This is a genomic window from Micromonospora sp. CPCC 206171 (assembly GCF_036906755.1).
Classification (GTDB): Bacteria; Actinomycetota; Actinomycetes; order Mycobacteriales; family Micromonosporaceae; genus Micromonospora; species Micromonospora purpureochromogenes.
This window is the reverse complement of sequence record NZ_JBAKHT010000011.1, coordinates 54587-110764: the sequence shown is the minus strand read 5'-3', so window position 1 is coordinate 110764 and position 56178 is coordinate 54587. Positions and strand designations below refer to the sequence as shown.

The following is a 56178-nucleotide window of genomic DNA, read 5'->3' as shown; positions in this document are numbered from 1 at the left end:
CGCCCACGACCTGGCCTTCATGCCGCACGGGGAGAACGTGATCCTGGTGCTGCACGACGGGGCGGTGGAGCGGGTGATCTTCAAGGACATCGCCGAGGAGATCGCGGTGATGGACCCCGAGGCCGACCTGCCACCGGCGGTGCGGCGCATCCGGGTCGCCGTCCCCGACGAGGAGAAGATCCTGTCGATCTTCACCGACGTGTTCGACTGCTTCCTGCGCCACCTCAGCGCCATCCTGGTCACCGAGGGCGTCGTGGCCGAGGACGAGTTCTGGCGCACGGTGGCCGAGTGCGCCGCCGACTACCAGCGCAGCGTCCCGCACCTGGCCGACCGGCTGCGCCGGCACGACCTCTTCGCCGCCGAGTTCCCGCTGTCCTGCCTGAACCGGCTGCAACTGCGCAACAACCGGCAGATGGTCGACCTCGCGGACCCGTCGGCCGCGTTGCAGTTCGTCGGCACCCTGGCCAACCCGCTCGCCCGCTTCGCCCCGCCGCGATGAGCGCCCCCGGCGCGGTACGCGACGGCACCCCGGCGGCGGGGGCCCGGCCGGCCGGCCCGGTCCGACACCGCTGGCTGATCCTGGCCGTGCTGTGCCTGGCCCAGGTCACCGTGGTCCTCGACAACACCGTGCTGACCGTGGCGATCCCGGTGCTCACCGGCGAACTGGACGCCACCACCGCCGACGTCCAATGGATGATCAACGCGTACGCGCTGGTGCAGTGCGGCCTGCTGCTCACCGCCGGCAGCGCCGCCGACCGGTACGGGCGGCGGCGGATGCTGCTGGCCGGTCTGGTCCTGTTCGGCGCCGGCTCGCTGGCCGCCGGGCTCGCCGGGACCAGCGGTCAGCTCATCGCCGCCCGGGCCGGCATGGGGATCGGCGGCGCCCTCCTGGTCACCGCCACCCTCGCGGTCGCCATGCAGATCTTCGACACCACCGAGCGGACCCGGGCGATCGGTCTCTGGGCGGCCACCAGCGCGCTGGGCTTCGCGGCCGGGCCGCCGATCGGTGGCGCCATCCTCGCCCACCTGCCGTGGAACGCGATCTTCCTGGTCAACGTCCCGATCGTGCTGGTCTGCCTGCTGGCCGCCGGGGCGCTGGTGCCGGAGTCGCGCGATCCGGTGGACGGCCGCCTCGACCTGCTCGGCGTGCTGCTCTCCACGGCCGGCCTGACCGGGGTGGTCTGGGCGATCATCTCCGGCCCGGAGCGTGGGTGGGCGGCGCCGGCGGTGCTCGGCGCGGCCGGTGCCGGCGTGCTCCTGCTGGTGCTCTTCGTGGTGTGGGAGCGGCGGATCCCCGCCCCGATGCTGGACATGAGCCTGTTCGCCGAACGCCGGTTCGTCGGCGCGATCTCCGGGGTCGTCCTGATCACCTTCGGCGCCACCGGCGCCCTGTTCCTGCTGACCCAGCACCTCCAGTTCGTGCGCGGCTATTCGGCGTGGGAGGCCGGGCTGCGGATGGTGCCCTTCGCGCTCTCCATCGTCGTGCTCAACCTCGCCGGCGTCGCCGCCCGGGTCATCCGCCGACTCGGGTCGCCGGCGGCGATCGCCGTCGGGATGGCGCTGCTGGCCGGCGGACTCACGGTCGTCACGCACGCACCGGGGGACGGCTATCCCGTGCTGCTCGGCGGGCTGCTGCTGATGGGCGCCGGCTGCGCGCTGGCCAACCCGGCCATCGTCGAGGCGGTGATGAGCGCCGTGCCGGCGCGCAAGGCCGGCGTCGGCGCGGGGGTGGACGGCACCATGACCGAGGTCGGCGGCAGCCTGGGCATCGCCGTGCTGGGGGCCGTGCTGAACGCCCGGTTCGCCGCGCTGCTGCCGCCCGCCCTGGCCGGCGCGGGATCGCTCCCCGCCGCCGTGGCCGCCGCCCGGTCGGAGAGCGAACGGCAGGTCGTCTCCGACGCGTTCCGCGCGGCGCTGGAGACCGGTCAGACGGTGGGCGCCGTCGCGGTTCTCGTCGGCGGCCTGGTCACCGCGGGACTGCTGCACCGGGCCGACCGCTCCGGCTGACCCACCGTCGCGCCCCGCTCCCGCCCGGACCGTGACCGGCCCGGGCGGGAAATCGGGTCAGGCGGCGGTGGACCAGATGGCGCGGAAGGCGGCGGCCTCGCCGGCCAGCCACTGCTCGACCTGTTCGGGCTTGATCGTGTCGGGCATCCGGTGGGCCTCGCCCCGCCGCACGTCGACCAGGACCGGCTCGGCGTGCGGGAGCACCGCGTCCATGTGCCGGGCCATCAGGTGCAGCGTGGCCAGTGTCGCCTCCTCGCTCGGCGGGGCCTCGTCGAAGTGCAGCCGGACCGCCTCGGCGTGGCCGTCGGCGTACCGGACGCCGAAGTGCGGGTTGATCTTGACGGGCAGGTCGCCCAGCATGGCGAGCGCGTCGCGGGTCTGGGCCAGGTCGATGCCGGCCGGCTCGCCGAGGGACTCCAGCCAGGCCGTCGCCCCCGGGACGAGCGCCTGGTAGAGCGGGCGCCACCGGGGCTTGACCACGTCGGCCACGCCGGCGAGGTGAGTGCCGCCGGTGTGGAAGGCGATGTCGGCCTTGAGGGCCTTGACGAACTGGCCGTGCGGGTTGAACCCGTGCCGACTGGCCCGCTGCTTGCGCAGCCCACCGACGAAGGTGGCCTTGGTCGGCCCGGTGCGGTCGACGTACCGGGTGAAGCCGAGGAGCGTGGCGTAGGGGGTGAGCGGGGCGGCGGAGGTGGGCGCGGTCACGGCGTCCTCCCAGGTCAGGAACTCGATTAGTACATACATTCTAATCGACGGGGGTGACATCGCCCAGGGAACGAAAGGGGCCGCCCGGACACTCCGGACGGCCCCGCGAAACTCTTTTCTACAGCTGCCCGACCTCGGTGATCCGGACGACCGCGGCGCCCGCCTCGTCGGACGCGGCGAGGTCCACCTCGGCACTGATGCCCCAGTCGTGGTCGCCCTCGGGGTCGTCGAGGATCTGCCGCACCGTCCAGCGTTCCCGGCCCTGCTCGATCATCAGCAGCGCCGGCCCGCGCGCGTCGGGGCCGACCCCGATCGAGTCGTACGACTCGAAGTACGGCTCCAGCGCCTCGGCCCACGCGTCGGCGTTCCAGCCCGCCGCGGAGTCCAGCTCGCCCAGGTCGTACCAGCGGCGCAGCGCGGCCAGCTCGACCCGGCGGAACAGCGCGTTGCGCACCAGCACCCGGAAGGCGCGGGCGTTGCGGGTGACCGCCGGCGGCTTGTCCGCCAGGGAGGAGGCCAGCTCCGCCACGTCGGACGGGTTGCGCAGCCGCTCCCACTCGTCGATCAGGCTGGAGTCGACCTGGCGTACCAGTTCGCCCAACCACTCGATGAGGTCGACCAGTTCCTCGGTCTTGGCGTCCTCGGGCACGGTCTGCCGCAGCGTCTTGTACGCGTCGGCGAGGTACCGCAGCACCAGGCCCTCGGAGCGGGACAGCCCGTAGAACTGCACGTACTCGGTGAAGGTCATCGCCCGCTCGTACATGTCCCGGACCACGGACTTGGGGGCGAGCTGGTGGTCGGCGACCCAGGGGTGCCCCTGCCGGTACATCTCGTACGCGGCCTCCAGCAGCTCGGCGAGCGGCTTGGGCCAGGTCACCTCGTCGAGCAGTTCGAGGCGGGCCTCGTACTCGATGCCCTCGGCCTTCATCGCGGCCACCGCCTCGCCGCGGGCCTTGAACTGCTGCGCGGAGAGCACCTGCCGGGGGTCGTCGAGGATCGACTCGACGACCGAGAGCACGTCGAGGGCGTACGAGGGGGACTCGACGTCGAGCAGCTCGATCGCGGCCAGCGCCAGCGGCGACAGCGGCTGGTTGAGCGCGAAGTCGAGCTGGAGGTCGACGGTGAGGCGGACCCGCCGGCCGGCCTCGTCCGGCTCGTCGAGCTGTTCGACCACCCCGCCGGCGCGCAGCGCCCGGTAGATCGCGATGGCCCGGCGGATGTGCCGGCGCTGGGCGGCCCGGTCCTCGTGGTTGTCGGTGAGCAGGTGCCGCATCGAGGCGAACGCGTCGCCGGGGCGGCCGATGACGTTGAGCAGCATCGAGTGGCTGACCTGGAAGCTGGAGGTCAGCGGCTCCGGCTCCGCCTCGACCAGCCGCTCGAAGGTGGGCTGCCCCCAGCCGACCGAGCCCTCCGGCGGCTTCTTCTTGACCACCTTGCGCCGCTTCTTCGGGTCGTCGCCGGCCTTGGCCAGCGCCTTCTCGTTCTCGATGACGTGCTCGGGGGCCTGCACCACGACCCGGCCGAGGGTGTCGAAGCCGGCCCGTCCGGCCCGCCCGGCGATCTGGTGGAACTCGCGGGCCTTGAGCAGCCGGGTGCGCACCCCGTCGTACTTGGACAGGCCGGTGAAGAGCACCGTGCGGATGGGCACGTTGATGCCGACACCCAGGGTGTCGGTCCCGCAGATGACCTTGAGCAGGCCGGCCTGGGCGAGGGTCTCCACCAGGCGGCGGTACTTGGGCAGCATGCCGGCGTGGTGTACGCCGATGCCGTGCCGGACCAGCCGGGACAGGGTCTTGCCGAAGCCGGAGGTGAACCGGAAGTTGCCGATCGCCTGGGCGATCATGTCCTTCTCGGCCCGGGTGCAGACGTTGACGCTCATCAGCGCCTGGGCGCGTTCCAGCGCGGCGGCCTGGGTGAAGTGCACGACGTAGACCGGGGCCTGCTTGGTCTCCAGCAGCTCCTCCAGGGTCTCGTGCAGCGGGGTCATCGCGTACGAGAAGAGCAGCGGGACCGGCCGCTCGGCGGAGCGGACGACGGCGGTGGACCGCCCGGTGCGCCGGGACAGGTCGTCGACGAACCGGGTGGTGTCGCCGAGCGTGGCCGACATCAGCACGAACTGCGCCTGCGGCAGCTCGATCAGCGGCACCTGCCACGCCCAGCCCCGGTCGGGCTCGGCGTAGAAGTGGAACTCGTCCATGACCACCTGGCCGACGTCCGCCCGGGACCCCTCGCGCAGCGCCAGGTTGGCCAGGATCTCGGCGGTGCAGCAGATGATCGGGGCGTCGGCGTTGACGCTGGCGTCGCCGGTGAGCATGCCGACGTTCTCCGCGCCGAAGACCTCGCAGAGGGCGAAGAACTTCTCCGACACCAGCGCCTTGATCGGCGCGGTGTAGAAGGTGGTGCGGTCGTCGGCCAGGGCGGCGAAGTGCGCCGCGATCGCGACCAGGCTCTTGCCGGAGCCGGTCGGCGTGTTCATGATCACGTTCGCGCCGGAGACGATCTCGATGACCGCCTCCTCCTGGTGGGGGTAGAGGTCGAGGCCGCGCTCCTTCGCCCAGCCGGCGAACGCGTCGTAGAGGGTGTCGGGGTCGGCGCTTCGAGGCAGCGCGGCAGTGAGCGTCATAGCCGCTCCATCGTGCCCGCCCCCCACCCCCGCCCGCCAACCGGGTACACGCCCCCCGCCCGCCCCCGCCCTTCACGCACCGCAGATTCAGAGAAAGCGTGGCTATTCCCGCCCCGACAGGCACTCTTTCTCTGAAAGAGGCGCCCGGCGGCGGTGGGGTGGGGGCGGCGGCGGTTGGGTGGGTCAGGGGTGGCGGGGGTGGATGAGGTCGAAGATGGGGCGGCCGGCGGTCAGGGCGCGGCGCTCGAACTTGGTGACCGGGCGGTGCGGGGGTCGGGGGGCGAAGCCGTGGTGCGGGTCCGCCAGGCCGGGGTCGGCGGTCAGAGTCTCCCGCATCGACTCGGCGTACTCGGCCCAGTCGGTGGCGCAGTGCAGGGTCCCACCCGGCCGCAGGCGGGAGCGGAGCAACGCCACGTGCTCCGGCTGGATGATCCGCCGCTTGTGGTGCCGGGCCTTGGGCCAGGGGTCGGGAAAGAAGACGTGCACCGCGTCCAGGGCGTCGGTCGGCATGGCCCGGACCAGGTCCAGCGCGTCGCCCTTGGCCACCCGGACGTTGGTCAGCCCGTGCCGTTCCACCAGTTCCAGCAGGTTGCCGAGGCCGGGCGTGTGCACCTCGACCGCCAGGTAGTCCCGGCCCGGGTCGGCGACGGCCATCGCCGCGGTGGCGTCGCCCATGCCGGAGCCGATCTCCAGCACCACGGGAGCGCCCCGGCCGAAGAGCGCGCCCGGGTCGAAGGGGCCGTCGAGCTCGGCGATGTCGACGCCGTACTCCGGCCAGAGCCGTTCCAGCGCGTCCGTCTGGCGGCCGCTCATCCGGCCGCGGCGGGGGTGGAAGGTGCGGATCCGGGCGGCCGGCGGGGCCGCCGGAACGGCGGGGTTCTGGTCGATGGAGGTCACAGCGACCCGAGCGTACGCGACGGATCCGGCGTATCGGATGTGATGTACGCCCGGGGGTGAGACGATTCATCCCGTACGGCAGGCCGGGCGCTCGCTGTCCCGGCGCTGCCCGAGGCGGCCGGAAGGGGGCAGGATGTCGATCACGCTCCAGCGCACCGCGTTGGCCCTCACGATCGGTGCCCTCGGCCCGGCGCTGCTCGGGGCGGGCGCGGCGCTCGCCGCCCCGCCACCCGCGGTGGCCCCCGCTCCGGGCGGGCCGGCTGAGGGCTGGCCGCGGCAGGCCGCCGAGCCGCAGCCGACCCCCAACGTGGTCTTCGTCGAGGTGCGCCCGAGCATGGTGCAGCCCGGCTATCTGGTCGGCATCCGGGCCAGCTGCCGGGACAACTCGATCCCGGCGACGGTCGTCTCCGACGCCTTCGGCCGGGTGCAGGTGCACTCCCAGCGTGGTGAGCTGACCGCCTCGGCCGAGGTCCGGGAGCGCACCCGGCCGGGCAACTACCGGGTCAAGCTGGAGTGCCGGGACGGCGCGACCGCCTCGACGATGCTCCAGGTGGTCAAGTCGATGAAGCCCAGCCCCGGCCCGCACACCGGCTTCGGTGGCGCCGCCGGTGCCAACCTCACCGGCCTGCTCGTACCCGGTGGCCTGGCCCTGACCATCGCCGGGGCGACCGTCGGCATCATCGCGGCCCGCCGCCCCCGTGGCGCCGCCCGAGGCTGAGCGGCACGATGGCCTCGCCACCCGCCTCGCCACCGGCCGCCCGCGGCGACCGTGCCTCGGCACGCAGCCCCTGGTCGGTCCCGCTGGCGGCGGCCCTGGTGCTGCTCGGCGTCTTCGCCACCGGCGCCGGTCTCGGGCGTACCGTCGGGCCGCTGGACTGGGCGGCCGGCCAGCAGCGCCCGGCGGACGCGCAGGAGCGTCCCGCCGCCGGGCGGGGTGGTGGACTGCCGGCCAGCCGGCCGGTGAGCCTCGCGGTGCCGGCCATCCAGGTGACCGCCCCGGTGGCCCCGGTGGGCAAGGCGAAGGACGGGTCGATCGACGTGCCGCCCCTGAACCGGCACCACGAGACCGGCTGGTACGACCGCGGCCCGACCCCGGGGGAGCCGGGCCGGGCCATCATCGTCGGGCACGTCGACTCCACGAGCGGCCCGGCCGTCTTCTACGACCTGCGCAAGCTCAAGCCCGGCGACCGGATCGAGGTGACCCGCGAGGACCGCAAGGTCGTGGTGTTCACCGTCGACTCGGTCGAGTACTTCGACAAGACCCACCTGCCGGCCGACCGGGTCTACGGCGACGACGGGCGGCCGGCGCTGCGGCTGATCACCTGCGGCGGCGCCTGGGTCGGCGGCCGGACCGGCTACGAGGACAACGTCATCGCCTTCGCCTCGCTGGCCGAGACCCGGCAGCCCTGACCGGCCGGGCGCTCAGCCTTTGCCGGTGACCTGCTGGACGACCTCGAACTCCAGCAGCGTGGCGCCGGAGGCCACCGGTCGCCGCTGCTCGCCGCCCTCGCCGCCGGCGTGCGCGGCCCGGGCCGGGCCGGCCGCCCACGCCTGGTACGCCTCCTCGCTCTCCCACCGCGTGTAGACGAAGTAGCGGCTCTCCCCGGCGACCGGGCGCAGCAGCTCGAAGCCGAGGAACCCGGGGGAGTTCTCCACCGCGCCGGCCCGGGCGGCGAACCGCTTCTCCAGCTCCTCGCCGGCGCCGGACGGGACGTCGATCGCGTTGATCTTCACGACTGCCATGGCTCCACCCTAACCAGCGGCCGATCAGCCGGCCGGACGTCCCGCCCGCGCCCCGAAAACGGCCGGGCCCGCGGACGCGGCCCGCGCGGAGGCGCGACTCAGAACGACTCGACGGCCGGCACCAGCTCGGCGTCGACCACGATCGGGGCGTGGTCGGAGGGGCCCTTGCCCTTACGGGCCTCCCGGTCGACGTACGCGGAGCGGACCGCCCGGGCGAACGGCGCGGAGGCGTAGACGAGGTCGATCCGCATGCCCTTGTTCTGGTGGAACATCCCGGCCCGGTAGTCCCAGTAGGTGTAGGGGTGCGGACCCTTCATCGGGGTCGGCACCACGTCGACCAGCCCGAGGTCGCGCAGCGCCGCCAGGGCGGCCCGCTCGGCCGGCGTGACGTGGGTGGAGGTGACGAAGAGCGCCGGGTCCCAGACGTCGGCGTCGGTGGGGGCGACGTTGAAGTCTCCGCAGACCGCCACCGGCGCCCCGCCGGCCAGCTCCGGCTCCAGCGCGTCCCGCAGGGCGGCGAACCAGGCCAGCTTGTACGCGTAGTGCGGGTCGTCGGGGGAGCGGCCGTTCGGCACGTACACCGACCAGACCCGGACCCCGTCGCAGGTGGCCGAGATCGCCCGGGCCTCCGGCTCGGGGAAACCGGGCTCGCCGGGGAACCCGACCGCCACGTCGGCCAGGCCGACCCGGGACAGGATCGCCACCCCGTTCCACCGGCCGTCGCTGTGGCTGGCCACCTCGTAGCCCAGCTCGCCCACCTCGCTGGGGAAGGCGCCGTCGGGGCACTTGGTCTCCTGCAGGCAGACCACGTCCGGGCCGGTGGTGGCCAGCCAGTCGAGCAGTCGGGGCAGGCGGGCCTTCACCGAGTTCACGTTCCAGGTCGCCAGACGCATGCCTTCAGCCTGCCGTATCCGGCCCCGGCATGCCGGTCCAGCCGGGCCGGCGCGCCGCATGATCGGCCCGGAGCCGGCGGTGGGCGGGCCGGCATCGCGAGGACGGCGGTCGGCCGTATCCGGTCAGTGCCCGGCTGGGCCGGCCACGGCGGTCGGCGCCCGTGGTGACGGCGCCGACCGCCGGTCGTCCGGCGGTCGGGCCGGTCAGCCGTTCGGGGTGTCGCCGGGGCGGGTCTGCTCGGCCAGGAACCGCTCCAGCTCCGCGCCGAGCTCGTCGGCGGTGGGCAGCGGCCCGGCCTCGGCGGCCAGCAGGTTCTTCTCGCCGCGCCCACGGGCGAACGCGTCGTACTGCTCCTCCAGGGCCTGGACCAGCGCGGCGGCCTCGTCGGTCTGGGCGACCTGCCGGTCGATCTCGACCCGCACCACCTCGGCGGCCGTGCGCAGGCTGTCGCTGGGCAGCAGCAGCCCGGTGCTGCGGGAGACCGAGGAGAGCAGCACCTCGGCGGCGGCCGGGTACTCGGTCTGGGCGACGTAGTGGGGCACGTGCGCGGCGAAGCCGATCGCGTCCCGGCCCGCCTCGCCGAGCCGGTACTCCAGCAGGTGGCCGACGCTGCCGGGGACCTGGACCCGCTGGAGCCAGGGCTCGTAGCCGGAGATCAGCTCGCGCCGGGTGGCGTGCGCGGTCACCCCGGTGGGGCGGGTGTGCGGCACGGCCATCGGGATGGAGTTCAGCCCGGCGGTGAGTCGGACGTCGAGTCGGGTGGCCAGGGCGGCGACGGCGGCCACGAACCGTTCCCACTGCAGGTCCGGCTCCGGTCCGGTGAGCAGCAGGAAGGGGGTCTCGTCGTCGTCGTGCAGCACGTGCAGCGCCAGCTCCGGCGCGTCGTAGTGCTCCCAGTGGTCCTCGACGAAGGTCATCACCGGGCGGCGGGAGCGGTAGTCGAAGAGCTGGTCGACGTCGAAGGTGGCGATCTGACGCGACTCCAGCGAGGTGAGCAGCTGCTCACGGGCCAGGCGGCTCGCGCTGCCGGCGTCGACGAAGCCGGTCAGGGCCTGGATCAGCACCGGCTGCCCGAGGTCGGGCAGGTCGTCGGTGAGCTGGTAGAGCTCGTGTGGGTCGAGCACCGGTCGGACCTCCTGAGGAAACGCGCGTACGGGCCGCCGTGCGCGCACGGCTCCCGGTTCGCCGAACGTACCCGCCCGCGGTATCCATTCCAGCAACGGGCGGTTCGCGGCGATCCTGGCGAGCAAAGACGGACGAAGCGCGCATTTCGCCGATCATGCGAGGCGGGGTTGTCCGTTGGTCTACCGATCGCTCATACCAATGGGGGATATGGTCGATCATGTTGGCCGGGGCGGCGGTGTCGACCCGGTCGTTCCGGGACTCCCGCCGCCGGGGGGTCTTCCCGAGATGCCGGTTCTGCGGGGTTGCGCCCTGCGGCCACAAGGCACCGCCGACGCGTCCCGGTTCGACTCGTCGGATTGTGGCGAGGGCCACTCGCTCACGGTGGGTGGCCCGTGAAATGCCTGCCTAACGTCGTCGGATGCGTGACGACGACACCATCGACGACCAGTACGCCCACGAGGGCCCGACTGGCCGTTCGGACGATACCCCCTCGTCCGTTCAGGTCGGCGTTCTCCGTGGCACCGAGGCCGCTCCCTCGCTCCGTACCCGCCTCGGCTCCCTCATTAACCCCCTGACCCGCCGCCCGTCCCGGGTGGCGCTCGCCTCCGGCGTGGTCTGCTGCCTCGGCGTGGCGGCCTTCGCCGGCGTGCAGGCCCTGCCGGCGGATCGGCTCGACCCGGTCGCCGCCCAGCCGGCGCTCGCCGAGCGGGCGCAGGAGGGCGCCGCCTCCCGAGGCCAGGCGCGTCCCCCGGTCACCGCGACCCCGACCCCCGCCGCGACCCCGACCGCCGCGCCGTCGCCGACCGCGACGAAGAAGGCCAAGCCGAAGCCCAAGCCGAAGCCGAAGCGGATCGCCCCCGTCGCCGGCCTGGACCAGGCCCAGATGGACAACGCGAAGGCCATCGTCAAGGCGGGTCGGAAGATGGGCGTGCCCCGCCAGGCCCTGATCATCGCCGTGGCCACCGCGATGCAGGAGAGCAACCTCTACAACTACGCCAGCGGCGTGCTGCCCGAGTCCCAGAACTACCCCCACCAGGCCATCGGCTGGGACCACGACTCGGTCGGGCTGTTCCAGCAGCGGCCCAGCAGCGGCTGGGGCGAGGTTCGCGACCTGATGGACCCCGAGTACGCCACCCAGGCGTTCCTCTCCGCGCTGCTGGAGATCCCCGGCTGGCAGAACCTGGCGCTGACCGACGCGGCCCAGGCCGTGCAGGTCTCGGCGTTCCCGTGGGCCTACGCCCAGCACGAGTGGCGGGCGACCGAGGTGGTCGAGGCCATCCTGGCCTGATCTGCCCGGGTTGTCGGTTGCCGGTTGTCCGTTCGGGGTACACATGATGCACGACCACCGAACGGAGGACGACATGTCACTGGTGCAACGGATCAGGATGTTCCTGCGGTCGCCGCGCGGGCAGCAGTTGGTCGACCGCGGCCGGCGCGAGTTGGCCAAGCCGGAGAACCAGGCCAAGCTCAGGCAGGTGGCCAACCGGTTCTCCAGCCGCCGCCGCTGATCGTCCCCCGCTCGCCCTCGACACCGGGAGCCCCCGTGACCGACTCCGCCCCCGTCGACGACGAACCCACCGCCCCCACCCCGCCGCCGGCCAGCCCGGCGGCGGCGGTCACCCCGCCGGCCGCCCGCACGGGCGAGCCGGACGCCCCCGAGGCGCCGCCCGCCCGGCTCTGGGACCGGATGCGAGAGGACCCGCAGTACGCGCCGGAGCACCTCGCCCTGGAGGCGGTGCGCCGGCTGGGGCCGGAGGCGGCCGAGTGGGCGGCTCGGGCCCGTGCCGTGCGCCCCGACGTCTCCGCCGACGACCTCGCCGAGCAGGCGGTCCGCAAGTTCGTCAACCAGGCCCGCCTCTCCGGGGCGGTCTCCGGCGTCGCCGGGCTCCCCGGCGCCGTCATCGACGTCGGCGTGCTGGCCTGGACCCAGGCCCGGCTGGTGCTGCACATCGCCGCCGCGTACGGGGTGGACCCGGTGCACCCGGACCGGGCCACCGACCTGCTGGTGCTGCAGAAGGTGCACAAGGTCGCCGAGAGCGCCCGGCTCGCCCTGGGTGTGGCGGCGGGGCGGGAACGCGCCGGGGCCCTGTTCGGCCACGGCGCGCAGAACCCACTCGGCAAGGTGATGCTCCGCCTCGGCGTACGGCTGGCCCAGATGGCCGGGGTCCGCGCGGCGAAGCGGATGTTCGCCAAGGTCGTGCCGGGCGCCGCCATCGTCCTCGGCACCTGGGCCAACTCGTCGGCCACCAAGGACCTCGCCGAGCGCGCCCGCGCGCACTACCGGACCGGTCAGGGCGGCGTGCCACAGCCTCGCCGTTCCTGACCTGCGCGGCAGCACGGCGGTGTCCCGGTCTCCGGGGCACCGCCGCTTCGCGTGCCCGGTGGGCAACAGCGGTCCACGCCGCCTGCGGTCGGCGGCCGATCGTTCCACCTCGGCCTCTGCCGAGCGTCCCGGTGGCCCGCTCGGAATGCTCGTCAGAGTCGCCAGCCGGCGGTGGAGAAGCTGACGTCGGCGAGCCGGTTCTGCCCGGCCACGTTGGGGTGGAACCAGTCGAGCCCGTTCACCTCGTCCAGGGTGAAGCGCACCCGGTGCACCGCCCCGCCGTCGTGCCGGCAGCGCGTCCCGTACGCCCGGCAGGCCGCCTTCAACTGGGCGTTGTAGTCGTCGATGCGGTCGCGGAACCGGGCCCGGCGGGCCCGGTCGGCCGGGGCGGTGGAGGTCGGGTCGGCCAGCAGCGAGGGGCAGATGCCGGCCCGCCAGATCCGGGTGGCCCGCGCGTCGGTGTGCCCGACCTCCCAGAGCCGGTACAGGTCGGGGATGCTCACCACCAGCACGCGGGCCTTCGGTCGCCCCTTGCGCAGCACCCGCAGGCCACGGTCGACCTGGGTGCGGAACGTCGCCACCGGCGTCATCGTGTCGATGTCGTCTCGGCAGGCGTCATTGGCGCCGATCAGCACGGTCACGTAGTCGGCCTTGTCGCGTACGGCCGCCTGCGCCTGCCCGGCGAGCGCCTCGGCGCGCGCCCCCGGCACGGCATGGTTGTGGGCCCGGCCGCGGATGCCCGGGTTGGCGTCGAGCAGCCGGCGGTAGTGGCTCTCCACCCGGATGCCGTCCCCTGTGGACCAGGAGTTGCGCTGGCAGGAGGTGAGCACGAGGCAGGAGCCGAAGCCGGTGGTGATCGAGTCGCCGAGCGCGGCCATGGTGGTGGGCAGGCCGGACTGGCCGGACTCCCGCGTCGGCCGGGGCGAGGCGCTGCCGCCCTCCTCGCACGCGAGGGCGACCAGCGCCAGCAGGCAGGCGACGGCGGCGACCCAGCGTCGAGGCATTGTCTTCCCCCGGTCCGGCGGCGCAGAGCGACAGCGCGGTAACTCTACGGGGGCGGCCGGCCGGGTCGGGCCGTTCGTGTCGACTTTCGGGCAGAGTAAATATTTAGAAACATGAATTTGGTAGGACGGGTCAGCGGGATGCCCGCCACGGCGGCCGCTGCCCGTGCAGCCACCAGTGCAGCGCCCGGGTGATCCGGGGCAGCACCAGGTACGTCATCAGCGGCGTCAGGCAGAGCGTCATGAGCAGCGTCCGCGCGGCCAGCGGCACCCCGCCGATGAACCGGGCGGTGAGCAGGGTGGCGGCCAGGCTCAGCGGAAAGAACGCCAGCCAGATCGTCACCGCCTGCTTCCAGCGCGGCGGGGACACCGGCGCGGCCGGCTCGCCGACGGCCGGCGCCAGGGTCTCGACCACGTGGTCGACCGGCGGGTCGAACCAGCCTTCGATCCCGGTGCGCCGCTCGACCCGGGTGTGCTCGACGATGCCCTGCGCCGAGGTGAGCCACCAGTTCCGCTGCGGGGACTCCTCCCAGCGGCGCAGCGTCTCGTGGTCGGCGAACCGGTAGAGCATGTGCCACTCCGGCGAGCCGGGGCCGCTCTGGACCCAGCCCACGCCGAGGAATCCCGGGAAGCTCTCGGCCAGCGCGCTGCCGGCCCGCATCCAGGCGACCATCTCGTGGGCGCGCGCGGGGTCGACACGCCGGGCGATGGCGACGGTCACCGGCACCGCGTGGGTCATGGTCATGCCCTCATCCTTCCCGCCCGCGCCGGTGTCGGCCCGGTCGTGGCGCACCGGTGTAACGCAACCCACCGCCCGCCGCATCCGCCGCATACCCGCTCGGTGGCCGGCATCACCGCCCCGCCCTTCCGAGCCACCCCGGACCCCGGACCCCGGAGCCCGTCGGCCCCGGCCCGGTTGCCGGGGTGTCGTGGTGCGGGATCGCGCGACCCGCCGCGAACCGGGCCTGAGGTCCGGTTCGCGGGTGGGACGGCGGCGGTCGGTGCGGCGGCTGGGGCGGGGCGGTTAGGCCCCGTCCTGCGGGGGTAGGCCGGAGGAATGACGAGATCGCAGCCCCGGCGTGCCCGTGGCACGGTCGGCCACGCGTACAGCGCGTTGAACCTCCGGCTCGCGCTGGCCCTGTTCGGCCTGGTCACCATGACCGTCTTCGCGGTGCTGGCGTTCTGGGCCGACGTGCTCTGGCTGGGTGTGGTGTGCGCGGTCTTCGCCGTGGTCGCCGTGGTCGACCTGGTCGTCATCCAGCGCCGCCGCGCCGCGCGCCGCCGTGAGGAGCCGGGCGTACGGCACTCACTCTTCGAGTGACAGGAGTACGAGATGCCCATCGCCACCACCAATCCCGCCACCGGCCAGCTGCTCAAGTCGTACGAGCCGATGTCGGCCGAGCAGATCGACGCCGCGATCGACCGGGCCGACGTGGCGTTCCGGGACCTGCACGGCACGACGCTCGCCCAGCGGGCGCAGTGGATGAACGCCGCGGCCGACCTGCTCGACGCGGAACGGGACGACACCGCCCGGCTGATGACCACCGAGATGGGCAAGACGTACGTCGCGGCGCAGGCCGAGGTGACCAAGTGCGCCACCGCCTGCCGGTTCTACGCCGCGAACGCGGAGCGGATGCTCGCCGACGAGCCGGCCGACGCCGGCGCGGTCAAGGCCAGGCGGGCGTTCGTGCGGTACCAGCCGATCGGGCCGGTGCTCGCGGTGATGCCGTGGAACTTCCCGCTCTGGCAGGTGATGCGGTTCGCCGCGCCGGCGCTGATGGCCGGCAACACCGGCCTGCTCAAGCACGCCTCCAACGTGCCGCAGACCGCCCTCTACCTGGAGGAGCTGTTCCGCCGGGCCGGCTTCCCCGAGGGCGCGTTCACCACCCTGCTGGTCGGCTCGGAGGCCGTGGACCCGATCCTCAGCGACCCGCGGGTCCGCGCCGCCACGCTGACCGGCAGCGAGGGGGCGGGCCGCTCGATCGGCCAGATCGCCGGGCGGGAGCTGAAGAAGACGGTGCTGGAACTCGGCGGCAGCGACCCGTTCGTGGTGATGCCGTCGGCCGACCTGGACCGCGCCGCCGAGGTCGCCACCACCGCCCGCTGCCAGAACAACGGGCAGTCCTGCATCGCCGCCAAGCGGTTCATCGTGCACACCGACGTCTTCGACGCCTTCGCCGAGAAGTTCGCCGCCAACATGTCCGCGCTGCGGGTGGGCGACCCGATGGACGAGAACACCGACGTGGGGCCGCTGGCCAGCGAGCGCGGCCGGGACGAGATCCACGCCCAGGTGCAGGACGCGGTCGACCACGGCGCCACCGTGCTCTGCGGCGGCGAGAAGCCCGCCGGCGCCGGCTGGTTCTACCCGCCGACCGTGGTCACCGACCTGAACCCGCAGATGCGGATGTGGTCGGAGGAGGTCTTCGGGCCGGTCGCCGGCCTGTTCCGGGTGTCGTCCTACGCCGAGGCGATCGAGGTCGCCAACGGCACCGCCTTCGGCCTCGGCTCGAACGCCTGGACCACCGACCCGCAGGAGCAGGAGCGCTTCGCCGTCGACCTGGACGCCGGCAGCGTCTTCATCAACGGGATGACCACCTCGTACCCGGAGCTGCCGTTCGGCGGCGTGAAGAACTCCGGCTACGGCCGGGAGCTGTCCGCGCTCGGCATGCGGGAGTTCTGCAACACCAAGACCGTCTGGGTGGGCGAGGGCGCGGCATCGGCCGGTGCCGGCGCGCACGCCGAGTAGTCCCGCTTTTGGCCGGACACCGTCATGGGTAGGGAGGAGCCCATGACGGTGTTCGGCTTCCACGCCTCCCACGAGCAGATCCACCCGAGCCGGCTGCTGGAGGCGGTGGTCCGCGCCGAGCGGGCCGGCTTCGACGCCGCCATGTCCTCGGACCACTTCTCGCCGTGGAGCGCCCGGCAGGGCCAGTCCGGCTTCGCGTGGTCCTGGCTCGGCGCCGCCCTCCAGGCCACCGGCCTGCCGTTCGGCGTGGTCAACGCGCCCGGCCAGCGCTACCACCCGGCGATCATCGCGCAGGCGATCGGCACCCTCGGCGCGATGTACCCGGGCCGGTTCTGGGCCGCGCTGGGCACCGGCGAGGCGAGCAACGAGCACATCACCGGCGACGGCTGGCCGCGCAAGGACGTGCGCGCCGCCCGGCTGCGCGAGTGCGTCGACGTCATCCGGGCACTGCTCGCCGGCGAGGAGGTCAGCCACGACGGCCTGGTCCGGGTCGACCGGGCCCGGCTCTGGACCCGCCCGGAGCAGCCGCCGGCCCTGATCGGCGCGGCGGTCAGCGTCGCCACCGCCCGCTGGTGCGCCGAGTGGGCCGACGGCCTGATCACCGTCAACGCCCCCACCGCGCACCTGCGGCAGATGATCGACGCCTACCGGGACGCCGGTGGACGCGGCCCGCTGCACCTGCAGGTGCACGTCAGCTGGGCGCCCGAGCAGGCCGAGGCCGAGGCGATCGCGTACGACCAGTGGCGCAGCAACGTCTTCGCCCCGCCGATCTGCTGGGACCTGGACACCGCCGAGCACTTCGACGTGGTCTCCGAGCAGGTGCCGATGGAGAAGGTCGCCGAGGTCGTCAACATCTCGGCCGACCCCGGCCGGCACGTCGGCTGGCTGGAGGAGTACGTCGAGCTCGGCTTCGACCAGATCGCCCTGCACCACGTCGGGCAGGAGCAGCGCGCCTTCATCGACACGTTCGGCGCGCAGGTGCTGCCGAAGCTGCGGACCACGGCCTGATCACGTCCCGGCCGCGCGCCCCCTAGGCTCGTACCCATGGAGGCTCTGTTCGAGGTCGTGGTCTTCCTCGCGATCGCGACGTTCGGCGCGGCCCTGGCCCGGCGGCTGGGTGTGCTCGCGCCCATCCTGCTGGTGGTCCTCGGCCTCGCCCTGTCCTTCCTGCCCGGCTTCCCGCAGGTGCGGCTCGACCCGAACCTGGTCCTGGTCGGCATCCTGCCGCCGCTGCTCTACGTCGCGGCCCTGGAGACGTCGGTGCCGGCGTTCCGGCTCAACCTGCGGCCGATCCTGCTGCTCGCGGTGGGGCTGGTGCTGTTCACCGCGTTCGTGGTGGGCACCGTCGTGCACCTGCTCCTGCCCGACCTGCCGTACGCGATCTGCCTGGCGCTCGGCGCGGTGGTGGCGCCGCCCGACGCGATCGCCGCCACCGCGGTGGCCCGGCGGGTCGGGCTGCCCCGCCGGATCGTCACCATCCTGGAGGGCGAGAGCCTGCTCAACGACGCGACGGCGCTGGTGCTGCTCCGCGTCTCGATCATCGCCGCGACGGCCAGTGGTGGCCGGGTGGAGTTCGGGGAGGTGGCCTGGGAGGTGCTGCGCTCCGCCGGCGGCGGCGTCCTGGTCGGCCTGCTCGGCGTGGTGGTCTTCGGCCACCTGCACCAGCGGACCAGCGACGCGCTGCTGGACAACGCCCTGTCGCTGATCGTGCCGTTCGCGGTGGTGCTCGCCGCCGAGGAGATCCACGCCTCCGGGGTGGTCGCCGTCGTGGTGACCGGGCTCGGCATCGGCCACAAGATGCCGCGGCTGTTGTCGGCGGCCTCCCGGCTCCAGATCGGCGCGTTCTGGCGGCTGGCCCGGTTCCTGCTGGAGGGGCTGGTCTTCCTGCTGGTCGGCCTCCAGTTGCGCGACGTGGTGCGCGACCTCGACGAGCCGCTCGGCCGGCTGGCCGTCGTCACCGGGGCGGTGCTGCTCGCCGTCTTCCTGTCCCGGTTCGTCTGGCTCTTCCCCGCCACCTACCTGGCCCGGCTGGTGCCCCGGTTGCGGCGCCGGGACGCGGCCCCGCCGCCGCGGGTGCCGATCGTCCTGGGCTGGGCCGGGATGCGCGGGGTGGTGACCCTGGCCGCCGCGCTGGCCCTGCCGCTGACCCTGGCCGGCGGCCGGTCGTACCAGCGGGAGCTGTTCATCTGGCTGGCCTTCGCGGTGATCGTGGTGACCCTGGTGGTGCAGGGCGCCACCCTGCCGCTGGTGGCCCGCCGGCTCAAGCTGCCGCCGGACGACCCGGTGCAGGACGCGCTCTCCGCCGCGGCGGTGCAGCAGCAGGCCAGCAAGGCCGCCCGGGACCGGCTGGACGAGCTGGGGCCCGGCGCGCCGTCGTCGGTGGTGGAGCGGTTGCGTGAGCTGCTGGAGGCACGGACCAACCTGGCCTGGGAACAGCTCGGCGGCGGCGGCCGGGAGACCCCCTCCCAGGCGTACGGCCGGCTGCGGCAGGAGATGATCGACGCCGAGCGGGAGGTGTACCGGGCCGCGCGCGACTCCGGGCGGATCCCCGAGGAGGTGCTGGTGCGGGCCTATCGTGACCTGGACCTGGAGGAGTCGTTGCTGACCCGGGAGGTTGACGAATGAGTTGCCAGCACCTGACCGAGGCGGGGAACCCCGAGCCGCAGGCCGAGGACGTCTGCCCGGACTGCGTCGCCATCGGCAACGACTACTGGGTGCACCTGCGCGCCTGCCTGACCTGCGGGCACGTCGGCTGCTGCGACTCCTCGCCGTACCAGCACGCGACGAAGCACTTCGAGTCCAGCGGGCACCCGGTGATGCGCTCGATCCAGCCCGGGGAGACCTGGCGCTGGTGCTTCGTCGACGAGGAGATCGGCTGACCGCTCCGGTTTCCCGGATCAGTGACGGCCGGCGGCTCTCCGTCGAGCGGCAGCACCGGGCACCGGTGCGGGCAGTCCGCTCGCCGCCCGCCTCGCACCACCGGCGAGAGCACGTCGGGTCAGGGTCGGGACGCCCAGCCCGACGAGCGCGAAGAGCAGGGCCAGCGCGCACCACCCGGCGACCCCGTCGGCGAGGATCGCCCAGGTCAGCAGCGCCGGTCCGGCGGCCCGGGCGAGGCCGGCGAGCAACCCGTCCACCCCCTGGTACGCCCCGATCGACTCCGGCGCGGCCAGGCCGTAGGCGAGTCCCGCGCCGGCGGTGCCGTGCCACAGGTCGCCGACGGTGTAGACGACGGTGGCGAGCAGCAGCAGGCCGGTCGCCGGCCCGGCCGGCATGCCGGTGGTGGCCGCGTACAGCAGCATCGCCACCGCCAGCACCAGGCCGGCCCGGCGCATCGCGGCGGCGGCCGGGACGGCGGTGTCCGAGCCCCGGGCGAGCCGCACGGCCAGCAGCACCGTGAGCGACGTGTTGACCAGCAGCACCGCCGACACCACGGCCGGCGGGGCGCCGGTCCGGCTCACCGTCCACAGCGGCACGACCAGGGTGAGCACCGTGGCGTGCAGTGCCAGCACCGCCGACGCCCCGCTGACGGCCAGGAACGGTAGGTCCCGCAGCGCCCGCGCCCGACCCGGCGTCGCCGGCCTTGCCCGACCCGGCGTCGCCGGGGGTGGGTAGCCGGGCAGTCGCATCAGCAGCGCCGCCGACACCAGATAGGTGATCGCGTTGCCGACCACCAGCACCTGGTACGCCAGGTGCGTGTCGGCCGCCAGGGCGAACCCGGCCAGCCCGGCGCCGAGCGCGATGCCGAGGTTCGCCACCGCGCGCAGGGTGGCGAACGCGGGCACCCGCCCCTCGGGTCCACCGACGGCGGCGACCAGGGCGGCGCGGACCGCCAGGTTGCCGGTGGTGAGCAGCGCGTCCAGCACCGCCACCACCAGGAACACGGGAAACGACCCGACCAGCAGGTACGCCCCGGCGACCGCGGCCTGCAGCAGTTGCAGCAGCGCGCGCAGCGTACGCGGGTCGCGGCGGTCGGCCAGGCCGCCGAGCGGGACGGCGGCGGTCAGCCCGAGCAGCCCGGCGAGGGTGAGCCCCAGCCCGACCGAGGCGGGACTCAGCCCGACGTCCCGGGTCAGGTAGAGAGGCGCGCCGGCCAGCCAGAGCCCCGAGCCGGCGGTGTTGGCGAGCGTGGCGAGGGCCAGGGTGCGCAGCCGGCCGGGCGGCGGCAGCGGCGACCAGCGCCGGTGAACGGTCATCGGCTCGACCGTATGGACCGGTCGCCGCCCGCGGGGACCCGGAGCGGGCGACGCCGGTCACACTTCGTCCTGGGAGTCCCGGTCGGCGGGCGCTCAGGCCCGGCCCACCCACCCGTTCTGGACGGCGTACCAGCTCAGTTGCATCCGGGTGCGGACACCGGCCGTGTCTATCAGGTGGCGCAGCCGGCGTTGCAGCGTACGCAGCGACAGGTCGAGCTGCGTCGCGACCGCCTGGTCGGTGAGCCCGGCGAGCAGCAGCGCGATGATCTTCCGGTCGAGGTCGGTGGGGGCGTCGGTGGCCAGCTCGGCGAGCTGCGCCGGGCCGGCCCCGACGGTGGACAGCTCCAGCGGATGGGCGCGCTGCCATACCGCGTCGAACAACGCCTCCATCGCGGTCAGCAGTCCGCTGCGGTGCAGCAGCACCGCTCCCGGCTCGCCACCGGGCGCCACGGCGAGCGGCACCAACGCCAGGTCGGCGTCGGCGATGGCCAGCTTCATCGGCAACTCGTCGACCACGCGCAGCTCGACGCCGCGGCCGAGGGAGTCGACGGTCTCCTCGACGTGACCGGGCTGCTCCAGCACCGCACGCTCCAGCACGGCCCGGAAGCGGATCCCGCGCTCGACGGCCGCCGGCTCGGCCGTGTTCTCGCCGGGCGGCACGGCGATGAACGGCGCGGTGATGAACAGGCGCAGCTGGCTGCGGGCGGCCTGTTGCAGCTGGAGAAAGCGGTGCCGGATGGCGTCGACGCCGGTCACCACCTCGATCAGCTCGCCGATCGTGCGTCCGGCGACCGCGGCCCGGTGCTCCTCGGCGAGGGTGGCGAGCGCGTGCTCGGCCATCCGGAGCGAGTCCCGCCGCTCGGTGATCAGCGCGCCGAGCCCGACGGCAGGTGGCGTCGCCCGGTACGCGCCGGTGGGGTCGCGGTTGACCAGGCCGACGTCCGCCAGCCGGGCCAGCGCGGTGGCTGCGGCCGGCTCCGCCAGTTCGAGCAGCCCGGCGATCCGCACCGCCGTGGCGCTGGGCTGGTTGAGCAGGGCGCGGTAGACGGCCTCCTCGGCGGGCTCCAGCCCGAGCGCGGCCAGCATCGGTACCAGTCCCTCTCGCCATACGCGGTAGCGGGGAGAGTATGCGCCATGGCTGCCGGCTCCGGTAGGTCGGCACGAGCCGGCGCCCGGCGGGACGGGCCCCGGGGCGTGCTCGCCCCAGGGCCCGCTGAGCTGGCTCATCGCAGGCCGTAGGCCCGGATGATCTCCTGCTCGATGCCGTACCCGCTGTCCGTGGCGGCGCCGGCGCGTACCGAGAGGAACCCGTTCGCCTTGGCGGGCGCGCGGAAGGTGCCGTTCCACCAGCCGTCGGCGTTCCTGGTGAGGGTCACCGACTGCCAGGTGGCGCCGTCGTCGGGCGAGACGTCGAGCGTGACTGTGGTGATCTTGCCCGGGATGGTGATCGCGGTCGAGGATCTCGGCCGCACGGCGATCTGGTGGACGGCGTTCGCCTGGACGTCGCCGCGCAGGTCGGTCGCCAGCCGGTAGTCCAGCTGCAGCACCGAGAACGGCCGGAAGAAGTCCGCGTCGACCGTGTCGGAGCGGAACGTCCACTCGGTGTGGGTGCGGGTCGACAGCCGGAACACGTCGCCGGGGCGTTCCGCGTCGAGGACGGCGCGGTAGGAAAGGTCGCCCGCCGGCACCTCCACCCACTGCATGTCCGCGCTGAACGGGTTGTCGTGGATCAGCGTGTCGCCCTGGAAGACCCGCAGATGGGTCGGGGTCTCACCCCACGGCAGGTAGCCGCCCAGGCGCTGGACCTCGCTGGCGGAGCTCCACGGCTGCACGTTCCAGGTCATGAAGTTCTGCCAGCGCTCGTTGGCCACCGAGAAGGCGTCGCTGAACGCCGGGCGCACCGCCGGGGCGAACCAGTCCAGCCGGGTGGTGGCGCCGGCCGGGAAGGTGTCGACGCCCGACACCACCTCCCACGGCAGGGCGCCGTAGATGTTCTGCGCGTGCGACTCGGCCCAGACCTGGTCCGGGCTGACCCACTCGGTCCTGGTGCCCGGGTGCCACTCGCGCTCGTGCATGCCGAGCGTCGGGATCAGCGTCATGTCGTAGCGGTAGCCGGAACCCTCACCGTCGCGGACGCCGTGGTAGCGGGCGTCGATCCGGGCGAGGTCGTGCTGGCTGGGCCGGTAGACCAGCGGCCGGTCCGGCACCCGCCCCGGATAGTTCCGCGTCAGGTCGTAGACGAAGTCGCTGTACTGGGACTGGTTGAGGGTCAGCTTGCGGCCGAGCCGGGCCAGCGCGATGAGAGCCTTTCCCGCGTCGCGGTGCACGGTGGCGACCGGGATCGGCGACTGGCCGACGTACTCCGTCAGGCCGCCGACGCCGTCGTTGACGACGATGAGGGCTGTGGCGCCGGCGGCGACAGCGGCGGCGGTGCGTTCCTCGGGCGTGACCGCGTCGCTGCGTCGGACGACGACGGCCTTGCCCTTCGCGTCGACGGTCCGGTAGTCGGCGGCGGTACCCGTGCCGGCGTAGGCCGAACCCACGGTGTCGCTGGCGTCCTCCGCCAGCGTGCTGCCCGGCTGCACCAGGGTCTCGAATGCCGTCCGGCCACCCGGTTCGCTGAGCCCGAGCATGGGCTCGCCCTTGCGCCAGCGGGTGGTCAGCGTGAACTGGCCCTGCGTCATCGGCTCGGTGGGGGAGACGTACAGGTCGTCGTAGCTCGGCGGAACCAGGTACGCGTTGCGGAACTCCACGCCGAAGGCGTCCACCACGCTGAAGTCGACCTTGCGCTGCCGGTCCTCGGTGCGTTGCGGCGCGTCGGTCTGCAGCAGGCGAGCCTCGCGCGCGTCCAGGACGACCTCGGTGTCCCGCCGGAGCACGGTCTCCGGATCGACCAGCACCGCCAGGCCGGAGCGGTCCGCCCGCTCGCCGGCCACGTCGAGGTTGGCCGCGACCAGGTACGTGCCGACCGGCATGCGCACGGTCGTCTCGCCATCGACGTGGATCGCCCACGGCCAGAAGTCGCCGGCCTTGCTGAGCCCGACCCAGCCGGCGGCGGGCCTGCCGTCCCGCCCGACCAGCTTGATCTTCAGGTCGTAGCGCTCCTCCTCCTTGACCAGGGCCACCGAGGTGCGGGTCACCGCTCGGCCGGTGGCCGCATCGGTGCCGACCAGGTAGCCGGTGAACCGGCCGAAGTCGGCGGCCCGCGGGTCACCGGTCACCGGCACCGCCGCCGTGCCGCCGGCCGGCACCGTCACCGTGGACCCGCCGAGGGTGAACGGGCCGCCGGTGCTGGTCAGCGCCAGGTTCAGCGTGACGTCGGTGGCGCCGTGGTTGGTGAGGACGAGGTCCCTGGTGACGACGCCGTCGGTCGGTTCGTGCGGCCAGTCGTAGTTGCCGAAGAACAGCGAGCCGGTGGCGGTCACCGTGGTACGCGTGGCGGCGGCGACGTCGAGCCGGCCGGTGCCCACCTCGTACGGCGAGTACCACTCCGCCAGGCCCTTCGCGCTGCTCATCAGGTGCTCCTTGAGCTGGGTGCCGGTCCACCCCGGGTGTTGCTGGGCCAGGATCGCCGCCGCGCCGGCGACGTGCGGGGTGGCCATCGAGGTGCCGCTGATGGTGCGGTACGGGCCGTCCCCGCCGTCGGTCATCGTCTGCGAGCGCGCCGCGGTGATGTCCACGCCGGGCGCCGAGATGTCCGGCTTCATGCCGCCGGACCAGGCCAGCGGGCCGGTGCTGGAGAACCCCGCCAGACCGTCCTGCTTGTCCGTCGCGCCCACGGTCAGGGCCGATGCGGCCGCGGCCGGAGTGGAGATCGTCTCCGGGCCCGCGTTGCCGGCGGCGACGACGAACAGCGTGCCGTACTGCGCGGAGAGCGCGTCGACCGTCTGCGACTTCGGGTCGCTGCCGTCGGAGGGGATGCTGTCGCCCAGGCTCATGTTGACCACGTCGGCACCGGACTCGGCCGCCCACTGCATGCCGGCGATGACCCACGAGTCCTGGCCGGAGCCCTCCGCGCCGCCGAGCACCTTGCCGACGATCAGGTCGGCGCCGGGGGCGACGCCCTTGACGTCGCCGCCCGAGGCGGCGCCGGTGCCGACGATCGTGCTGGCCACGTGGGTGCCGTGCCCGTTGACGTCGGTGATCGCCTCACCGGGCACGAAACTGGCGGTGCCGTCGATCTGGTCCTTCAGGTCGGGGTGGTCGACGTCGACGCCGGTGTCGAGCACCGCGACCGTGACGCCCTTGCCGTCGTACCCCGCCGACCAGGCCTCGGGCGCGCCGACCAGCGGCACGCTCTCCTTCAGGTTGACCTTGACGCGGCCGTCGAGCCACAGCTTCGCCATGCCGGCGCCCAGCTCCGCCTTGCCGCCCCGCGCCGTGCGGGCCGGCGCGACGGCGGACCAGAAGGTACGGGCCTGCTTCTTGTCGGCGGCGAGCGCGGCGCCGTGGATGCCCGCCAGTCTGCGGACCACCTTGCTGCCGCGGGGCGCGCTCGGCGGGACCGCCGCGCGGGCCGTCGGCCCGGCGTACGTCGCGATCAGCGGCACGCCGCCGGCCTTCGCGTCGTCGTAGCCCATCTCCACCAGGTCGGAGACGTTGAACAGCCGCCGGTCCAGCTTGTCGGCATCCAGCAGGGCCGCCGCCTCGTCGGGGACGACGTACAGGTCGCCCTTGATCTCCTGCATGCGCACGCCGCCGACCGCGTCGTCGGGCCGGTCGACGTCGGCGATCTGCCGGCCGTCGGTCAGCGTGGTGACCGTGACGACGTCGCCGGTGACCAGCGTGACCTGGTGGGTCGCGGAGGGCTTGGGTGCAACGGTGGGCCGGGCCGGCGCGGCCTGCCCGGGCGCTTGCGCGACGACGGCGCTGGCAGCCAGTACCGGGACCAGGACGGCCGCCGCGACCAGCTGCCAGCGACCGCGGCGCCGGCGAGATGGCTCTGAGGGTGAGGACATGTCACGGGTCTAGCGGTGCGCCGGCGACCGCGTGAAGGGCTGGTGACGACGGTGTTCTGCCATGGCGCGGATCCGCCAACCAGGATCGCGCGATACCCGGAGCTTTCGCCCACCTCGACTGCCCGCCGACGATGCCACGGCCACCATATGACGAATCCGGTATTCCACAGATACCCATCGATGCATCTAGCATCAATGGACATCTATTGATGGGAGGTCGGATGTTCCGACGACACAGTCTTCCCCGTACGGCGGGCGCCCTGCTCGCGATGGTGCTGGCGGCGCTCGGCCTGGTGGCGGTCGAGGCGACGGCGGCCTCGGCGGCCGCCCGGACCGTCTACTACGACGCCAGCCGGGCCGGTGAGTTCCGCACCAACTTCGACCAGGCCGCCACGATCTGGAACAGCTCGGTGAGCACCGTCCGGCTCGCGCCGCGCACGCCCGGCAACGTCACCATCTACGTCGACGACGGCTGGCCCCGGGCGCAGCCGACCGGGCTCGGCTCCGGCCGGGTGTGGATGGGCCGGCAGGCGGTGAACCAGGGGTACGACCGGACCCGGATCGCCACCCACGAGATGGGCCACATCCTCGGCCTGCCCGACCGGCGTACGGGCCTCTGCTCCGACCTGATGTCCGGCAGCAGCGCGCCGGTGTCCTGCAGGAACGCGTACCCGAGCGCCGCCGAGGCATCCCGGGTCAACTCGCTGTTCGGCGGCACGCTCACCGCGCCGACCACCGGGGTCAGCTACACCTGGACCGGCGCCGAGGACCCCGGGCCGTTCGTGGTCGGTGGCCGCCCGGCCAGCGAGAACTACCCGTGGATGGTCTACGTCTCCGGCTGCACCGGGACGCTGATCAAGGTGAACTGGGCGGTCACCGCCCGGCACTGCTCGACCCCGTCGTCGGTGCGGGTGGGCAGCGTCAACCGCACCACCGGCGGGACCGTGGTCCGGGTGACCCGGGCGGTGAGCCACCCGTCGGTGGACGTCAAGCTGCTGCAACTGGCCAGCCCGGTCAGCTACGCCCCGGCGCCGATCCCAGGCACCTCCGGCGCCGTCGGCACGGCCACCCGGATCATCGGCTGGGGGCAGACCTGCCCGCAGCGGGGCTGCGGCTCCGCGCCCGCGGTCGCCAACGAGCTCGACACCTCCATCGTCGCGGACAGCCGGTGCAGCGGCATCAACGCGACGTACGAGATCTGCACCAACAACACGAACGGCAACTCCGGCGCCTGCTACGGCGACTCCGGCGGCCCCCAGGTGCGGCGGATCAACGGGGTGTGGAACCTGATCGGCGCCACCAGCCGGGCCGGGAACAACAACCCCACCTGCGCCACCGGCCCGTCCATCTACGTCGACCTGCCGTCGATCCGTTCCTGGATCAACACCCAGGTGGGCGGCCTGCCCGCCTGAGTACGACCCGTACACCCCGGGGCGTCCGTTCCTACCGCAGCGGGCGCGGACGCCCCACCGGGCCGCCCCGACCGCCGCCGTTCCGGAGACGGTCGCGGTGGTCCGGTCCGGTTCGGCCCGGCTGCCACCGGTCGAGCACGGGCCTGGCAGTCCGGGTCGGGCGGGCCCGGCCGCTGGCGGGTCGGGCGGCGTGGCCGCTGACGGGCCGGGTCGGCTGGGCGGCGCGAAACTCGGTGGGCGAAACCGCGCCACGGGTGGTTGGGTCTGGGTCGTGGAGAAGGTCAGAACGGCCCGGGCGGATGAACTCGTCGACCTGCAACGGATCGAGGTGGCCTCCGGCGCGCCGTTCCGGGAGATCGGCATGGTCGACATCGCCGACGCGCCGCCGCTCGACCTGGAGGTGTTCGGCGAGTGCCAGCGGGCCGGTCGGGTCTGGGTGGCGGTCGGGCCGGACGACCAGCCGATCGCCTTCGCCGTGGCGCACCTGGTCGACGGCTGCGTCCACGTCCAGCAGATCAGCGTCCACCCTACCCACGCCCGCCGGGGCGTCGGCCGGCGGCTGCTCGACCACGTGGCCGGCTGGGCGGCGGAGCGGAATCTGCCGGCGCTGACCCTGACCACCTTCCGCAGCGTGCCGTGGAACGCGCCGTACTACGCCCGTTGCGGGTTCGTCGCGCTGTCATCGGCGCAGGTCGGCCCCGGCCTGGCGGAGGTGCTGGCGGCCGAGGCGGCGCTCGGCCTCGACATGAGCGACCGGGTCGCGATGCGCCGGGCGACGGGCTAGCGGGCGGTGGCCGCCGCTGGCCGACCCGGGTTGCGGCTGCGGGGGCGGTGGGACACCATCGCCCCGATGAAGATCCTGTTCTACCCGGCGTTCCGCGAGCTGGACCTCTCGGGTTCCTCCGCGGACTACCACCGGCTTGCCGACGTCATCGCCGCGGGCGCGGGGACGCGCGCCACCGCCGGCGGCGGAAGCGGCGACGGCGAGGTGGCGTTGGCGGCGGTCGAGGTGGCCGCCGTACCGGGGCGGGCGGTGTTGATCGAGGTGGCGGCGGGAAGGCTCCGGGTGAGCGGCGACCCGGCGAAGCTGGCGGTGCTGGCGGAGAACGTGCGGGCCATGGCGGACGCGGAGGACGGCGGCCACCTGCACGTCGAGTATCACCCCGGGCACTGGTACCTGGCCGAGGGATCGGTGCCGCTGGTCGTCAACAGCCCGCACGGCGCCATGCCAACCCGCTGACGCCCACTCGGCCGACGCTGCACTCCGGTTGCGATTGACGGCAGTTTCACGGAAAGAGTGGCCTTCCGAGGCCGGGAGGCCACTCCTTCCGTGAAACTGCGCGGATCTTGACCGGCGCCTGGGGTGCCGGAATGAGGGGTCAGGACAGGGTGCAGGCGGCGCCGTTGAGGGTGATCAGGTTGGGGGTGGGGTTGGCGAGGGTGCCGGCCTTGCCGAGCAGGCCGAAGGTGACGCTGCCGCCCGGCGGGATCTTCCCGTGGTACGCCAGGTTCCGGGCCGTCACGGTGGCGCCGGACTGGCTGACCTGGGCCGTCCACGCCTGCTCGATTTTCTGGTCACCGGTGAAGGCGTACCGGACGGTCCAGCCGTTCACCGCGCTCGGGCCGGTGTTGCGGATCGTCACCTGGGTGTTGAAGCCGTCCGGCCAGGCGCCGTGCACCTGGTACGTGGCGGCGCAGCTCTGCGCCGGTACCGCCCCGGCGTCGCCCTGGTCGGCAAGGAACGAGGCGAGCCAGGCCAGCGCCGAGTTCCAGTTGATCGCCACCTCGTTGGTCGCGTACGAGTTGATGTCGTCGACGTAGCAGAACATCGGCTTGCAGCCGGCGAGCAGTTGGGCGGCGTACGGGTCCTGGAGGGCGGCGTTCGGGCCGCCGGCCAGCGAACCGGCCGGCGGGTTCGGCAGGTCGGGGTTCAGCTGGTGGCCGAAGATGCGGCTGTGCTGGTTGCGGGCGTGCTGCTCGCCCCAGCCGGTCACGTACGACATGTTGAGCGCGTTGCGGCCGAGCAGGTAGTCCGTCGCCTGCACCGCCCCGTCCCGGTAGGTCGCGGTCCGGGTCAGGTCGAAGGCGGTGGCCAGCACGATGGCGTTGTTGACGACGTTGCTGTTGCTGCCCCACACGTAGTTGCCGGCGTCAGCGGGCAGCGGCAGGCCGTACGCCTGGGCCCGCAGCACCGCCAGGTACCGGTCGGCCGCCTTGGTCACCGAGGCGCGGATCCGGGCCTTCTCGGCGGCCGGCAGGCCGTTCGGCACAGTGGCCAGGTCGAGGCGGCCGAGGGCGGCCACGCTCTGCCAGCCGAAGGCCCCGCCGGCGGCGAAGACGTCGCCGGTGTGGTGCGGCGAGGCGGTCACGTCGTCCAGGTAGGCCTTCTTCCCGGTGGTCAGGTACAGCTCGACCGCCGCCCAGTAGAACTCGTCGGTGACGGTGGTGTCGTCGTACGCCCCGCCGCCGGTGCCGTCGGCCGCGCTGGCGTAGCGCGCCGGGTGCGCCTTGGCGGCCGCGTACGCGGTCCTCGCGGCGGTGCCGCAGCGGGCGGCGAAGGCCGCGTCGTAGGGGGCGAAGAGGCGGGCGCACTGGGCGGCGACGGCGGCCAGGTTGAGGGTGGCCGCGGTGGACGGCGGGTGCAGTTCGCGCGGCTGCGGGTCCTCGTGCGGGGCCAGTGGCAACCCGGTCCAGTTCCGGTCGTGGATCTTGTGGTGGGCCATCCCGGCGAGCGGCCGACCGGCCGGCACCTGCATGCGCAGCAGGAACTCCAGCTCCCAGCGGGCCTCGTCGAGCACGTCGGGGACGCCGTTGCCGCGCTCGGGCACCCGCAGGGTCCCGTCGCCCAGCGCCGCGCCGCCGTCGGCGGTCTCCGCGGTCTTGGTCCGCTCGAAGGTGTTCAGCAGCTGGTAGGTGGCGATGCCGCCGTTGACCACGTACTTGCCGTGGTCGCCGGCGTCGTACCAGCCGCCGCGCACGTCGAGCGAGTAGTCGCAGACGCCGGGCTGGCAGGGCGCCTCGGTGTCGCCCTGGTTGGGTGCGACGCCGACGTGGCCGGCCGGGCGGGCGTACTCGGCGCCGATCAGGTCGCCGTCGATCGGGGTGCCGCTGCGCTGGGCGTAGAAGAACTGGAGCGAGTCGGCGCGCAGCCGGTCGTAGCGGCCGCCGGAGATGTCGAACGGGTGGCTGGTCTCGCCGTCGGCGACCAGCGTGTAGCCGGTGCCCGGCGTGCGGTACGCGGAGAAGTCGACGGTCTGCACGTGCTGCCCGGAGGCGGCGTCCACCCCGCGCGGGGTGCTCTCGCCGCTGGCCACCACCGCGCCGGCCGCGGAGCGCAGTTCCCAGCGCAGCGGGTCGGTCACCTCGGTCACCACGGTGGCGTTCTTCGGCCCGCCCGGCAGGTAGCCGACCTGGTTGACCCGGACCCGGGGGCCGGTGTCCGGCTGGTAGGGCGGGGCCGCCTCGCCGCCGCGCAGCGAGACGTTGTCGAGGCAGATCCGCTGCTCGGCGGCGGACCCGCCGACCTGGAAGATCAGCTGCGCGGCGGGGTTGTCGTCCGGCACGGTGAAGCTCTGCTCGACCCGGGTGCTCTCCGGGCCGGCGGTGGCGCCCACGGCCGCGTACGTGGTGTAGGGGGCGCTGCCGAGCTGGAGGACGGCCTTGACCGCGGCGCCGGGGGTGGCGGAGACGTCGAAGCCGAGCCGGTACTCCGCACCGGCGTTGAGCCGTACCCCATCCTGGCCGATGCCGGCGTCCCAGGGGTTGGCCGAACCGCCGGGGACGGTGGTGCAGAGCCGGCCGTCGGCCGCGTCCAGCGCGCCGGTGCCGTAGGAGAACCAGGGGGAGACACCGGCGCTGAAGTCGCCGTTGCTGAGCTGTTCGGGGGCGTCCGGCGGGACCTCGGCGTGGGCCACGCCGGCACCGGCGCCGGTGAGGGCCAGGGCGGTCGCCGCCAGCAACGCGAGGTGGCGGCGTCGGATTGGGATCACGGGGATTCCTTCCGGGGCGGGGAAGCGGTGGGGGTCGAGGGAGAGCGATGTCTGGGAGCGCTCCCAGCAATGCCCCGATGTTTCCAGTGCATCTCGTCCGTGTCAATTGATCGGGCTGGATGACCTGCCGGCCGCGCCCGACGGCCCGCCAGGAACGTGAACGACAGTGAGATTCGCCGCGCCACGACCCGTCCTCCTGATCTCCTAGAGACAACAGCGCCCTTCGCCTGGCAGGCTGCCTCCCATGACCCTGAAGCTTCGTTCCGTCGGGACGAGCGACCGTGGGCTGATCCGCAGCGGAAACCAGGACGCCCTGCACGCCGGTGCCTGGCTCGTCGCCGTCGCCGACGGCATGGGCGGGATGGCGGCCGGCGACCTGGCCAGCCGGATCGCCATCGACGCGATCGCCCCCCTGGACGTGGAGACCCCCGAGGACGCTCTGGTGGCGGCGCTGCAGAGCGGGATCGAGCTGGCCACCGCGCGGATCCGCCAGGCGGTCGCCGAGGATCCGGAACGACAGGGCATGGGCACCACACTGACCGCCCTGCTCTTCTCCCGGACCGGCAGCTGCCTCGCGCTGGCCCACATCGGCGACTCCCGGGCCTACCTGTTCCGCGAGGGCACGCTCAAGCAGATCACCCGGGACGACACCTTCGTGCAGATGCTCGTCGACCAGGGCGTGATCGGCCCCGAAGAGGCCGCCAGCCACCCCCGGCGGGCGGTGGTCACCCAGGCGCTGCAGGGCGAGGACGTCTCCCCGGCGTACGCGACGATGGTCCCCTGGGCGGGGGACCGCTGGCTGCTGTGCAGCGACGGACTCTCCAACGTGGTCCGCCCGGACACCCTCGCCGAGGTGCTGGCCGAGACCGCCGACCGGGAGCTGTGCGCCCGCCGTCTGATCGACCTCGCGCTGCGGGCCGGCGGCCCGGACAACGTCACCGTGCTGATCGCCGACATCGTCGAGGAGTGAGCCGGAGCCGGTTCAGCGGCGCCGGGGGGTGGCGTGCCGGGTGGGCGTGGCGCTGCCCGGGTCCTCCGGCCACGGGTGGCGCGGGTAGCGGCCGCGCAGCTCGGCGCGGACCTGCGGGTACCCGGTACGCCAGAACGACGCCAGGTCGGCGGTGACCGCCACCGGCCGGCCGGCCGGGGAGAGCAGGTGCAGCAGCACCGGCACCCGGCCGTCGGCGATCCGGGGCGCGGCCGGCCAGCCGAACGTCTCCTGGAGCTTCACCGCCAGCACCGGCGCCGCCGGGTCCGCGTAGTCGACCCGGATCTTCGAGCCGCTGGGCACCTCGATCCGCTCCGGCGCCAGCTCGTCCAGCCGGGCCGCCTGCCGCCACGGCAGCAGCCGGCGCAGCGCGGCGGCCACGTCGATCCGGGCCAGGTCGGCCCGCCGTCGCGCTGCGGCCAGCTCCGGGCCGAGCCAGTCGTCGGCGGCCGCGAGGAGGGCGTCGTCGGTGACCTCGGGCCACTCGTCGCCGAGCGCCCGCCGGCAGAACTCCAGCCGCTGCCGCAGCGCCCGGGCCGCCGGCGTCCAGGTCAACACCGACAGCCCTTCCTGGCGCAGCCCGTCGCGCAGCGCCGCCGCCAGCAACGTCTGCTCCGGCCGGGCCAGCGGGCGGGTCAGCAGCTCGATCGCACCGAGCCGGGCCACCTCCCGGGCCACCACGTCACCGTCGACCCAGCCGACCTCCCGCGCCTCGCGCAGCAGCGGTCCGCCCGCCTCCCGGGCGGTCGCCTCGTCCAGCCCCGCCGCCAGCCGCACCCGGGCGGTCGGCGCGCCGGGTGACCGGTCGGCCACCGCGACGGCCAGCCAGTCGACGCCGGCCAGCCCCGACCCGGGCGCCAGCTCCGCCGCGGTCCCACCCGCCATCAGGTACGACCGTCCGCCGGCCCGGCGGACCCGGGCCAGCCGTTCCGGGTACGCCAGCCCCACCAGCAGCCCGGCGGCCAGGTCGTCGGGCAGGTGGGCGCGGCCCCCGACACCGGGAGCGGTGGGCAGGGCGGCGCGCAGCCGGCGTACCTCGGCCCGCCAGCGGGCGGTGGCCCCCGGGTCGGCGTTGCCGCGCAGCCGCCGCCAGGCGGCGACCAGGTCGTCGTCCCGGCCGGTCAGGCCCTCCTCGGCCAGCAGCGCGACCAGCTCCGCCGCCCGGTCGGCGCCGACCCGCGGCGCGCCGTCGAGCAGGGCCCGGCCCAGCCGGGGATGGGCGCCGGCCGCCGCGATCGCCCGGCCCCGCGCGGTGATCCGGCCGTCCGCGTCGACGGCGCCAAGGCTGGTCAGTGTCTCCCGGGCCACCGTCAGCGCCGCCGGCGGCGGCGGGTCGGGCAGGGCCAGCCCCGTGCCGTCCGGACTGCCCCAGGCCGCCAGCTCCAGGGCGAAGCCGGTCAGGTCGGCGGTGGCGATCTCCGGCTCGGGCTGCGCGGCCAGCCGCTCGTGGGTGGCCGCCGACCAGCAACGGTAGACGTGGCCGGGTGCCTCCCGCCCGGCCCGGCCGGCGCGTTGCGTGGCGGCGGCCCGGGAGACCGGGACGGTGACCAGGGCCCCCAGGCCGCGGGACAGGTCGGTGCGGGCCACCCGGCTCAGCCCCGCGTCCACCACCACCCGGACGCCGGGCACGGTGAGGCTGCTCTCGGCCACCGAGGTGGCCAGCACCACCCGTCGGCGGTCGGTCGGCCGCAGCGCTGCGTCCTGCGCGGCGCCGGGCAGCCGCCCGTGCAGCGGCAGGACGGCCACCCGGTCGGTCAGGTCCGCCAGCCGCCGGGCGACGCCGGCGATCTCGCCGGCCCCGGGCAGGAAGACCAGCAGGTCCCCGTCGCGCTCGTGCAGCGCCCGCCGGACGGTGGCCGCCACGTGGTCGAGCAGGGCCGGGTCCACCCGACCGGCGCCGGGCGGGGTCACCGGCCGGGGTGGGGGCGCCCAGATCCGGGTGACCGGGTGCAGCGCCGCCTCGGCCCGGACCACCGGGACCGGCCGGTCCGTGCCGAGCAGCGCGGCGAACCGGTCCGCCTCCGGCGTCGCGGACATCGCCAGCAGCCACAGGTCGGGGCGCAGGGCGGCTCGGGAGTCCACCGCGAAGGCCAGCGCCAGGTCCGCGTCGAGCTGCCGCTCGTGGACCTCGTCGAGCAGCACCGCGCCGACCCCGGGCAGCTCCGGGTCGTGGTGCAGCCGGCGGACCAGCAGGCCGGTGGTGACCACCTCGATCCGGGTGCCGGGGCCGACCCGGCGTTCCCCGCGCACCGCGTACCCCACCCGCCCGCCGACCCGTTCGCCGAGCAGGTCGGCCATCCGGCGGGCCGCCGCGCGGGCGGCCAACCGACGCGGCTGGGCCACCACCACCCGGCCGTCGACCCGGTCGGCCACCGCGAAGGGCGCCAGCGTGGTCTTGCCGGTGCCCGGCGGCGCCACCAGCACCGCGCCGCCGGCCTCGGCCAGCGCCGCGACCAGCGCCGGCAGGACCGGACTGACCGGCAGTCTCAGGGGTACGTCGGAGAGCACGGTGCCCACTGTGGCACCCGGCGGTCAGCCGGGGCGCACCGCGTCGACGCCGGTGACGAAGGCGACCCAGGTCGCGGACGGGAAGACCAGCACCGGCCCGCTCCGGTCCTTGCTGTCGCGGACGGCGACCCGACCGTCGACGGTGGCGACCTCCACGCAGTTGCCGTTGCCACTGCTGCGCGTGCTGGTGCGCCAGTCCGCCCGGGCCAGGTCGAGCGCGGTCATCCCCGTACCTCTCGTCTTCTGCCGGCATGCCGCGATGCGGTCACGCAAAGTTACGAGAAGCGGCCTCCAGGCGAGCCACGGAGTCCGCCGGATCCCGTGCCATGCGGCACAGCTCCTCGTGCACAAGGCTATACCCGCGCACGTGACCGGCATCCTCCAGAGCCAGCCCCATCGTGAGATTGTCCAGGTAGACCACGGAGGCGTCGGCGGCGTCGGGGAACTGCAGGATGACGTACGGGGTGCTCATCGCCGGATGCGCCCCGGCCATGAATGGAAGTACGTAAATAGTCACGTTCGGTGATTGCGCGATCCGGGCCATGTGGGTCAGCTGCTCGGCCATCACCGCCGCGCCGCCGACCGGGCGCAGCAGCACCGCCTCGTTGAGCACCACGGAGAGCTGGACCGGCGACTCCCGGCGCAGCACCTCCTGCCGCCGCAGCCGGGCGGCCACCTTGCGCTCCAGCCCCTCCTCGCCCGCGGTGCGCCGGTAGATCTCCCGCGCGTACGCCTCGGTCTGGAGCAGACCGGGCACCGACTCCGCCTCGTACGTGCGCAGCGTCGCCGCCTCGGCCTCCAGTCCGACGTAGAACTCGAACCATTCCGGCAGGACGTCGCTGTAGTTCTGCCACCAGCCGCGCTGCTGCGCCCCGCGGGCGATCTCGATCAGCGCCTCCGCGTCCGCGCCGGTGACCGCGTACAGCGCCAGGGCGGCGCGCACGTCGCGCGGCTTGATGCCGATCTGGGCGTTCTCGATCCGGGACAGGTTGCTCTTGGACATGTCGAGCTGGCGGGCGGCGACGTCGAGCGTCATGCCGGCACGCTCGCGCAGTTGACGAAGTTCACGGGCGATCCGGCGGCGGCGGACGGTGGGGCTGGCGGTCACCCTCTGAGTCTGGCACGGCAAGATCCGCAGGTCGCGCCAGCACGGAGTGCAACCGTCGAATCCGGGAGTTGCAATGGCCGGAGGGTGCGGGCATCCTGTCACCCGGCGTCGATCACATGTGGACAACCCGCGTTGGAGGCTCGTTTGCTCATCGCCGACGAGTTCTTCCTCATCGCCCACAACGACAGCCGGGGCAAGGCGAAACTGCACCCGGCCGCGACCGGGCTGGGGCTCGCCGGCGCCCTCCTCGGCGAACTGATCCTGTTCGGACAGATCACCGTCTCCGGCGGGCTCGTCACGGTGCTGGACCGGCGGCCACCGCCGGACGCCCTGGCGCACACCGTGCTGGACCAGTTGATCGGCGAGTCGCAGCACCAGTCGGTGCGTACCTGGCTGAGCTTCCTGGCCCAGACGGCGACCACGTCGGTGGGGGAGCGGCTGGCCCGCGCCGGGGTGCTGCGCCGGCAGGAGAGCCGGCGGTTGCTGCGCACCAGCGTCAGCTACGTCCCGATCGACCTCAACGTGGTGGCCTGGCCGGCCACCCGGCTGCGCGCCCTGCTGGAACGGCCGGATCCCCCCGGCGTGCCGGACGCCGTCCTGCTCGGCCTGGTCTGCGCCGCCGGGCTGAGCCGGGAGGTGCTCTGGAGCGCCGGACCCCGGGCGCACCACCGGCTCGGCGTGCTCATCCCCGCCCTGCCCGCCCCGCTGCGGGAACTCGTCGCGCACACCGAGGCCGCGGTCGGCGCGGCCGTGCTGCGCGGCATTCCCTGAGCTGTGCCACCACCATCCCCCTCATCCCCCCTCGAACCGGAGCCGCCCCCCATGTCTCCCACGTCGACGCTGGAACGCCCCAGCAACGTCTCCGACGCCCTGGCCCGTGGCCGGTTGGGCGTCCCCTCGGTCATCTTCTTCGTCCTCTCCGCCGCCGCGCCGTTCACGGTGGTCGCCGGGGTGGTCACCACCGGGTACGCGGTCACCGGCGTGACCGGCATCCCGCTGGCCTTCCTGGCGGTCGCGGCGGTGCTCGTGCTCTTCTCCGTCGGCTACGTGGCGATGGCCCGCCGCGTCGCCAACGCCGGCGCGTTCTACGCGTACATCTCCCGCGGGCTGGGCCGGCCGGCCGGCGTCGGCGCGGCCTGGGTGGCGCTGATCGCGTACAACGCCCTGCAGGTCGGGCTCTACGGCACCATCGGCATCGCCGCCGAGCCGGTGCTCGACCGGCTCTTCGGCGGGCACCCGCAGTGGTGGGTGGTGGCCCTGGTCGCCTGGGGCCTGGTCGCCGTGCTGGGCCTGCTGCGGGTCGACATCAACGGGCTGGTGCTGGCGGTGCTGCTGGTCACCGAGATCGCCGTGATCGTCGTCTACGACCTCGCGCAGCTCACCCACCCGGCCGGCGGGGAGGTCAGCGTCGCCGCGCTGTCGCCGGAGAACCTCTTCGTGCCGGGCGCCGGGGCGGTGCTCGTGCTCGCCATCACCGGCTTCGTCGGCTTCGAGTCCTCGGTGGTGTTCAGCGAGGAGAGCAAGGACCCGCGCCGGACGGTGCCGATGGCCACCTACCTCTCGGTCGCGATCATCGCGGCGCTCTACGCCCTGTCGTCCTGGACGATGACGGTCGCCACCGGGCCGGACCGGATCGCCGAGCGGGCCGGCCAGGACAGCGTCCTGCTCATCTTCAACCTGGCCGGCGAGCACCTCGGCGACACCGCGGTGCTGATCGGCCAGGCGCTCTTCGTGACCTCGGTGCTGGCCGCGATGATCTCGTTCCACAACACCACCGCCCGGTACGCCTTCGCGCTCGGCCGGGAGCGGGTGCTGCCCGCCGCGTTCGGGCAGACCTCGCCGCGCACCGGGTCGCCCCGGGTGGCGTCGCTCGCGCAGAGCGTCCTCGGTCTGCTGGTGATCGTGCTGTACGCGGTGAACGGCTGGGACCCGGTGCTGAAGCTGTTCTACTGGGCCGGTACCGGCGGCGGCTTCGGCGTGCTGCTGCTGATCGCGGCGACCTCGGTCGCGGTGATCTCGTTCTTCGGCCGGCAGGGGGTGCGGGAGACCCTGTGGCGGCGGGCGATCGCCCCGGGCCTGGCGGCGGTCGCGCTGGCCGTGATCATCGTGGTGGCGCTGGACAACTTCGCCAACCTGCTCGGCGTCGCGCCGGACTCCCCGCTGCGCTGGGCGATCCCGGCGGTCTACCCGGTCGCCGCGCTGCTCGGCGTGCTCTGGGGCGTGATCCTGCGGCGCAGCCGACCCGACGTGTACGCGCGGATCGGCCTGGGCGCGGAGAGCGCCGCGGCGGCCGTGCTGCCGGAGCCGGGCCAGCCGACGCCGGCCGGGGCGGGGGTACGGCGGTGACCGGGCTGGTCGTCGAGCGGCTCGGGCCGGCGGAGACCCGGGCGGTCGCCGAGCGGATCGCCGGCGCGTTCCACGAGCTGGCGGCGACGCGGTGGCTGGTGCCGGACGCCGCGAAGCGGGAGGCCGTGCTGGCGGACAACTTCGAGATCCTGGTCGACCACGCGATGCGGCACGGCCTGGTCCACGCCACCGCCGACCGGTCCGGCGTCGCCGTCTGGTTCCCGCAGTCCGGCGACCCGGCGCCGCCACCGGCCGACTACGACGAGCGGCTGGCCGCGGCCTGCGGCGAGTGGACCGAGCGGTTCCAGCACCTCGACACGCTGTTCGAGGCGCACCACCCGCACGACGACCACCACCACCTGGCGTTCCTGGCGGTGGTCCCGCAGCGGCAGGGGCGGGGAGTCGGCACCGCCCTGCTGCGGCACCACCACGCGGCGCTGGACGCGGCCGGTGTGCCGGCGTACCTGGAGGCGAGCAGCGAGCGCAGCCGCGACCTCTACGCGCGGCACGGCTACCGGGTCGGCGAGCCGTTCCGGCTGCCCGACGGCTCCCCGTTCTACCCGATGTGGCGGGCGCCGGGCAGCCACTGAGCGCGGTACCCGAAGGCCGGCGCCGGCGATCAGCGGCGTCGGCCTTCGCGGTACCCGGCGCGGTTTGCGGCGTGTCGGGGCATCCGCCGCCCCGGACACCCCGACACGCTCCAAAGCGTGGGCGCGGAACGTGCCCCGGATGCGCGCCCGCGTGCCGGCCTGTCCTGACCCGCGACACGCCGCCGAACCGAAAGGCGGTGCCGGGGGTGTGGGCACGGAAAGGCCCGGTCGGCGAACCGCCGACCGGGCCCGAAGGACGCGACGGTGACCGGGTCCGCCGACCCGGCCGCCGTCAGCGCACCCTAGTAGGTTCCGTCGAGCTGACCCCGCAGCTTGGTCAGCGCCCGGGCCAGCAGCCGCGAGACGTGCATCTGCGAGACGCCGATCTGCTCGGCGATCTGCGACTGGGTCAGGTTGCCGTAGAAGCGCAGGGTGAGGATCTTCTGCTCGCGCTCGTCGAGCGTGGCGAGCGCCGGGCCGAGGGCCACCCGCAGCTCGGCCAGCTCGAACTCGCTGTCCTCGCCGCCGAGCATGTCGCCCAGCTCGGTGGCCCGGTCGCCGTCGCCGGTCGGGGTGGACAGCGAGACCGCGTTGTACGCGCGGGCGCCCTCCAGGCCTTCCAGGACCTCTTCCTCGGTCAGCTTGAGGTGGGCGGCGATGTCGGCGACCGTCGGCGACCGGCCGAGGGTCTGCAGCAGCGAGCTGTTGGCGTCGGAGATGGCCAGCCGCAGCTCTTGGAGGCGGCGAGGCACCCGGATGTCCCACGTGCGGTCGCGGAAGTGCCGCTTGAGCTCACCGATGATGGTCGGGATGGCGTAGCCGGCGAAGTCCACGCCGCGGGAGGGGTCGAACTTGTCGATCGCCTTGATCAGGCCGACGGCGGCGGTCTGCGCCAGGTCGTCGGTGGGCTCGCCACGACCGCTGTAGCGGTGGGCGAGGTGGTTGGCGAGCGGCAGCCAGGCCTCGATCGCCCGGTCCCGCATCGCGGCGCGGGACGGATGGCTGGCGGGCAGCGCGGCCATCGCGTTGAGCAGGTCGGCGGCGCTGTCGGTGAGCGCGCGCGGGTCCAGCTTCTCGGTGGTCGGCGCGGCGGTGGCCGGCTGCTCGGTGGTCGCTGGCGCGGTCATGGGTGGTCCTCCCTGCACCTCGTCCGCGGACAAAAAGACGTGACGCTTTGGTTTAGCTTCAGATGGTCCGTTCGGGACTCACCTTAGCCTGATCGGCTTGACGAAATCTAGCCGAAAGGACGATGTACTTAAGTAATTTTGAGCCATCAAAGGTGTGTAACGGGCATAAACTCGCGGGTTTGTGATCACCGTTACCGGGTCGCTCGGCCGATGGCGGTGTCCGACGGACACCCGTTCGTCCGGTCTGGTTGGCCCCGCCGCCCCGACCGACCGGTCAATCGCGGAACCGACATGGCGGACGAGTGTCGGCTTTCCGTCCTTGTCCCATTGACAGGACCGCACGTAGCGTCGCCCTACACCCATCGGTACGGAGGCGTCGTGCTGGACCCCGCGGATCCGCAACTCGTCGTCGACAGTCGCACGCTGCACTTCAGCTGGCTGCCGGCGGATCCGGACGCCGTCGCCGCGCTCGTGCCGCCCGGGCTGCGGCCGCGCCGGGACCGGCAGGTCTTCATGAACCAGTACGTGGTGGAGGACGCCGCCCAGACCTCCGGCTTCGGCGCCTACTCACTGACCTACCTCGGGGTGGCCCTGGACGGGGTGAACGCGCCCGGCGGCGTGCGGCCGGGCGGCTGGTGGACGCACTACGTCACCTCCAGCCCGCTGGTGCGGGAGTACGCGGCCGCCCGCGGCGCTCCCGCGGTGCTCGGCCGGACCACCATCGAGGTGCGGGGCGAGGCGCTGGTCGCCGAGACCGTGGCCGACGGGTCGCCGCTGATCCGCGCCCGGGCGCGGATCGGCGAGACCGGGCACGTGGTCCACGCCGGGCACAACCGCTACTTCACCCGCTGCGCCGGGCAGCTGGTCAGCTCCGTCTACCCGTTCATCTCCGAGACGGTCGACCCGTTCGAGATCGAATCGGTGGAGTTCCTGGAGCCCGGGCACCCGGTCTACGCGCTGCGCCCGGAGAACCCGCTGCTGATCACCTGGGGCTTCTACGCCCCGCGTACCGCGTTCGCGTACCCGGGTGGGCTGACCCCGTACCCCGGGCAGCAGACGCGGGCGGAGGTACGTGGCGACGCCTCACCAGGTGCCGGCGCGCCGGGCCCGCAGCGGTCTGCCGTCCGGGTCGTAGACCAGCCGGTACGCCGGTAGCGCCCAGAGCCGGGTCAGCCAGGGCAGCCGTTCCGGCCGGTGCGGGCGCAGCCGGCCCGGGGGCCGGGGGCCCTGCCGGCCGCCGTCGTACCACCGCTCGAGGGCGTCGGCCGCCGAGATGATCGCCTTCACCGCCGTTTCCGGGTCCAGCAGGTCGGCGTCCTCGCCGCCGTCCGAGTCGCGGTCGAGGTGCTCGCGCCACAGCCGCAGCCGCAGCTCCCGGGCGAAGACCCGGGCGCCGTCGCCCTCGCCGGCCGGATCGGTGGGCGCCCGCTCGTCGCGGGTGTCGTCGAGCACCGCGCAGGACAGCTCGCTGTCGTGCGTCCAGGACCGGCGGTTGAAGTTGTCGCTGCCCACGCTCGCCCAGACGTCGTCGACCACGCAGATCTTCGCGTGCACGTAGACCGGCTCGCCCTCGCGGTTCTCCAGGTCGAACACGTGCACCCGGTCCGGGGCGGCCTTGTCGCAGAGCGAGAGCGCCTGCTCGCGGCCGACCATGTTCGGTGGCAGGGCGAGCCGGCCGTCCACGTCCGGGTAGCGGGGCACCACCGCCACCAGGTGCAGATCGGGATTGTTCCGCAGCGCGTCGGCGAACAGCTCGGCCACCTCGGTGGACCACAGGTACTGGTCCTCCAGGTAGATCAGCCGGCGGGCCCGGCGTACCGCCTTGGTGTAGCCGCGGGCCACGGTGCGTTCGCCGTCCGGCGCGAAGGAGTAGCGGGGGCGGACCGCCGGGTAGGTGCGCAGCACCTGGATCCGGTGCGGGCCGCAGGGCGGCGGGTCGGCCGGCTGTTCGGGCAGCGGGTCGGGGCTGAGGTCGGCGCCGCGCAGCCGGTCGCGCAGGTAGGCCAGCGGGTTCTCCGAGTCCAGCGGCATCGGGTCCGTCCAGCGCTCCCGGAACGTGGTGTCCAGCGCACCGACCACCGGGCCGCGGACGGCGAGCTGCACGTCGTGCCAGGGCGGGTGCGGGCCGTACCGGGGGGACATCCGCACGGCCTGCGGGTCGCCCCGGTGCGCCGCGTCGTCGCGCCGGCTGTGGCACAGGTCGATGCCGCCGGCGAAGGCGATGTCGCGCTCCGGTGCGCCGGGGTGTCGCAGCACCACCAGCTTCTGGTGGTGCGAGCCGCCCCGTCGGACCCGCTGGTCGAGCAGCACCTCGCCGCCGGCCGCGCAGATCGCCTCGCTGAGGCTGCGGTTCTCCGCCTCGCTGTAGGAGAGGGCGTCGAGGTGGGAGCGCCAGATCAGCCCCTTGACCACGACGCCCCGCTGGGCGGCCCCGGCGAAGAGCTGGACCACCGTCGGGCCGTCCGGGCGCATCCGCTGGTCCGGGTCGCCACGCCAGTCGGTGAAGAACAGGTGGTCACCGGCGCGCAGCGCCTCCACCTCCCTGACCAGCCGGTCGAAGTACGCCACACCGTGAATCAACGGCTCGGCGAGGTTTCCCGCCGTCCAGACGGGTAACACCGAGACCGGGTTGGCGCGTTCGTCAGCGGTCAGGAACCAGTCCTGGGTCGCCACGTTCCAGCCCCCCGAGGTCGTCGACAACGTCCTCACGGTAGGTGTCCTGCCGCCGGTACGCACGCCGGGCCTGTTCCGCGTGCCCTGGTGGTGGCACCTGTCGGACCCGAGACGCGCACACCGAGGAGGCCACAGCATGCCCGCCGAGACGACGAACCCCGTGACCGAGTACCGCCCTCAGGCGGTGGAGAGTGAACGGGGTGCGCTGTTGGCGGTGTTGCTCATGGTGATCCTCGGGGTCGCCGGAATCTTCGCCGTCTCCTGAGGCCGACGCGGGGCGCCCCGGTGGACCGGGGCGCCCTGGCGTGCGGTCAGGGACGGTTGCCCTGGCCGCCGGTGTGCGGCAGCCGCTTGGCGGGGACGACCCCGAGCCGGCCCGCCTGGAAGTCCTCGAAGGCCCGGACCAGTTCGGCGCGGGTGTTCATCACGAACGGCCCGTAGTGCGCCACCGGCTCCCGGATCGGCCGGCCACCCATGATGAAGAGGTCCAGCGCCGGGGTGTGGGCGTCCTGTCGGGCGTCGGCGGTGACCCGCAGCGCGTCGCCCGGCCCGTGCACGGCCAGCTGGCCGGTGCGCACCGGCCGCCGGTCCGTGCCGACGGTGCCGCGACCGCCCAGCACGTAGACCAGCGCGTTGAAGTTCGGCCGCCAGGGCAGGCTCAGCTCGGCGCCGGGCTGGAGCGTCACGTGCGCGATGGTGATCGGGGTGTGCGTCGAGCCCGGGCCCCGGTGCCCGGCCACCTCGCCGGCGATCACCCGGATCAGCGCCCCGCCGTCCGGCGTGGTGAGCAGCGCCGCCTCCCGGCCACGGATGTCCTGGTAGCGCGGCGGCTTCATCTTCGCCACCTTGGGCAGGTTGACCCAGAGCTGGAGGCCGTGGAACAGGCCGCCGCTCATCACCAGGTGCTCCGGCGGCGCCTCGATGTGCAGCAGGCCACGACCGGCGGTCATCCACTGGGTGTCGCCGTTGGTGATGGTGCCGCCACCACCCTGCGAGTCCTGGTGGTCCATGATCCCGTCGATCATGTAGGTCACGGTCTCGAAGCCGCGGTGCGGGTGCCACGAGGTGCCCTTCGGCTCGCCCGGGGCGTAGTCCACCTCACCCATCTGGTCCAGGTGGATGAACGGGTCCAGCTCGGTCATCGGCACCCCGGCGAAGGCCCGGCGCACCGGGAAGCCCTCGCCCTCGTAGCCGCGCGGCGCGGTGATCAGTCGGCGCACCGGACGGAAGCTGGTGCTCTCGTCGAGCCGGGGCAGGCGGGGCAGGACGAGGACGTCGTCGACGGTGATGGCGGGCATCGCGAACTCCTTAGTCGCTCAGGGTGGACGACGCGTCGCGGTCGGCGCGCAGGCGCCGGCCGAGTCGTTCGAAGACCCGGGTCAGGGTGGCGACCTCGGCGTCGTCGAGGTCGTCCATCAGGTGCCGGCGGACCGAGGCCAGGTGCCCCGGCGCGGCCTCGCGCAGGGCGAGCAGCCCGGCGGCGGTCAGCACCGCCTCGCTGCCCCGGCGGTCCTGCGGGCAGGACTCCCGGGCGACCAGGCCGCGCCGCTGCATGGACGTGATCTGGTAGGTCAGTCGGCTGGGGGAGAAGACCAGGCGGTCGGCCAGCTCGCCCATCCGCAGCCGCTGCCCCGGCGCCTCGGCGAGCAGGACCAGCACGTGGTAGTCGGCGAAGCTCAGGCCGCGGTCGGCGCGCAGGTCGTCCTCGAGTTGGGTGAACAGCCGCTGGCTCGCCTCGATGTACGCGCGCCAGCCGGCCATCCGGGCGCTGTCCAGACTCTCCGTCACGGCTACGACTGTAGCACTCCTTCAAATTTAAACAAGGCCTCTTCGCGCCGTCGACGGCGGGCGGAGTGGGGACGAATGGCCGGGTGTTTCAGTTGTGAAGGAACGCGATCGGGGGAAAGCGCGGGCGGGCCGGCGGCACGCCGTGCCACACTCCGGCCCGTGGATCCCGTCGAGCTGACCGCCCCCGGCCTGCTGCTGCGCGCCTGGCGGGCACGGGACGCTCGGGCCGTGCTCGCGGCGCTGCGGGAACCCGAGGTCGAGCGGTGGAACCCGCAGGGCGTCCGGGACGAGGCCGGGGCGCGCGAGTGGCTGCGCCGACGCGCGGACCCGACGGCGGTGGACCGACTGTCCCTGGCGGTGACCGACGCGACCGACGACACCCTGCTCGGCGGGGCCTCGCTCTTCCAGATCCACGACGGCAACGCCTCGATCGGCTACTGGACGGCCGCCGCCGCACGGGGCCGGGGAGTCGCCTCCCGGGCGGTCACCGCGCTCGGCGGGTGGGCCTTCGCCCACCTGGGCGTGCACCGCATCGAGCTCTGCCACGCGGTGGCCAACCCGGCCTCCTGCCGGGTCGCGGCCCGGGCCGGATACCCGTACGAGGGCACCATGCGCGACTCCCACCGGTACGGCGACGGCCGCCGCCACGACGAGCACCTGCACGCCCGGCTGGCCACCGACCCTGATCCGGGGCCCGGCTAGGCTCGACGGGTGGACGATCTCGAGCTGCTCGACTGGCGGGAGCGGGTGGCCCGGCTCTACCTCTCCGACCTCGACCTGGCCGGCTTCCGGGCGGCCCGCGACGAGCTGTTCGCCGGGCACCCGCAGAGTCCGGTGCCCGCCGCCGATCGGGCGGCCTTCACCGGGCTGGGCTGGTTCCCGCCGAACCCGGACGCCGTCGTGGAGGCGCCGCTGCGCCCCGCCTCGGGCACCGAGAGCATCGACACCGGCGGCCCGGACGGCGTGGTGACCTACCGGCGGGTGGCGGTGGCGCAGACCCCGTGGGGCCCGCTGACCCTGTGGTGGATCGAGGCGTACGGGGGCGGGCTCTTCGTGCCGCTGCGCGACGGCACCTGCGGCCGGGAGAGCTACGGCGGCGGCCGGTACCTGACCGACACCGTCAAGGGCACGTACGGCCGGGGGCTCACCGTGCTCCCCGGCGGGCGGGTACGCCTGGACGCCAACTACCTCTACAACCCCAGCTGTGCCTACGACGACCGGTGGGCCTGCCCGCTCGCCCCGCCGGAGAACCGGGTGGACGTGCCGATCCGGGCCGGTGAGCTGGCGTACCACCGGGTCTGACCCACGCCGCGACGCCCCGGCGCGCGGTGCGCCGGGGCGTCGGGAAAGGTGCTCAGCGGGCCGTCGCGCCGGTCGGGGTGAGGTGCATCCGTCCCAGCAGTTGGCGCGCCTGGTCGGCGAGGTTCGCGTCCACGGTGACCGCGTACTGGCCGGCGCGCAGCGAACTGGCCGAGGTGAAGTCGCGCTGGCCGCCGGACATGGCGTGCGCGACCGCACCGAAGACGGCACCCCAGATCGCGCCGATGACCAGCCCGACCAGGATCACCGCCAGCCAGTTGCCGACCGTGAAGATGCCGAACAGCAGGCCGATGAAGAGCCCGAACCAGGCACCGGTGCCCGCGCCGAGCAACGCGGCCCGCCCGGTCGTCAACCGGCCGAGCACGGTCTCCACCAGGGTCAGGTTCGTCCCCACGATCGCGGTGTGTTCCACCGGGAACCGGTTGTCGGCCAGGTAGTCCACCACCCGCTGCGCGGACGGATAGTCCGGGTACGAGCCGATCGTCACGGTGGGCGGCCCGGTCTGCGGGCCGTGCCCGTCACCGCTGGGCGCGGCCGGCCGGCCGGCCGGACCGGACGGGAGGTTCTCGTCGCCCGGCATCCCGGGACGCCAGGCCGCGGTCGGGTTCGAGGGTCTGGTCATCGCTGCCTCCTTCGTCGGCCACCCGTCTTCCCGACAGTCGGAACCGGTAACGCCCAACCGCCGCCGACGTCGAGGAATGCTGCTTCGCCGGCCCGGGTAGGCACCGGCGTGCAGAGCGGACGGATCAGTGAGCACGGGTTCCTGGCCGACGGCAGCAGCGCCGTGCTGGTGGACCGTGCCGGCTCGGTGAACTGGTGGTGCCCCGCCCGGTTCGACGCGCCGTCGGCGTTCGGGCGGCTGCTCGACGACCGGGCGGGGCACTGGTCGATCCGGCCCGAGGGCGGGTACACCAGCGAACGCTCCTACCTGGACGACACGCTGGTGCTACGTACCGTCTTCAGCACCGCGACCGGCGCGGTGGCCGTCACCGACGCCCTGGCGCTGGAGCCCGGGGCGCGCGGGCACGACATCGGCCGGCGCTCCCCGCGGGTGCTCGCCCGGGTGGTGGAGGGACTCGCCGGCGAGGTGCCAATGCTGGTGGACTACCAGCCCCGGTTCGAGTACGGGAGGGTCAGCGCCTACCTGACGAACTCCGATGGAATGATCGACGCGGCCGGCGGCGGCTGCCGACTTCGACTGCGCGCCGACGTCGCGCTGGACTGCGGGGAGGACGGGGCCACCGCCCGGATCACCGTCCGCGCCGGCGAGACCTACCGCTTCACCCTCGGGCACGCTCCGGCCTACGGCGCCGCGCAGCCGGCCACGCCCGACGCCGACCAGGTGGTGGCCGACGCCGTCGCCGGCTGGCGGTCCTGGGCGGCGCTGCACGACGACTACCAGGGCCGCTACCGCGACGCGGTGCGGCACAGCGCGATGGTGGTGCAGGGCATGACCTACGGGCCCAGCGGAGCGGTGGTGGCCGCGGCGACCACGTCGCTGCCCGAGCAGCTGGGCGGTGACCGCAACTACGACTACCGCTTCGTCTGGGTGCGCGACTTCAGCCTCACCCTTCAGGCGCTCTGGCTGGCGGCCTGCCCGGACGAGGCGAACCGGCAGTTCTCCTGGGTGGGCCGGGCGATGGGCCGGATCGGCGACGAGCCGGTGCCGATCATGTACGGCGTCGACGGCGGACGGGACCTCACCGAGCATGCCCTCGCCCACCTCTCCGGCTACGACGGCAGCCGACCGGTCCTGGTCGGCAACGACGCCTGGCGGCAGCGGCAGACCGACGTGCTGGGCGAGGTCCTCGACGCGGCCTGGCTGATGCGGTACTACCTGGACCCGATGTCGCCGGACGTCCGCCACCTGCTGCGCGCGCTGGCCGACCGGGCGGTGTCGGACTGGCGGCGGCCGGACGCCGGGATGTGGGAGGCGCGCGACGCCGAGCGGCACTACGTCTCGTCCAAGGTGCAGTGCTGGACGGCGCTGGACCGGGCGGTCAGCTTCGGCTCCCGCCTGGGCGACCCGGCGGACGTGGCCCGCTGGGCCGCGGCCCGCGACGAGGTGCGGACGGCGGTGCTCACGCGCGGCTGGAACGAGCGGCTCGGCGCCTTCACCGGGGCCTTCGACTCCGACCAGCTGGACGCCTCGGTGCTGCTCATGCCGCTGGTCGGCTTCCTGCCGGCGAACGACCCGCGGATGCGCTCCACGATGGACGTGGTGGAGCGGCGGCTGTCCCGGGACGGCCTGCTGCGCCGCTGGGACGACGATCCCGCGGGCTTCGTCATCTGCTCGTTCTGGCTGGTCGGGTGCCTGGCCATGGCGGGGGAGCGGGACCGGGCGGGCCGTATTTTCGAACAGCTCGCCGCCCGGGTGAACGACCTCGGGCTGTACGCCGAGCAGATCGACCAGGCGACCGGGGAACACCTCGGCAACTTCCCGCAGGCGTTCTCGCACATCGGCCTGATCAACGCGGCGGGTCAGCTCACGGCCGCCGACGAGCGGGCCCGCGGGGCCACGGAAGGCGACCGACAGCCCGTGCCGGCCGGTACGGGACCCAGGGAGGGAGCACGCTGATGACCGGACGACTGGCAGGCAGGACCGCCCTGATCACCGGCTCGGACTCGGGTATCGGGCAGGCCACGGCGATCGAGTTCGGCCGGGAGGGCGCCGACGTGGTGGTGCACTACCTGCACGACCACGCCGGGGCCAACCACACCAGGGCCGAGGTGGAGAAGGCCGGCCAGCGGTCCATGGTGGTGCAGGGCGACATCAGCGTTGAGCACCAGGTCGAGGTGATGTTCGACGAGGCCCTCGCCGAGTTCGGCACCCTGGACGTCCTGATGAACAACGCCGGCGTGGACGCCTCCGGCATCCCCGTCGCCGACCTGGACACCGAGACCTGGGATCGGGCCATCCGGATCAACGTCTACGGGACGTTCTTCTGCTCCCGCCGGTTCGTGCGGCACCGCCGCGACCAGGGCGGGCAGGGAAAGATCATCAACATCACCTCGATCCACCAGGAGGTGGCCCGGGCCGGCGGCGCGGACTACGACACCAGCAAGGGCGCGATGTTGGAGTTCGCCAAGAGCCTCGCCCTGGAGGTGGCGCCGATGCGGATGAACGTCAACAACATCGGACCTGGGATGGTGCTCACCCCGTTCAACCAGCGGGCCATCGACGATCCGCAGTACCTGGAGGAACAGGTGCAGTCGATCCCGTGGAAGCGGGCCGCCCAGCCTGGCGAGATCGCGAAGCTGGCCGTCTTCCTCGCCAGCGACGACGCCGACTACGTCACCGGGTCGACGTACTTCATGGACGGTGGCCTGATGCAGAACCAGGGCCAGGGCGCCTGAGCGCGCACCGGATGGCCACCCGGACCGGAAGACTGGCGGAGAATGGCGGGATGCGCCTGGTCATCCTCGCCGACACCCACGTACCGAAGCGGGCGCGTGACCTGCCCGCGCCCGTCTGGTCGGCGGTGGAGGCCGCCGACGTGGTGGTGCACGCCGGCGACTGGGTGGACGTGGCGCTGCTCGACGCGATGACCGCGCGGGCCCGCCGCCTCGTCGGCGTGTACGGCAACAACGACGGCCCCGAGCTGCGGGCCCGACTGCCCGAGGTGGCCCGGGTCGACCTGGACGGCCTGCGGGTGGCGGTGGTGCACGAGACCGGGCCGAAGACTCGGCGGGAGGAGCGCTGCGCGGCCCGCTTCCCCGACCGTGACCTGCTGATCTTCGGCCACTCGCACATCCCGTGGGACAGCGTCGCCCCGGGCGGGCTGCGGCTGCTCAATCCCGGCTCGCCCACCGACCGGCGGTCCCAGCCGTACGCCACCTACCTGACCGCCCGGGTGGCGGCGGGGCGGCTCGACGAGGTCGAACTGCACCGCCTGCCCCCGCGCTGAGGGTCACCGGCCCCGGCCGGTCTCCTCCTGCAACTCGTCGATCCGCCGGGACGCCTCGGCCTTGGTCAGGTCGTCCGGCACCTCCTCGCCGGCCTCCCGGGCCAGCGTGTGCAGGTACGACTCCTGGGCGGCGGTCGGCGGCTCCTCGCCGGTCACCCAGTCGTCCGGATCCTTGATCGCGCCCCGCGGGTCGGGCTGCTGCCTGTTGCGGTCGGCCATGATGTCCACCTTTCTTCGAACAGGTGTACCCCTACCCACGGTGTCGGTCCTTCATGCCGCCCGCCGCCGACGCACATACGATCACCCGGTGGACTCGGGCGTGATCGTGGTGGGAGCCGGCATCGCCGGCGTGGCGTGCGCGACGGAGCTGTTCCGGGCGGGCGTCGACGTGCAGATCCGGGAACGGGGCCGGGTGGCGGGCGGGCGAATGGCCAGCCGCCGCTTCGACGGCCGCCCCGCCGACACCGGCGCCGCGTACCTCACGGTGGACGACCCCGACTTCGCCGAGGTCGTGCGGGGGTGGCGGGCCGCCGGGCTGGTCCGGGAGTGGACCGACACCTTCGTGGCGTACGGCCCGGACGGCCGGCGCGAGGTGACCGGTCCGACCCGCTGGGCCGCCCCGCGCGGCCTGCGCTCACTGGTGGAGGAACTGGCCCGCGACCTGCCGGTGAGCGTGGACCGGCTGGTCATGACCGTGCAGCCGGGCCCGACGGTGGACGGCTCCGGGTGCGCCGGGGTGGCGCTGTGCATGCCCGGCCCCCAGGCGGCGCTGCTGCTCGACCCGGAGCTGGCCGACGCGACGCGCGCCGCGCTTCAGCAGCGCTGGGCGCCGACGCTCACCGCGGTGCTGCGGTTCCCGCGCCGCCGCTGGCCCGACTTCCGGGGCGCCTTCGTCAACGACCATCCGCTGCTGGCGCTGGTCTGCGACGACGGCGACCGGCGCGGCGACGGCGCCCCGGTGCTCGTCGCGCACACCACGCCGGAGTTCGCCGCCGGCCACCTGGCCCAGCCCACCGCCGCCGGGCCGACCGTCGAGGAGTCGGTCCGCGACCTGCTCGCGCTCCCCGACCCGGCCGAGCTGGTGCACGTGCACCGCTGGACGTACGCCCGGCCGACCGCCAGCGGGGACGGGACGTACCACCTCGACGACGACGGGGTCGGGCTGGCCGGCGACGCGTTCGGCCGGCCCCGGGTGCAGAGCGCCTGGCGCTCCGGGCGGGACCTGGGGCGCGCCCTGGCCGAGCGGGTGCTCGCCCTGCGTGGCTGACCGGTACCGGGGCGCGCACCGGCCGTCGGCGGGGGGCGTATCGTCGCCTCGGGGGAGGTGTGCGCGACGTGGACGGGGATTCCGGACGGCGGGGGACGGCGTGACCGGCCGGGGCCTGCGGCACGACGCGCTGCTATACGCCGACGACCACGACTACCTCGACGCCATCACCGCCTTCGTGGCGGCCGGCCGGGCCGCCGACGAGCCCGTCATGGTCGCCGTCCCCGCGCACTGGCTCGCCCTGGTCGGGACCGCTCTCGGCGCGTTCGCCGGGGTGACCCTCGCCGACATGAGCGCCATCGGGCGCAACCCGGCGGCGATCATCCCCACCGCCCTGCGCGACTTCGTGCACCGGTTCCCCGGCCGCCGGCTGCGGATCGTGGGGGAGTCGCTCTGGCCGGGCCGGCGGCCGGCGGCGTACCGGCACTGCGTCGAGCACGAAGCCATGATCAATCTGGCGCTCCCGGCGTACCCGGTGAGCGTGCTCTGCCTCTTCGACCGCTCCCGGCTGCCCGCCGACGCCCTCGCCGACGTGGGGCGGACCCACCCCGTCGTGCGCAGCGGGGCGCTGGCCCGGCCCAGCGCCGGCTACCAGCACCCCGAGACGGTGCTGGCCGGCTGCGCCGAGGCGCTGCCTCCGGCTCCGGCCGACGCGGCGACGCTGCGGGTGGAGGCGGCCGGCCTGGCCGCGCTGCGGGCCGCTGTCGCCGCCACCGCCGTCGCCGCCGGACTGCCCGCCGACCGCGTCGACGACCTGCGGATCGCCGTCACCGAGCTGGCCGCCAACGCGATCACCCACGCCGGCGGGCCCGCCACGGCCCGCTGGTGGGTGGCGGCGCCGGACGAGCTGGTCTGCGAGATCAGCAGCCACGGCACGCTGACCGACCCGCTCGCCGGCCGGATCCCGGCCCCGGTGTCGGCCGAGCGGGGACGCGGGCTGCTGCTCGTGCAGCAGCTCTGCGACCTGGTCGACATCCGCACGGTCGACGGTGGCACCACCGTCCGGGTGCGCCTGGAGCTGCCGGCGCCGGCCGCGGTGCCCGCCCCGCGGTCAGCCCCGGACGCCGCCCAGCGCGGGCTCGCCCCGCTCTGACGGCTCCTTCGTGCGCTCGCCCGCTCGGTCGAGCAGCTGCATGACCGGGGTCGCGGCGATCCCGTGCACCACCACGGACACCACCACCACCAGCCCGACGGTCGCCCAGATCAGGTCGGCCTGGGGGAAGTCGGTCCTGCTGGTGGCGTACGCCAGGTAGTAGAACGAGCCGACGCCCCGGATGCCGAACAGCGAGATCACCCAGTGCTCGGCCGGACGGCCGGGCGCGCCCCGCAGCGACAGCCAGGCCACCAGCGGCCGGACCACGAAGAGCAGGGCCAGTCCGACCGCCGCCGCCGGCCAGGTCAGCGGGGCCAGCAGGCCGTCGATCACCGCGCCGCCGAAGAGCAGCAGCAACAGCACCGTCAGCAGTCGCTCGACCTGCTCGGCGAAGTCGTGCAGCACCGAGTGGAACTCGTGGGTGCGTTCGGCCGCCCGGATCGCCCGCGCGGCCACGAAGACGGCCAGGAAGCCGTACCCGCCGACCACCTCCACCAGCCCGTACGCGAGGAACGTGGCGGCCAGGGCGAGGAAACCCTCGGCGTGCCGGGCCAGCCGCAGCTCGCTGGGGGCGCGGAAGAACAGCTTGCCGAGCAGCCAGCCGACGATCAGCCCGCCACCCACGCCGACGACGAGCTTGTAGAGCACGTCGACGGTGAACCAGTCGGCGAGCCAGTGCGCCGGGGCGAGGCTGGTGGTGGCGATGGCGATGGCGGCGTACACGAACGGGAAGGCCAGCCCGTCGTTCAGGCCGGCCTCCGAGGTGAGGGCGAAGCGGACCTCGTCCTCGGAGTCCTCCACGTCGGTGGGCTCGCCCACCTGCACGTCGGCGGCGAGCACCGGGTCGGTCGGGGCCAGCGCCGCCCCCAGCAGCAGCGCGGCGGCCGGCACCAGGCCGGCCCACCACCAGCCGAGCAGCGTCACCGCCGCGATGCACACCGGCATCGCGATCGCCAGCAGTCGCCAGGTGGACGACCACCGCCGCCAGCTCAACGGCCGGTCGATCTTGAGGCCGGCACCCATCAGGGCGACGATCACCCCGATCTCGGTCAGGTGGGTGGTCAGCTCCGGATGGGCCAGTGGGTCCGGCGACGGCAGCCCGGTGGGCAGCAGGAAGACCAGCATGCCCAGCCCGAGGAACGCGATCGGCATGGACAGCGGGCGGTGCTCCAGCACCCGGGGCAGGATCCCGGCCAGCAGGGCGCCCACGCCCACCAGCGCGAACGCGACATCGACCGGTTCCACGCCCACCACCTCTCGCACCTCGCCCGCACCAACGCGCGAGGTGGGGACTGTGCCCCGTGCTCCGGGGGGCTAAGCCTCGGTGTCCGGCTTGTCCCGGGGTGACGTCCGCCTCGATGTGACGAGGGGGGAGTCGGCCAGCGCGGCCAGCAGCGCCGCCGGGTCGTCGTAGACGGCGACCGCGCCCGCCCCGGCCAGCTCGCCCCGGCTGGTGCCGCCGCAGGTCAGCCCGACGCAGGGGATGTCGAGCTTGGCGGCGGCGGCGACGTCCCAGACCGAGTCGCCGACGAAGACCACCCGCCGGGCGTCCAGGCCGGCCTGCTCCAGGGCGGCCACCAGGATGTCCGGCGCCGGCTTGCTCTGCTGGGCGTCGGCCGACGAGGTGACGGTGTCGACCGCGTCGTCGGCGTCCAGCGCGGCGCGCAACGCCCCGACCTCGTGCTCGGCGGCGGAGGTGGCGAGCACCACCCGCAGGCCCCGGGCGGCGCAGGCGCGCAGCAGCTCCGCCGCGCCGGGCAGCGGGGCGAGGCGCTCCCAGTACTCGGCGAAGAGGCTGTCGTGCGCGTCGCGCAGCTTGCCGTCGGCGGTCCGATCCCGTTCCGGGTCGAGCAGGTGGTCCAGGAGCTTGTCCGAGCCCATCCCGATGGACCGGTGGATCAGCGACATCGGCACCCGGTGCTCGGCCTGCCGCAGCGCCTCCCACCAGCTCACCGTGTGCAGGTAGGTGGTGTCGACCAGCGTGCCGTCGACGTCGAAGAGGACGCCGGAGGGACTCTCTGCGCTCATGGCGTCTCCCTACCCCGTTCGGGCGGCCCTGACGCCGGATGCTCACCCCGCCGGGATGAGGATCTCGAACCAGACCGTCGAACCACGGACCGTGGGGTCGGTGCCCCAGGCGTCGGAGAGCTGCTCGATCAGGCCGAGGCCCCGGCCCCGGCTGCTCAACGTGTCGGTCTGCGCCCGGGTCACGGTGCCCCGGGTGCCCGAGTCGGCGACCGACACCAGCAGCCGCTCCGGGCTCAGGTCGATCTCCACCCGGGCGGCCGTGCCGGCGTGCAGCAGCGCGTTGGTGGTCAGCTCGCTGGTGCACAGCACCGCCGCGCCGATCACCGCCTCCGGCACCCGCCAGTCGGTCAGCTGTGCGGTCAGCCAGTGCCGCACCCGGCTCGGCGCGGTCGGCTCGGCCGGCATCTCCATGCTCGCCGAGCGGCTCGGCTTCAGCGCGTGCTCCACCGCCAGCACCGCGACGTCGTCCTCCGTCGCCCCGTGCACCGCGCCGGTGGCCACCGCGCAGAGCGCGCGCGGGTCGCCGCTGGCCGCGCCGGCCACCGCCGTGACCAGCACGTCCAGCCCCGCGGTGAGGCTGTGCCGCCGTCGCTCGACCACCCCGTCGCTGTACAGCAGCAGGGTGTCCCCGGGCTGGAACGGCACGGTCGCGGTACGCGGCCGGCAGCCCAGCCCCAGCGGGGCGCCCGCCGGCAGCTCGACGAAGGCGGCCGTCGCCGAGCCGTCGGGGTGGCAGCGCCGGATCAGCGGCGGCGGGTGCCCGGCGCTGGCCAGCGTGATCTCGCCGCGGTCGGCGTCCACCACGCCGAAGACCACCGTGACGAAGAGTTCCTGGGTGCCGGTCTCGGTGCCGAGGCTGGCCACCAGCCGGTCCAGCCCGGTGAGCACGGCGTCCGGGCGCGGGTCGGCCAGCGCCAGGGCGCGCAGTGCCGCCCGTACCTGACCCATCCGGGCCGCCGCCTGCACGTCGTGGCCGGCGACGTCGCCGAGGACCACGCCCAGGTCGCCGGTGGGCAGCACGAAGGCGTCGTAGAAGTCACCGCCGGCGGCGTTGCCGTCGACGCCGGGGTCGTACCGGGCGGCGATCCGCAGCCGGGGCAGCGCTGGCAGCCGCTCCGGCAGCATGCTGCGTTGCAGCAGCTGGGCGGTGCCGTGCTGGGTCTCGAACCGGCGGGCCCGCTCGGCCGCCTGGCCGACCAGCTCCGCCGAGGCGGTCAGCAACGCCCGCTCCGCCGCCGACCAGCCGTGCGGCGTCCGGTAGCCGACGGCGAGGCCGCCGCGGATCACCGAGGAGCGCAGCGGCAGCGCGGCCAGTGAGCGGATCTTCTGGTCGTGCCGGTCGATCGCGCTCGCCCGCAGCGGTTCGCCGTCGCCGACGAAGTACGGCACGCCGCTGCGCGCGGTCACCACGACCGGGGCGGGGGAGTCCGCGGCGGTGGGCCGCCACAGCGGAGGCAGTCGCTCGTCGGCCTCGTCGAGCAGTTCGCCCCGGATGCGCCGGACCATCCGCCAGCCGGGGCCGTCGTCGACGGCGAAGGTCACCCGGTCGGCGTCGAAGGAGTGCAGCGCGTAGCGCAGGGTCACCCGGGCCACGTCGTCGAGGGTGAGCGTGCCGGAGAGCGCGGCGGCGAAGTCGCTGAGGCTCTGCAACTGCTGGGTGAGCTGGGTGGTCTGCGCGGCCACGCTGAGCACGCCGACGATCCGGCCGGTGCTGTCGCGCACCGGCGAGTGGCCGCGGGTGAAGACGGCGTGGTCGCCGGTGGCCGCCAGGTGCCGGTCGACCGGCAGCATCGACTCCCGCTGGAGGAAGGACTCGCCCCGCCGGTAGGTGCGTTCGATCACGTCGCCCACCCCGGGGGTGCGCCAGAGGTCCGCGAAGACCTCGCCGGCGGGCCGGCCGAGGGCGTCCGGGTGCCGGTCCCCGATCAGCTCCGAGTAGCCCTGGTTGTAGAGCAGCACGAACTCGTCGCCGTAGTAGAGCGCCATCGGCACCGGCGAGGAGAGGATCACGTCGACCAGGGCGCGCACCGCCGGGTCCCACCGCTGCGGCGGCCCGAGCGGGGTGCCCGCCCAGGGGTGGGCGAGCACGGTCGCCGCCACCTGCGAGACCGGGGCCGGTCCGGGGGCGGCGGGTGGTGGCGTGGGGACTCGCCCGACCGTGCCTGGCATGTCACGCAGCCTAGCCGGAGCGTCGCGCAGAGGTTTGGATCATGCCCCCCGATCGCGCCGGAGGGTCCGGGAGCGGTGATGTTAGGGCAGGTCAGGAGGCCTTTCGGGGGACATGTCGGGAAATTGATCCAGGGTGTCGCGGCGTGCACCCTGAGCGACCGGGTATCCGGCCGGCGCAGTCCATGCGACAGGAGGGACATCATGCCGGAAACCCTTGCGGTCAGGCAGGCCGACATCGGCGACGCCGTGGCCGACATGTGGAGGTCGGTGCTGCTCTTCATCCCGAGGGCGATCGCGTTCATCGCGATCCTCGTGGTGGGCTGGATCATCGCCCGAGCGGTACTCAAGATCGTGGACAAGGTACTGGAACGGGTGGGGTTCGACCGGGCGGTCGAACGGGGTGGCATCAAACGGGCACTGGAACGCACGAAGTACGACGCGAGCGACATCCTGGCGAAGCTCGCGTACTACGCGGTCCTGCTGTTCACCCTGCAGTTCGCCTTCGGGGTCTGGGGACCCAACGCGATCAGTGACCTGATCCGGGGCGTCGTGGCCTGGCTGCCGCGCGCGTTCGTGGCGATCGTCATCGTGGTCGTGGCGGCCGCGATCGCCAACGCCGTCCGGGACCTGGTCACCGGCGCGCTGG

53 protein-coding genes (2 of these 53 only partly in view) are annotated in these 56178 nt (G+C 73.9%); 29 read left to right on the top strand and 24 right to left on the bottom strand.

Translation table 11 applies throughout. The features are described 5' to 3' along the window. Together V6U89_RS15450 and V6U89_RS15445 are read left to right on the top strand one after the other, a co-directional pair. Nucleotides 1–499, top strand: the 3' end of a protein-coding gene (locus tag V6U89_RS15450; protein ID WP_334571737.1) for an IucA/IucC family protein. The gene continues 1286 nt to the left of window position 1, outside the view; the window shows 499 of its 1785 coding nt (coding positions 1287–1785); its start codon lies off the left edge, out of view; the stop codon is at nt 497–499. After that, on the top strand, nt 496–2007 hold the full coding sequence (locus V6U89_RS15445) for an MFS transporter (RefSeq protein WP_334571735.1): 1512 nt from the start codon (nt 496–498) through the stop codon (nt 2005–2007). The genes V6U89_RS15450 and V6U89_RS15445 overlap by 4 nt, the downstream gene beginning before the upstream one ends. A 57-nt stretch (nt 2008–2064) precedes the next feature. Here the strand turns inward: V6U89_RS15445 and V6U89_RS15440 are convergent, their stop codons facing one another. The 3 genes from V6U89_RS15440 to trmB all read right to left on the bottom strand — a co-directional run bounded on the left by V6U89_RS15440 (nt 2065) and on the right by trmB (nt 6148). Then, a complete protein-coding gene (locus tag V6U89_RS15440) occupies nt 2065–2712 on the bottom strand; it encodes a hypothetical protein (protein WP_154938380.1) in 648 nt (215 codons plus the stop codon). Nucleotides 2713–2830: 118 nt separating this feature from the next. After that, nucleotides 2831–5335: a DEAD/DEAH box helicase gene (locus tag V6U89_RS15435; protein WP_334571732.1), complete on the bottom strand. Its 2505-nt coding sequence runs from the start codon at nt 5333–5335 to the stop codon at nt 2831–2833. Nucleotides 5336–5518: 183 nt separating this feature from the next. Beyond that, complete coding sequence (gene trmB, locus V6U89_RS15430) at nt 5519–6148, bottom strand: tRNA (guanosine(46)-N7)-methyltransferase TrmB (RefSeq protein WP_334571880.1); 630 nt, start codon at nt 6146–6148, stop codon at nt 5519–5521. 217 nt (nt 6149–6365) lie between these two features. Here trmB and V6U89_RS15425 point away from each other — a divergent pair, with 217 nt between their 5' ends. Together V6U89_RS15425 and V6U89_RS15420 are read left to right on the top strand one after the other, a co-directional pair. After that, on the top strand, nt 6366–6950 hold the full coding sequence (locus V6U89_RS15425) for a hypothetical protein (RefSeq protein ID WP_334571730.1): 585 nt from the start codon (nt 6366–6368) through the stop codon (nt 6948–6950). Nucleotides 6951–6958: 8 nt separating this feature from the next. Next, on the top strand, nt 6959–7642 hold the full coding sequence (locus V6U89_RS15420) for a class F sortase (protein ID WP_334571729.1): 684 nt from the start codon (nt 6959–6961) through the stop codon (nt 7640–7642). A 12-nt stretch (nt 7643–7654) separates the two neighbouring features. Here V6U89_RS15420 and V6U89_RS15415 read toward each other — a convergent pair whose 3' ends face one another. The 3 genes from V6U89_RS15415 to V6U89_RS15405 all read right to left on the bottom strand — a co-directional run bounded on the left by V6U89_RS15415 (nt 7655) and on the right by V6U89_RS15405 (nt 9993). Beyond that, nucleotides 7655–7975, bottom strand: coding sequence for an antibiotic biosynthesis monooxygenase family protein (locus V6U89_RS15415; protein ID WP_088962894.1), 321 nt, complete (start codon nt 7973–7975; stop codon nt 7655–7657). A gap of 98 nt (nt 7976–8073) precedes the next feature. Next, on the bottom strand, nt 8074–8868 hold the full coding sequence (locus tag V6U89_RS15410) for an exodeoxyribonuclease III (protein WP_334571725.1): 795 nt from the start codon (nt 8866–8868) through the stop codon (nt 8074–8076). A 204-nt stretch (nt 8869–9072) separates the two neighbouring features. Then, nucleotides 9073–9993 (bottom strand): proteasome assembly chaperone family protein, encoded by a 921-nt coding sequence (locus tag V6U89_RS15405; RefSeq protein WP_334571724.1) that lies wholly within the window; start codon nt 9991–9993, stop codon nt 9073–9075. 419 nt (nt 9994–10412) lie between these two features. On the opposite strand from V6U89_RS15405, the gene V6U89_RS15400 reads away from it, so the two are divergent. From V6U89_RS15400 to V6U89_RS15390, 3 genes are all read left to right on the top strand, one after another. Next, complete coding sequence (locus V6U89_RS15400) at nt 10413–11282, top strand: peptidase M23 (RefSeq protein WP_334571721.1); 870 nt, start codon at nt 10413–10415, stop codon at nt 11280–11282. A gap of 73 nt (nt 11283–11355) precedes the next feature. Next, entirely contained in the window at nt 11356–11502 is a 147-nt protein-coding gene (locus V6U89_RS15395) for a hypothetical protein (protein ID WP_334571719.1), read from the top strand. Nucleotides 11503–11537: 35 nt separating this feature from the next. Further along, on the top strand, nt 11538–12317 hold the full coding sequence (locus tag V6U89_RS15390) for an EcsC family protein (protein ID WP_334571718.1): 780 nt from the start codon (nt 11538–11540) through the stop codon (nt 12315–12317). Nucleotides 12318–12469: 152 nt separating this feature from the next. Here V6U89_RS15390 and V6U89_RS15385 read toward each other — a convergent pair whose 3' ends face one another. Both V6U89_RS15385 and V6U89_RS15380 read right to left on the bottom strand, forming a co-directional pair. Then, on the bottom strand, nt 12470–13321 hold the full coding sequence (locus V6U89_RS15385) for a GDSL-type esterase/lipase family protein (RefSeq protein WP_334571717.1): 852 nt from the start codon (nt 13319–13321) through the stop codon (nt 12470–12472). 130 nt (nt 13322–13451) lie between these two features. Continuing rightward, complete coding sequence (locus V6U89_RS15380; protein ID WP_334571716.1) at nt 13452–14063, bottom strand: antibiotic biosynthesis monooxygenase; 612 nt, start codon at nt 14061–14063, stop codon at nt 13452–13454. A gap of 312 nt (nt 14064–14375) precedes the next feature. Here V6U89_RS15380 and V6U89_RS15375 point away from each other — a divergent pair, with 312 nt between their 5' ends. From V6U89_RS15375 to V6U89_RS15355, 5 genes are read left to right on the top strand one after another with little or no spacing between them, the layout of a single operon-like run. Next, nucleotides 14376–14639 carry a DUF6343 family protein gene (locus V6U89_RS15375; RefSeq protein ID WP_334571715.1) on the top strand — a complete coding sequence of 88 codons (264 nt, stop codon included), beginning with the start codon at nt 14376–14378 and terminating at the stop codon, nt 14637–14639. A 12-nt stretch (nt 14640–14651) separates the two neighbouring features. After that, nucleotides 14652–16064 (top strand): NADP-dependent succinic semialdehyde dehydrogenase, encoded by a 1413-nt coding sequence (locus tag V6U89_RS15370; RefSeq protein WP_334571714.1) that lies wholly within the window; start codon nt 14652–14654, stop codon nt 16062–16064. Between the two features lie 42 nt (nt 16065–16106). Next, nucleotides 16107–17072: a TIGR03885 family FMN-dependent LLM class oxidoreductase gene (locus V6U89_RS15365; RefSeq protein WP_334571713.1), complete on the top strand. Its 966-nt coding sequence runs from the start codon at nt 16107–16109 to the stop codon at nt 17070–17072. A 36-nt stretch (nt 17073–17108) separates the two neighbouring features. Beyond that, complete coding sequence (locus tag V6U89_RS15360) at nt 17109–18689, top strand: Na+/H+ antiporter (RefSeq protein WP_334571712.1); 1581 nt, start codon at nt 17109–17111, stop codon at nt 18687–18689. Then, nucleotides 18686–18943, top strand: a complete 258-nt coding sequence (locus tag V6U89_RS15355; protein ID WP_334571711.1) for a UBP-type zinc finger domain-containing protein — start codon at nt 18686–18688, stop codon at nt 18941–18943. Before V6U89_RS15360 ends, V6U89_RS15355 begins: the two co-directional genes overlap by 4 nt. 18 nt (nt 18944–18961) lie before the next feature. On the opposite strand, the gene V6U89_RS15350 is transcribed toward V6U89_RS15355, so the two are convergent. The 3 genes from V6U89_RS15350 to V6U89_RS15340 all read right to left on the bottom strand — a co-directional run bounded on the left by V6U89_RS15350 (nt 18962) and on the right by V6U89_RS15340 (nt 25218). After that, nucleotides 18962–20260 (bottom strand): MFS transporter, encoded by a 1299-nt coding sequence (locus tag V6U89_RS15350; RefSeq protein WP_334571710.1) that lies wholly within the window; start codon nt 20258–20260, stop codon nt 18962–18964. Nucleotides 20261–20353: 93 nt separating this feature from the next. Beyond that, complete coding sequence (locus tag V6U89_RS15345; protein ID WP_334571708.1) at nt 20354–21346, bottom strand: helix-turn-helix domain-containing protein; 993 nt, start codon at nt 21344–21346, stop codon at nt 20354–20356. Between the two features lie 137 nt (nt 21347–21483). Further along, on the bottom strand, nt 21484–25218 hold the full coding sequence (locus V6U89_RS15340; RefSeq protein WP_334571707.1) for a S8 family peptidase: 3735 nt from the start codon (nt 25216–25218) through the stop codon (nt 21484–21486). 131 nt (nt 25219–25349) lie between these two features. Here V6U89_RS15340 and V6U89_RS15335 point away from each other — a divergent pair, with 131 nt between their 5' ends. The 3 genes from V6U89_RS15335 (at nt 25350) to V6U89_RS15325 (ending at nt 27870) form a co-directional block, all read left to right on the top strand. Further along, a complete protein-coding gene (locus tag V6U89_RS15335; RefSeq protein ID WP_442933931.1) occupies nt 25350–26630 on the top strand; it encodes a snapalysin family zinc-dependent metalloprotease in 1281 nt (426 codons plus the stop codon). A 271-nt stretch (nt 26631–26901) separates the two neighbouring features. Beyond that, nucleotides 26902–27414, top strand: coding sequence for a GNAT family N-acetyltransferase (locus V6U89_RS15330; protein WP_334571705.1), 513 nt, complete (start codon nt 26902–26904; stop codon nt 27412–27414). A 66-nt stretch (nt 27415–27480) separates the two neighbouring features. Beyond that, complete coding sequence (locus V6U89_RS15325; protein ID WP_334571703.1) at nt 27481–27870, top strand: Imm32 family immunity protein; 390 nt, start codon at nt 27481–27483, stop codon at nt 27868–27870. 139 nt (nt 27871–28009) lie between these two features. Here V6U89_RS15325 and V6U89_RS15320 read toward each other — a convergent pair whose 3' ends face one another. Next, complete coding sequence (locus V6U89_RS15320; protein WP_442933930.1) at nt 28010–30619, bottom strand: glycoside hydrolase family 9 protein; 2610 nt, start codon at nt 30617–30619, stop codon at nt 28010–28012. Nucleotides 30620–30863: 244 nt separating this feature from the next. Here V6U89_RS15320 and V6U89_RS15315 point away from each other — a divergent pair, with 244 nt between their 5' ends. Further along, complete coding sequence (locus V6U89_RS15315) at nt 30864–31589, top strand: PP2C family protein-serine/threonine phosphatase (protein ID WP_334571701.1); 726 nt, start codon at nt 30864–30866, stop codon at nt 31587–31589. A 12-nt stretch (nt 31590–31601) separates the two neighbouring features. On the opposite strand, the gene hrpB is transcribed toward V6U89_RS15315, so the two are convergent. Genes hrpB through V6U89_RS15300 form a run of 3 tightly spaced genes read right to left on the bottom strand, consistent with a single transcriptional unit; the run spans nt 31602 to nt 35223 of the window. Next, nucleotides 31602–34115 carry an ATP-dependent helicase HrpB gene (gene hrpB / locus V6U89_RS15310; protein ID WP_334571878.1) on the bottom strand — a complete coding sequence of 838 codons (2514 nt, stop codon included), beginning with the start codon at nt 34113–34115 and terminating at the stop codon, nt 31602–31604. Between the two features lie 24 nt (nt 34116–34139). Next, on the bottom strand, nt 34140–34340 hold the full coding sequence (locus tag V6U89_RS15305; protein WP_334571699.1) for a DUF397 domain-containing protein: 201 nt from the start codon (nt 34338–34340) through the stop codon (nt 34140–34142). 40 nt (nt 34341–34380) lie between these two features. Further along, nucleotides 34381–35223, bottom strand: a complete 843-nt coding sequence (locus V6U89_RS15300; RefSeq protein WP_334571697.1) for a helix-turn-helix domain-containing protein — start codon at nt 35221–35223, stop codon at nt 34381–34383. Between the two features lie 144 nt (nt 35224–35367). Between V6U89_RS15300 and V6U89_RS15295 the strand changes: the two genes are divergently transcribed. Genes V6U89_RS15295 through V6U89_RS15285 form a run of 3 tightly spaced genes read left to right on the top strand, consistent with a single transcriptional unit; the run spans nt 35368 to nt 38159 of the window. After that, on the top strand, nt 35368–35994 hold the full coding sequence (locus tag V6U89_RS15295; RefSeq protein WP_154938990.1) for a GOLPH3/VPS74 family protein: 627 nt from the start codon (nt 35368–35370) through the stop codon (nt 35992–35994). Nucleotides 35995–36045: 51 nt separating this feature from the next. Beyond that, entirely contained in the window at nt 36046–37569 is a 1524-nt protein-coding gene (locus tag V6U89_RS15290; RefSeq protein WP_334571696.1) for an APC family permease, read from the top strand. Further along, complete coding sequence (locus V6U89_RS15285) at nt 37566–38159, top strand: GNAT family N-acetyltransferase (protein WP_334571694.1); 594 nt, start codon at nt 37566–37568, stop codon at nt 38157–38159. Before V6U89_RS15290 ends, V6U89_RS15285 begins: the two co-directional genes overlap by 4 nt. A gap of 302 nt (nt 38160–38461) precedes the next feature. On the opposite strand, the gene V6U89_RS15280 is transcribed toward V6U89_RS15285, so the two are convergent. Next, the gene (locus tag V6U89_RS15280; protein WP_442933929.1) at nt 38462–39286 is read right to left on the bottom strand and encodes a SigB/SigF/SigG family RNA polymerase sigma factor; all 825 of its coding nucleotides are present in this window, start codon (nt 39284–39286) and stop codon (nt 38462–38464) included. 378 nt (nt 39287–39664) lie between these two features. Here V6U89_RS15280 and V6U89_RS15275 point away from each other — a divergent pair, with 378 nt between their 5' ends. Beyond that, on the top strand, nt 39665–40441 hold the full coding sequence (locus tag V6U89_RS15275) for a hypothetical protein (RefSeq protein WP_334571693.1): 777 nt from the start codon (nt 39665–39667) through the stop codon (nt 40439–40441). Here V6U89_RS15275 and V6U89_RS15270 read toward each other — a convergent pair. Then, complete coding sequence (locus V6U89_RS15270) at nt 40370–41959, bottom strand: phospholipase D family protein (RefSeq protein WP_334571876.1); 1590 nt, start codon at nt 41957–41959, stop codon at nt 40370–40372. The genes V6U89_RS15275 and V6U89_RS15270 overlap by 72 nt on opposite strands. Nucleotides 41960–42095: 136 nt before the next feature. Between V6U89_RS15270 and V6U89_RS15265 the strand changes: the two genes are divergently transcribed. Beyond that, entirely contained in the window at nt 42096–42224 is a 129-nt protein-coding gene (locus V6U89_RS15265) for a hypothetical protein (protein WP_257028442.1), read from the top strand. 46 nt (nt 42225–42270) lie between these two features. Here the strand turns inward: V6U89_RS15265 and V6U89_RS15260 are convergent, their stop codons facing one another. Together V6U89_RS15260 and V6U89_RS15255 are read right to left on the bottom strand one after the other, a co-directional pair. Then, nucleotides 42271–43257: a pirin family protein gene (locus V6U89_RS15260; protein WP_334571691.1), complete on the bottom strand. Its 987-nt coding sequence runs from the start codon at nt 43255–43257 to the stop codon at nt 42271–42273. 10 nt (nt 43258–43267) lie between these two features. Then, complete coding sequence (locus tag V6U89_RS15255) at nt 43268–43747, bottom strand: MarR family winged helix-turn-helix transcriptional regulator (RefSeq protein WP_088962874.1); 480 nt, start codon at nt 43745–43747, stop codon at nt 43268–43270. Between the two features lie 159 nt (nt 43748–43906). On the opposite strand from V6U89_RS15255, the gene V6U89_RS15250 reads away from it, so the two are divergent. Both V6U89_RS15250 and V6U89_RS15245 read left to right on the top strand, forming a co-directional pair. Further along, nucleotides 43907–44449, top strand: a complete 543-nt coding sequence (locus V6U89_RS15250) for a GNAT family N-acetyltransferase (protein WP_334571690.1) — start codon at nt 43907–43909, stop codon at nt 44447–44449. Nucleotides 44450–44458: 9 nt separating this feature from the next. Beyond that, entirely contained in the window at nt 44459–45049 is a 591-nt protein-coding gene (locus V6U89_RS15245) for a DUF1684 domain-containing protein (RefSeq protein ID WP_334571689.1), read from the top strand. Nucleotides 45050–45101: 52 nt separating this feature from the next. Here the strand turns inward: V6U89_RS15245 and V6U89_RS15240 are convergent, their stop codons facing one another. Then, the gene (locus V6U89_RS15240; RefSeq protein ID WP_154938322.1) at nt 45102–45689 is read right to left on the bottom strand and encodes a general stress protein; all 588 of its coding nucleotides are present in this window, start codon (nt 45687–45689) and stop codon (nt 45102–45104) included. A 108-nt stretch (nt 45690–45797) separates the two neighbouring features. Between V6U89_RS15240 and V6U89_RS15235 the strand changes: the two genes are divergently transcribed. Genes V6U89_RS15235 through V6U89_RS15225 form a run of 3 tightly spaced genes read left to right on the top strand, consistent with a single transcriptional unit; the run spans nt 45798 to nt 48975 of the window. Continuing rightward, complete coding sequence (locus V6U89_RS15235; protein WP_334571688.1) at nt 45798–47645, top strand: glycoside hydrolase family 15 protein; 1848 nt, start codon at nt 45798–45800, stop codon at nt 47643–47645. Next, entirely contained in the window at nt 47645–48424 is a 780-nt protein-coding gene (locus V6U89_RS15230) for a glucose 1-dehydrogenase (RefSeq protein WP_334571687.1), read from the top strand. Before V6U89_RS15235 ends, V6U89_RS15230 begins: the two co-directional genes overlap by 1 nt. Nucleotides 48425–48474: 50 nt before the next feature. Next, the gene (locus V6U89_RS15225) at nt 48475–48975 is read left to right on the top strand and encodes a metallophosphoesterase family protein (protein ID WP_334571685.1); all 501 of its coding nucleotides are present in this window, start codon (nt 48475–48477) and stop codon (nt 48973–48975) included. Nucleotides 48976–48978: 3 nt separating this feature from the next. Here V6U89_RS15225 and V6U89_RS15220 read toward each other — a convergent pair whose 3' ends face one another. Next, entirely contained in the window at nt 48979–49194 is a 216-nt protein-coding gene (locus tag V6U89_RS15220) for a DUF3072 domain-containing protein (RefSeq protein ID WP_088962867.1), read from the bottom strand. 100 nt (nt 49195–49294) lie between these two features. Here V6U89_RS15220 and V6U89_RS15215 point away from each other — a divergent pair, with 100 nt between their 5' ends. After that, entirely contained in the window at nt 49295–50242 is a 948-nt protein-coding gene (locus V6U89_RS15215; protein WP_334571874.1) for an NAD(P)/FAD-dependent oxidoreductase, read from the top strand. A 100-nt stretch (nt 50243–50342) separates the two neighbouring features. Then, a complete protein-coding gene (locus tag V6U89_RS15210; protein ID WP_334571684.1) occupies nt 50343–51335 on the top strand; it encodes an anti-sigma factor RsbA family regulatory protein in 993 nt (330 codons plus the stop codon). Here V6U89_RS15210 and V6U89_RS15205 read toward each other — a convergent pair. The 3 genes from V6U89_RS15205 to V6U89_RS15195 form a co-directional block, all read right to left on the bottom strand. Continuing rightward, the gene (locus V6U89_RS15205; RefSeq protein WP_334571683.1) at nt 51294–52580 is read right to left on the bottom strand and encodes a cation:proton antiporter; all 1287 of its coding nucleotides are present in this window, start codon (nt 52578–52580) and stop codon (nt 51294–51296) included. The genes V6U89_RS15210 and V6U89_RS15205 overlap by 42 nt on opposite strands. A 69-nt stretch (nt 52581–52649) precedes the next feature. Then, nucleotides 52650–53363, bottom strand: coding sequence for an HAD family hydrolase (locus V6U89_RS15200; RefSeq protein ID WP_334571682.1), 714 nt, complete (start codon nt 53361–53363; stop codon nt 52650–52652). A gap of 42 nt (nt 53364–53405) precedes the next feature. Beyond that, complete coding sequence (locus V6U89_RS15195; RefSeq protein WP_334571681.1) at nt 53406–55532, bottom strand: ATP-binding SpoIIE family protein phosphatase; 2127 nt, start codon at nt 55530–55532, stop codon at nt 53406–53408. Between the two features lie 201 nt (nt 55533–55733). Between V6U89_RS15195 and V6U89_RS15190 the strand changes: the two genes are divergently transcribed. After that, a protein-coding gene (locus V6U89_RS15190) for a mechanosensitive ion channel family protein (RefSeq protein WP_334571680.1) crosses the window boundary here: on the top strand, nt 55734–56178 show its 5' portion. Its footprint extends 431 nt past the window's final position; only the first 445 of its 876 coding nucleotides appear in the window; its start codon is at nt 55734–55736; its stop codon lies off the right edge, out of view.

Coding starts and splice junctions, on each gene's coding strand:
- V6U89_RS15315 (WP_334571701.1), top strand. CDS start 30,864: ATGACCCTGAAGCTTCGTTCCGTCGGGACGAGCGACCGTGGGCTGATC.
- V6U89_RS15370 (WP_334571714.1), top strand. CDS start 14,652: ATGCCCATCGCCACCACCAATCCCGCCACCGGCCAGCTGCTCAAGTCG.
- V6U89_RS15350 (WP_334571710.1), bottom strand. CDS start 20,260: ATGACCGTTCACCGGCGCTGGTCGCCGCTGCCGCCGCCCGGCCGGCTG.
- V6U89_RS15415 (WP_088962894.1), bottom strand. CDS start 7,975: ATGGCAGTCGTGAAGATCAACGCGATCGACGTCCCGTCCGGCGCCGGC.
- V6U89_RS15220 (WP_088962867.1), bottom strand. CDS start 49,194: ATGGCCGACCGCAACAGGCAGCAGCCCGACCCGCGGGGCGCGATCAAG.
- V6U89_RS15260 (WP_334571691.1), bottom strand. CDS start 43,257: ATGCCCGCCATCACCGTCGACGACGTCCTCGTCCTGCCCCGCCTGCCC.
- V6U89_RS15305 (WP_334571699.1), bottom strand. CDS start 34,340: ATGACCGCGCTCGACCTGGCCCGGGCGGACTGGCGCACCAGCACGCGC.
- V6U89_RS15345 (WP_334571708.1), bottom strand. CDS start 21,346: ATGCTGGCCGCGCTCGGGCTGGAGCCCGCCGAGGAGGCCGTCTACCGC.
- V6U89_RS15195 (WP_334571681.1), bottom strand. CDS start 55,532: ATGCCAGGCACGGTCGGGCGAGTCCCCACGCCACCACCCGCCGCCCCC.
- V6U89_RS15225 (WP_334571685.1), top strand. CDS start 48,475: ATGCGCCTGGTCATCCTCGCCGACACCCACGTACCGAAGCGGGCGCGT.
- V6U89_RS15380 (WP_334571716.1), bottom strand. CDS start 14,063: ATGACCATGACCCACGCGGTGCCGGTGACCGTCGCCATCGCCCGGCGT.
- V6U89_RS15360 (WP_334571712.1), top strand. CDS start 17,109: ATGGAGGCTCTGTTCGAGGTCGTGGTCTTCCTCGCGATCGCGACGTTC.
- V6U89_RS15395 (WP_334571719.1), top strand. CDS start 11,356: ATGTCACTGGTGCAACGGATCAGGATGTTCCTGCGGTCGCCGCGCGGG.
- V6U89_RS15240 (WP_154938322.1), bottom strand. CDS start 45,689: ATGACCAGACCCTCGAACCCGACCGCGGCCTGGCGTCCCGGGATGCCG.
- V6U89_RS15265 (WP_257028442.1), top strand. CDS start 42,096: ATGCCCGCCGAGACGACGAACCCCGTGACCGAGTACCGCCCTCAGGCG.
- V6U89_RS15280 (WP_442933929.1), bottom strand. CDS start 39,286: ATGACCGCGCCAGCGACCACCGAGCAGCCGGCCACCGCCGCGCCGACC.
- V6U89_RS15445 (WP_334571735.1), top strand. CDS start 496: ATGAGCGCCCCCGGCGCGGTACGCGACGGCACCCCGGCGGCGGGGGCC.
- V6U89_RS15200 (WP_334571682.1), bottom strand. CDS start 53,363: ATGAGCGCAGAGAGTCCCTCCGGCGTCCTCTTCGACGTCGACGGCACG.
- V6U89_RS15230 (WP_334571687.1), top strand. CDS start 47,645: ATGACCGGACGACTGGCAGGCAGGACCGCCCTGATCACCGGCTCGGAC.
- V6U89_RS15335 (WP_442933931.1), top strand. CDS start 25,350: ATGCCACGGCCACCATATGACGAATCCGGTATTCCACAGATACCCATC.
- V6U89_RS15325 (WP_334571703.1), top strand. CDS start 27,481: ATGAAGATCCTGTTCTACCCGGCGTTCCGCGAGCTGGACCTCTCGGGT.
- V6U89_RS15410 (WP_334571725.1), bottom strand. CDS start 8,868: ATGCGTCTGGCGACCTGGAACGTGAACTCGGTGAAGGCCCGCCTGCCC.
- V6U89_RS15340 (WP_334571707.1), bottom strand. CDS start 25,218: ATGTCCTCACCCTCAGAGCCATCTCGCCGGCGCCGCGGTCGCTGGCAG.
- V6U89_RS15435 (WP_334571732.1), bottom strand. CDS start 5,335: ATGACGCTCACTGCCGCGCTGCCTCGAAGCGCCGACCCCGACACCCTC.
- V6U89_RS15290 (WP_334571696.1), top strand. CDS start 36,046: ATGTCTCCCACGTCGACGCTGGAACGCCCCAGCAACGTCTCCGACGCC.
- V6U89_RS15375 (WP_334571715.1), top strand. CDS start 14,376: ATGACGAGATCGCAGCCCCGGCGTGCCCGTGGCACGGTCGGCCACGCG.
- V6U89_RS15365 (WP_334571713.1), top strand. CDS start 16,107: ATGACGGTGTTCGGCTTCCACGCCTCCCACGAGCAGATCCACCCGAGC.
- trmB (WP_334571880.1), bottom strand. CDS start 6,148: ATGAGCGGCCGCCAGACGGACGCGCTGGAACGGCTCTGGCCGGAGTAC.
- V6U89_RS15420 (WP_334571729.1), top strand. CDS start 6,959: ATGGCCTCGCCACCCGCCTCGCCACCGGCCGCCCGCGGCGACCGTGCC.
- V6U89_RS15400 (WP_334571721.1), top strand. CDS start 10,413: ATGCGTGACGACGACACCATCGACGACCAGTACGCCCACGAGGGCCCG.
- V6U89_RS15425 (WP_334571730.1), top strand. CDS start 6,366: ATGTCGATCACGCTCCAGCGCACCGCGTTGGCCCTCACGATCGGTGCC.
- V6U89_RS15355 (WP_334571711.1), top strand. CDS start 18,686: ATGAGTTGCCAGCACCTGACCGAGGCGGGGAACCCCGAGCCGCAGGCC.
- V6U89_RS15385 (WP_334571717.1), bottom strand. CDS start 13,321: ATGCCTCGACGCTGGGTCGCCGCCGTCGCCTGCCTGCTGGCGCTGGTC.